The following is a 55,371-nucleotide window of genomic DNA, read 5'->3' as shown; positions in this document are numbered from 1 at the left end:
ACCGGCCGTTCCGGTGAAGGCGACCACCGCGAGCACGATGCCGAAGCCCAGGATGCAGGCGCCGTAGACGACGATCGCGCGCTCGACGGCACGGCCCTGCCACCGGACGCTGCCCAGGCGGCCCGAGAAGACGCTGGAGACGAGCGTGCCGACCGCACCCGCCGCCGTGAGGATGCCGACGGTGAGAGGGCCGCCGCCGATCAGCAAGGCACCGACGGCGGGGAAGAGCGCTCGCGGCTGCCCGAATGTCATCGCGATCACATCCAGGATGAAGGTCATGCTGAGGTTCGGGGCGGAACGCAGGAACCGCAGCCCTTCCAGCACGGACGACAGCCCCGCGCCCTGCCGCACGCCCTCCGGCACGATCGAGGGCAGGGTGAAGATACCGAGGAACGCGGCAGTGAAGAGCACCACATCCACCGTGTAGGTCCACGCCACACCCACGGTCGCGACCAGGAGGCCCGCGAGGGCCGGTCCGACGGTGACCATGATGCCCATGCTGATGCCGCCCAGAGCGCTGGCGGCGGGCAGGAGGCTCACCGGCAGCAGCCGCGGAGTGATCGCCTGCCGGGTCGCGCCGATCATGACGCCCGCGACCGCGTTGATGGTCGTGATCACGTACAACGGCCAGACGACCGGGATGTGCATCCACGCCAGCAGTGCGAGCGCGGCCGTCGACATCCACGCGACGATCGCCGTCACGAGGGCCACACGGCGCCGGTCGAAGGCGTCGGCCAGCACGCCCCCGTAGAGGCCAAAGACGATCATCGGCACCAGGGCGAACAGCGCGACGAGTGACACCGCGAGGGTCGAATGCGTCAGGTCGAAGATGTGCAGGCCCACCGCGACGATGGTCATCTGTGAGCCGATGCCCGAGATCGCACCGCCCAGCCATAGACGGGCGAAAGCGGGCGACTCGCGCAGCGGCGACAGGTCGACGAAGTGTCGGCGGCGCGACGGCAGCTGTCCCGGTGGCAGCTCACCGGGCGGGATGGACGGATCCGACGGCGCGCTGAACTCGCCCGACGCGCTCGTGCGGGGTCGGGGCGTCGGCTCCCCGCTCAGAAGCGGGGCTGCTTGCTGAGGCGCACCGCCGCCGTCGAGAACACGACGCCGGCGAGCATGATCGTCACGGTGACCGCCTGGAGGACCACCTGGACGAACGGGGTGAACGGTGTCACCGAGACCCAGAGCCAGAGGATGGCGCCGATGAGCGTGATCACGTAGCTGAAGGTGCGACGGGCGTAGAGGGCGTTGAGCGACACGACGGTCGCCGCGACGGTCACCTGGAAGAACGGGAGGAAGGACTCGGCGTTGCCGGTCCAGGTCGCGACGAGGCTCCAGATGCCGATGACCAGCGAGACCAGCACCACAAGGGTGGCGAGGAGGTTGCCGAGGGCACTGGGCACAGTCGTGCTCAGGCTGCGGACGAGCGTGCCGTGCTCGTCGCTACCGACGACCTCGCGCTGGTGTTCGTTGGGCTGGGAGATGACGTGCGTGCTCACGAGGACGATCCTACCGCCCGGCGGTAGCGGCTGCGGAGCGTTGTCCACAGGTGGATTTCTCCACAACGGGGGTTATCCACAACTCCGTGGCATCCGGTGGCCCGGCGGCGGCTCCGGCGTACATTGACGGCATGGCAGCATCCCGTCGTCGCAGGCACTCGCGCATCCCCCTCCCCGCCCGGATCAAGCGGGCGGACGCCCGGGTGGCGGAGCGCATCAACGCCCGCACGACCGGCGCGGCGTCGGACGGCTTCTGGCGCGGCCTGACCCGCGCGGCGAACCACGGCAAGCTCTGGTTCGCGGCGGCCGCCGTGCTGCTGGCGCTCGGCCGGCCGCGTGCGGCGGCCCGAGGGCTCGCGTCGCTCGGCATCGCCAGCCTCGTCGCGAACCTCGTGGGCAAGCGCCTGGTCGGTGGAGACCGCCCGGCGCTGACCTCCATCCCGATCGCGCGACGATTGGAGCGCTCCCCCACGTCGCCGTCCTTCCCCTCCGGGCACACGGCGAGCGCCGCCGCATTCGCCACCGGGGTGGCCCTGGAATGGCCTGTCGCCGGGGCCGCGCTCGCCCCGCTCGCCGCCGGGGTCGGCTACTCCCGGCTGCACACGGGCGCGCACTGGCTGTCGGATGTCGCTGGCGGCGCTGCGATCGGAGCCGGCGCAGCGCTCGCACTGAAGGCGATCGTGCCGAAGATCACACAGTCCGTGCGACGGGATCCGCCCACCGCGCGAGTGATCGACCTGCCCGCCACAGACACCGGCGACGGCGTGTTCATCGTCGTCAATCCCGGGTCCGGCCAGGGCCTCGGCCGCCAGGAGCCCGGTCCACTGCTTCGTGAACGGCTCCCTCGGGCACGGGTTCACGAACTGGCGGAAGGGGACGATGTCGGCGACGTGATCGAGGAGGCGCTGCGGTCGGATGACCCTCCGGCTGTGCTCGGCGTCTGGGGAGGCGACGGCACGGTGGCGGCCGTCGCGGCGCGCGCACGAGAAGCCGATGTGCCGTTGCTGGTCTTCCCGGGTGGCACGTTCAACCACTTCGCCAAGGCCGCCCTGCTCGACACCGTCGAGGCGACGCTCGACGCCCTCGCCCAGGGGTCCGGACGCGAGGTCGACGTCGCAGACCTTTCTTTCGCGGGCGACGAGACCATCACCGTGCTCAACACCGCTTCGGTCGGCATCTACCCTTCGTTCGTCGAGGAGCGGGAGAAGCACGAGAAACGTCTCGGCAAGCCGATCGCCGCCCTAATCGCGGCGATCCGCGTCGTCCGCCGCGGCACCCCGCTGGAGGTCGAGATCGACGGACGACGACGGGAGGTGTGGTCGGTGTTCGTCGGCGTCGACCGCTACTATCCGGTCGCCGTCGCCCCGATCGAACGGCGACGGCTCGACGACCACCTACTGGACGTGCGGATCCTCTTCGCCGACGGGAAGCCGCGGACTCGCGGCGCGGTCGCCCTCGCCTTCGGTGGGCGGACGGATGCGCTCGCGGCGCGGATGCCGTTCCTCCAGGGTCCGCCCGCGCTGGATGCCCGCACGGTCGAGGCCATCACGATCGCCGCCGCCGGCAGCGACGACCCCGGCTACGCGCATGACGGCGAAGCGTCGACCGAGACGCCGGGTGAACCCAAGCGGCTCACGATCACGGTGCGTCCGGGAGCCTTGCGCGTGTACTCGCCCCGAGCGTGAGTCGCCGGGAGGGCGCTGGCGGCCGCGACGTTTCCTCGGCGCGTCAGCGACGCTCGAGCACGCCCTTCACGTACGCCGCCTGCCCGGCGTGCTGCAGGTCGTCCGAGATCACGCTGACCAGCCGGACGGCGAGAGTGACCGGCGGGTCCCAGTTGCGGTCCACCACCCGATCCAGGTCATCGTCGGTCAGGGTGCGCAAAAACTCAGTGGTGCGGGCGCGCACCGCCTCGTGGTAGCCGACGAGGTCGGACGCGCTCACGTCCGCCAGCTGAGCGACGTCTTCCGAACTGTGGCCGTATCCCGTGTCGGAGACGTCGAACGGCAGGCCGAAGCGCTCCGCCCATCCCTCCTCGGTCCACGCCTGGGCGCGATCGGCGACCTCCGAGACGTGGTCGTCCTGAATTCGGGTCAGGTGCCACACCAGCCAGGCGATGGAGTTCGCGTCGGGGTCGACCCGCCCGCCCAGGATGTCGGCGTCCGCACCGCGGACTGTGCTGCGCACCACCCCGGCGATCCGGTCGAACGCGTCCATCAGCAGCTGGGTGCTCGCGGTCACCTGTCCTCCTCACGTCGGTCTGCCCCGCACCCTACGCCCGCGAACCTGTATTCAGGACGCGGCAAGCGGCACCGCACCTGTATTCAGGACGCGGCGCGCACCCGCGCGGGCAGAGGTTGCGGTGCGGAGGGACCGACGTACCGCGACGACGGCCGCAGGATCTTGGCATCCGCCGCCTGCTCGAGGATGTGTGCCGTCCATCCCACGACCCGTGCCGCCGCGAAGGTCGGCGTGAACATCGAGCGCGGGATGCCGCACGCCTCCATCACGACCCCGGCGTAGAACTCGACGTTGGTGTGCAGTTCCCGACCAGGCTTCAACTCGGCCAGCAGCTCCTGCACCCGACGCTCCACCTGCACCGCGAAGTCGACCCGCGGTCCGCCGAAGCCCTCGGCGAATCCGCGCAGCATGCGCGAGCGCGGATCCTCTGTCCGATAGACGGCATGCCCGAACCCCATCACGCGGCCACCCCCGGCGAGCGTGCGACGCACCCATTCGTCTGTCCGGTCAGGCGTCCCGATCTCGTCGAGCGTGTCGAGCGCACGACTGGGCGCGCCGCCGTGCAGCGGTCCGGACAGCGCGCCGAGCGCGCCTCCGACCGCCGACGCGAGGTCCGCTCCCGTCGAGGCGATCACCCGCGCGGTGAAGGTGGATGCGTTGAAGCCGTGATCGATGGCTGCCGTCATGTAGGCGCTCAGCGCCGCCTCCTGCTGGGCCGTCGGCACCCGCCCCGTCACGAGATACAGGTAGCCGGCGACCTGCCCGAGCTCCTCCCGCGGGTCCAGCGGCTCGCGCCCCTCGGCGAGCGCATGCAGGGCGGCGAGGAGCACCGGCGCGATGGCGGCCGCGCGGATGGCGTCGGCCACGCGTTCGTCCGCCGACTCGTCGTACAACGGTCGCGCGCGATCGGCCGCGGCGACCGCGGCCAGCGCCATCCGGAGGCCGGCCAGCACATCCCCGTCGGCCGTGAGCCCCGCAATCGCCGGAAGGAGCGCCCGCACAGGCTCCGGCACCACCCGGGCGGCCGCGATCCGGGCGCGGAACGCGTCCAGCTCGACCGCGGTCGGCAGCGACCCGAACAGGAGCAGGTGCCACGCCTCCTCGAAGGTGCGCTCGCGCGCCAGGTCGACGGCCGAGTACTGGCGGTAGTGGTAGAAGCCTTCGAGTCCGCGCACATCTCCCAGCTCGGTGCGCGCCGCGACGACGTTGGTGAGCCCGCGCGGAACGTCGATGAGGGTGTCGTTCATCCTGTCCATACCGGTAGTGTGAACTGGATGTAATTGCTCGTCAACGTTGATCGGATCAATATGGATGCGCTTCCCCGGCTTACCGCGGAGCAGACGGCCGAACGCCTCGGTGTCAAGGTCGAGACCCTCTATGCCTACGTCGCGCGCGGGCGGTTGACACGGGTGCGGACCGCGGACGGATCGAGCTTCGACCCGCTCGAGGTCGAACGTTTCGCGGCGACGCGGCGGCGGCGCGCGGCATCCCCGCCCGGCCATTCGGAGGGCCGACCGCTCATGGTGATCGAGACGACCTTCGCACTCATCGACGACGGCGAGCTGACCTACCGGGGGCGCCCGGTCGGCGAGCTCGCTGGCGAGCGGTTCGAGACCGTCGCCCGATGGGCCCTCACCGGCGAATGGGACCCGGCAGCGCGCTTCGTCCCGGGCGCTGGGCTCGAGGCCGCGCGCGCCGTTGCCGCCTGCTTGCCCGCCTCAGCGGGCGACCGCGACCGGCAACTGGTCGCCGTGAGCGCGCTGGCCGCCGCGGACCCGTTGCGCGCGTCGCTGGACCCCGCCGTGATCGCATCCGCCACCGAGCGGTTGGTGGCCGGGATGGTCGAGGTCGTGCCGGAGCGCGGCACCGACCCAACATCCCGCGCCACGGCTGCACACGACGAACACATGGGCCACGGCGAGCGGATCGGCCTCGCCGAACGCCTCTTCGGCCGACTCTCGCCGACCGCACCCACGGGCGCGGACCTCGCGCTCCTCAACGCCGCGCTCGTGCTGCTGCTCGATCACGACATCCCCATCTCGACCCTCGCCGCCCGCGCGGCCGCGTCCGCGAGGGCCACCCCGTACGGCGTGGTCGTCGCCGGCCTCGGTGCGCTCGACTCACCGCTGCACGGCAACGCGAGCCGCGCCGCGTACCGCCTGCTCGAACGGGTGATCGCGGGCGACGACCCGGCACGGGCGGTCGCGGATGCCGTCGTCGCCACGCACGGGCCGGTGCCCGGCTTCGGCCAGCCGCTCTACCCCGACGGCGATCCGCGGGCGCGCATCCTGCTCGGGATGCTCGCCGCCGACGACCGGCACGCTGTCGTGACGGCGGCGGTGGATGCCGCCTCCCGCGTGATCGCGGATCGCACCGGGGCGCATCCCAACGTCGACCTTGCGCTCGGCGCGGTGGCCCTGGCGACCGGGATGGGCGACGACGCCGGCGAGGTCGTCTTCGCCACGGCGCGAACTGTCGGCTGGATGGTGCACGCGCTGGACGAGTACGCGCAGCCGCCGCTGCGGCTGCGTCCCGTCGGCCGCTACATCGGCCCCTGACCGCCACCCGGCCGCCCCGCCGCCGGGCCGCGCCACAGCATCCACTTGCCGCAACACGCCGTCGGCGGCAGCCCCGCGACGGCGTGTTGCGTCAACTGGACGGCGAACGCACGCTCAGCGGCGCAGCGCCTTCCGCGCCAGCCAGTTGCCGAGGAACTGCGCCGCCTGCACCAGCACGACGATCGTGATGACCGCGATCCACGTGACGGCCCAGTTGTAGCGCTGATAGCCGTACGAGATCGCGAAGTCGCCGAGGCCGCCGCCGCCGATGCTGCCGGCGATGGCCGACAGGTCCACGATCGCGACGAAGATGAACGTGTAGCCGAGGATGAGCGGGCCGAGCGCCTCCGGGATGAGCAGGGTCGTGATGATCCGCCACGGGCTCGACCCCATCGCGCGCGCCGCCTCGATGACGCCGGGCTCGATGGTGACGAGGTTCTGCTCGACGATGCGCGAGATGCCGAAGGTCGCTGCGATGGTCATCGGGAAGATGGCCGCGGGCGTGCCCAGGAAGGTGCCGAGCACCAGCTGCGTGAGTGGCGCGATCGCCGTCATGAAGATGATGAACGGGATCGGCCGGATGAAGTTCACGACGACGTTCAGGACGGTGAACAGGCCCCGGTTCTCCAGCAGCCCGCCGCGACGCGTCGTGTAGAGCAGCACGCCGAGCGCGAGGCCCAGGATGCCGCCGAGGACGAGAGTCGCGACGACCATCCACAGGGTCTGCCCGATTGACTCCAGGTACACCGGCCACAGGGTCGACCAGTCGGTCATGCGGCCACCTCCTCGACCTCGGTGACGGTCCGGAGGTCGGCGATGAGCGCATCCACGTCGGCCGGCTCGCCGAGCAGTTCGAGAGTGAGGCTGCCGAACGAGCGGCCCTGCAGCGCCGAGATGCCGCCGTAGACGATCTCGAAGCGGACGTTGTGCCGGCCGACCGCATCCGACAGCACCGAGCCGAGCCGGCCGTCGTCGTGGATGCGCGCCGACACGATCCGCCCGGAGTGCTTGCCGCGCAGGCGTTCGATGTCGGCCTCCCCCGGCTGGTTGCGCAGCACTGTGCCGACGAACCGCTGCGAGGTAGTGGTCTTGGGATCGGAGAAGATCTCGAAGACGCTGCCCGACTCGATGACGCGTCCGGCGTCGAGCACCGCGACGCGGTCGGCGATCGAGCGCACCACCTCCATCTCGTGCGTGATGACGACGATGGTGACGCCGAGCTCACGGTTGACGCGCTTCAGGAGCGCGAGCACGTCGGACGTCGTCTCCGGGTCGAGCGCACTGGTCGCCTCGTCGGCGAGCAGGATGTCCGGGTTGGTGGCGAGAGCCCGGGCGATGCCGACCCGCTGCTTCTGGCCGCCGGAGAGCTGGTCGGGGTAGCTCCACGCCTTGTCGGTGAGCCCGACGAACGCGAGGAGCTCGGCGACCCGCTGCTTCCGCTTGTCCGCGGGCCAGCCGGCCACCTTGAGCGGGTAGGCGACGTTGCCGAAGACCGTCCGCGACCGGAACAGGTTGAACTGCTGGAAGATCATGCCGATCCCCGCGCGGACGCGGCGCAGCTCGCGCTCCTTCATCGTCGTGAGGTCTCGGCCGTCGACGATCACGGCGCCGGCGGAGGGATGCTCGAGCGCGTTGATGAGCCGGACCAGCGTGCTCTTGCCTGCACCGGAATACCCGATGATCCCGAAGATCTCGCCCCGGGCGATCGTCAGGTCTAGCCGGTCGACGGCCGGAACCGCGGCGTCACCCGAGCCGAAGCTCTTGGTGACGCCGCGGAACTCGATGATGGCGCCCGCGGTGTCGCGTTCGGGCACTACTGCGCCGCCTTGATGGTCTTCTTCAGGTCGTCGAGGATGCCGCGGAGCTCTGATCCGTCGCGCTTGACGATCACGGCGGTGTTCTTCGACTCCGCGAGCACCGCGTCCGTCACGGCCTTGGTGTGGTACAGCTCGGCGATCTTCAGGTAGGTCTTGTTGTCCTTGTCCTTGTCACGGGCGACGAAGGCGTTGATGTACGGCTCGGCGGTCGACGACTTCGGGTCGTCCTGGAACAGGGCGGACTTCGGGTCGATGCCGGCGGTCAGCGCGTAGTTATTGTTGATGATGGCGGCGTCGGCCGAGCTGAGGGCCGGGGCGGTCTGGGCCGCATCCACCGGGATGACGGTGACCTTGGACGCGGACGCGTCGATGTCCGCCGGGGTGGCAAGGGTGCTGCCGCCGTTCTTCAGCTTCAGAAGGCCGGCCTTCTGAAGCACGAGCAGCGCTCGCGCCTGGTTGGTCGGGTCGTTCGGAATGGCGATCTTCCCACCCTGGGGGATGTCGTCGATGTTCTTGTACTTGGTCGAGTACAGCGGGAGCGGGACGACGAGGGTGGCGCCGATCGGTACGAGGTTCTGCTTCGCCTGCACGTCGTAGTTGGCGAGGAACTGCAGGTGCTGGAACAGGTTCAGGTCGAGCTGACCGTCGGCGAGCGCCGGGTTCGCCTGCGTGTAGTCGCGGAAGTTGACGGTCTGGATGGTGATCCCTTCCTTCGCCGCCTCCTTCTTCAGCACGGCCCAGTACGGGGAGGACGCCTCGGTCGTGCCGATCTTCACGGTGACCGACTTCGCCGTGGCGGAGCCCGATCCCGCCACGTTCACGACGACGAGCACGACCGCGACGATGACAGCGACGACGGCGATGCCGATTCCGACGAACAGGCCGGTGCGGGAGCGCTTGGGCTTCTCCGGCAGGGCGGGGGTGGGCGGGGTGGCGTCGGACATGGCTGTGCCTCTCTCGTGAAGGGGGATGTGCCGGCGGACGGGTGGCGGCTCACGAAGAGCCTCCCCTGAGCCTCCGACACGGGTCAAAACGTCTTGCGAAATGTGACGTGCGGCGGCCTTCGCGCGCTCTTACGGTCGTCACCGGCCACGCGTAATGTGAGGGGCGTCGGCCGCCAGGCGGACGCCAGTGGAGCGAGACGGAGACGGAATGAGCGACATCAACGACGACGACATCAGCACCGACGCGGTCGGAGGCGGCGAAGGCCCCGCGGACGGCGGAGCGAACGCCGGCGGCCACGACGGCGGAGCGGACGGCTCGGCGGGCGAAGGCACCGCAGACGGCGGCGCGAACCCCGGCGGCCACGACGGCGGAGCGGACGGCTCGGCGGGCGAAGGCACCGCAGACGGCGGCGCGAACGCGGGCGGCCACGACGGCGGAGCCGACGGGTCCGCTTGATGGCGACGGACGGGCGCGGGCCGGGGAACCGGCCCGCGCTTTCACGCTGCCTGCCCATCGGTCGCGACGAGTTCGCGGCGGACTACTGGGGCCGGCGGCCGCTGTTCACGCGGGCGGCCGACCTGCAGCAGGACTTCTCGGACCTGTTCAGCATCGACGCGGTGGATGAGCTGGTCTCCTCGCGCGCGCTTCGCACGCCGTTCGTGCGGATGGCCAAGGAGGGCGATGTCCTCCCGCCCGCGCGCTTCACCGGCCCGGGCGGTTTCGGCGCAGAGGTGGGAGACCAGCTGGATTCGGCCAAGGTGCTGTCCGAATTCGCCAACGGTGCGACGCTCGTCCTACAGGGCCTGCACCGCACCTGGCCGGCGATCGCCGAGTTCACGCGCCTGCTGTCTGCCGAGCTCGGGCATCCCGCGCAGGTGAACGCGTACGTCACCCCCGCCTCCTCTCGGGGCTTCGACCCGCACTACGACGTGCATGACGTCTTCGTGCTGCAGATCGCGGGCGAGAAGCACTGGCGCATCCACGAGCCGGTGCACGTCGACCCGCTGCGGGATCAGCCGTGGAGCGACCACCGCGAGGCGGTCGCCGCGCGCGCCTCGGAGACGCCGGCGATCGATGAGACCTTCCGCCCTGGGGACGCGCTGTACCTGCCGCGCGGGTGGATCCACTCCGCGGAGGCGCTGGGAGGCGTCTCGGTGCACCTGACCATCGGGGTGGCCGCGTACACGCGCCACGATGTGGTGCGGGAGGCGATCGGCCGCGCGGCGGACACCGCGGAGCTGCGGTCCTCCCTTCCGCTCGGTTTCGACCCCGGTGACCCGTCGGCTGTAGCGCCGGTGGTCGCGGACACGGTGGAGGCGCTGATCGCGGCGCTCAGCGACCCGTCGGCTCGGTCGGAGGTCGCAGCAGCAGTCGCGCAGAGTCTGCGTCGGCGGCAGCGGTCGGACTCCCCGCCGGCGCCGGTGCGGCCGCTTGCCACGATCGCTGCGGCGGACGAGTTGTCGGCCACGACGACGGTCGTGGCACGGTCAGGGCTCCGCCCGGACGTCACGGTAGAGGTGGAGACCGTGACCGTGCGGCTTCCCACCAAGAAGGTGAGCCTGCCGATCGCCGCTAGGGATGCGGTCGAGCGTCTGCTCGACGGGCTGCCGGTCGTGATCGGCGAACTGCCCCTCGACGAGTCATCGGCAGTCGTTGTCGCGCGGCGACTGCTGCGCGAAGGCGTGGTCGTGGTCGTCGGTGCTCGCGGCGTGGACGTAGACATAGCGGACGGCACCGGGCAGGCCGACAGCTTCGCGGACGTGGACCCGGACGACGAGGCCGGCGTCTCCTCCGACGGCGAGCGCAGCGCCACCGCCGACTTCGGTACCGCGACGGCGACGTGACCGACGCGGGTGGAGCCGTCGCGGGCGTAGCGGCCGACTGGCTGCCGTGTAGCGACCGGGCGCTGGATCGCGGCGACCCGCTTCCCGGGACCGCCGGCCTCGGCGAGCGCTGGTTGCTGGTGGAGCTGGAGAGCGGATGGGGACGCCACGCGTTCTTCGACTCGGCGCTCGATCCGGCGCTCGGCGCCCGCATCGTCGCGCGGGCGGAGGAGGCGGGGATCCGGCCGCTGGCCATCCGTCGCACCCGTCTGCGCGCACCGCTTCGACGCGACCAGTCGTCGTGGCGGTGGGCACTGGTGGATGCGCGCCCCGGTACCGAGAGCATCCGCTGGGGCCGGGTCGACGATCCCGCGGAGCTTCTGACGCTGCCGCTCAACGGGACCGCCGGCGAACCCAGCGACGCCCCGATCTACGCCGTCTGCACGCACGCCCGGCACGACCAGTGCTGCGCGGTCCGCGGGCGGCCGGTCGTGGAGGCGCTGGCCGCCGTGCATCCCGAACTCACCTGGGAGTGCTCGCACCTCGGCGGCGACCGCTTCGCGGCCACCATGGTGGTGTTCCCCGAGGGCTTGCTCTACGGCCGGGTGGGCGCGGACGACGCGGCGACGGTCGTGGAGCAGCATGCGGCCGGCCGGGTCGTGCCCGGACTGCTGCGCGGTCGCACGTCGCTGTCGACCGTCGCCCAGGCGGCGGAGGCGTTCGCCCGCGCCGAGACCGGAGACGACCGGATCCGTGCATTCCGCGTGCTGGGTGAGCAACCCCATCCCCACGGCTGGACGGTCGCCCTGGCGCACGGTGACGATCGCCTCACGGTCGAGGTCGGCGAGCGGCTGTCGGAGCCGATGCTGAGCACCTGCGCCGCCACGATCGCGCACCCGGTGCGCGAGTTCGTCCCGGTGTCCGTCGCGCGCTCCTGAGCCGCCTCCTGACCGCGTCCTGTTTTCAGGACGCCACCCTCCGCATTCGTGCCGAATCTCGGGTCAGGCGTTCTGCTTCGCCGGAGCGGACTGGAGGATGCGGACCATGTTGCCGGACGGGTCGCGGAACGCACAGTCCCGCGGGCCCCACGGCTGGTCGATCGGCTCCTGGAGCACCTCGGCGCCGGCGGCGCGGACGCGCTCGAACGCCGAGTCGAGGTCGTCGGTGCGGAACACGATCGGGCCCATGGAGCCTTTGACGACGAGCTCCTGGAGGGCATCGCCGTCGGCCCGGGAACGGCCGGCGTGCGGGTCGCTGAGGACGACGGCGGCGTTCTCGTCGCCGGCCACCCCCAGGGTGATCCAGCGGTGGTCGCCGGAGGCGACATCCTGGATGACGTCGAGGCCGAGGGCGTCGCGGTAGAACGCGAGCGACTCTTCGGGGTCGAGGACGGTGATCTGTGAGTACTGGAGTGAAACGGTCATGAGTCGACTCTAGGAACACCGGAACGTCGTCGCTTCTCCAAAACTGCTCAGGTCAGACGGCGCGCGATCGGACCGGCCTCGTCCGCTGCCGGGCGATGCAGTCGGGCATCGCGCGCACCGCCGCGTGCTCGCGGGAACGGTACTCGCTGGGGGTCAGCCCGACGATCTCGCTGAACTTCGCGCTGAACGATCCGAGCGACGTACAGCCGACCGCCATGCAGGCGTCCGTGACGCTCATTCCGCCGCGCAGCAGTGCCATCGCCCGCTCGATACGGCGCGTCATGAGGTAGCTGTAGGGCGTCTCGCCGTAGGCCGCGCGGAACTGGCGCGAGAAGTGCGCGGGCGACATGAAGGCGCGCGCGGCCATCGTCGGGACGTCGAGCGGCTTCGCGTAGTCGCGGTCGATGAGGTCCCGGGCACGGCGCAGGTGCGCCAGCGTCTGAAGCTCTTCCGGTGACACGCGTCGAGCGTAACATCGTGGGCCGCGCCGGCGGCAGGCCAGTTCGCCTAGCCCACCACGACCGGTGCCGGCTGTGCTGCGCCCTCCACGAGACGGATGAAGGCGCTCAGTTCGGTCACCCCGGCGGGCGTCGTCGGCAGGAACTCCGTGAGCTCTGGCGAGTGGACCAGGTACGCGGCCCATTTGGCCCGCGAGATCGCGACGTTCAGCCGGTTCTTCATCAGCAGGAACGACATCCCGCGCGGAACATCCACCGCGGACGATGCCGCAAGACTCACGATGGCGACCGCCGCTTCCTGCCCTTGGAACTTGTCCACCGTCCCGACGCGCACTCCGCGATAGCCTGCCGCGTCGAGGAGCGCCCGCACTTCTGCAAGCTGCGCGTTGTAGGGGGTCACCACGATGATGTCGTCCTCACCGAGCGGCTGATCGTCGCGTCCGGTCGCTTCGTCGCTCCAGGAGCGCCCGACCAGGTCGCGGACCAGCTCGACGACCGCTTCCGCCTCTTCCGGGGACGCGGTGGAGTTGCCGACGTGGAGGACCGGTACGGGATGCACGCCCGGCACCACCCCGCGCAGCTCCCGTTCGGACGCACACGCGTGTGCCCGTAGCTTGCCCTCGTACGACAGCCTCGACACCGCGGCGGCCAGCGCCGGATGCATGCGCCGCGTCTCGGCGAGAAAGTAGCCGTACTCCGGCGGGAGCACATCGTGCCCGTCGCTGACCCAGCCGAGCGCCGACCCGTCCACCGGTTCGGGATGCCGCCCCTGACTCACCTGCGGAAGCTGTTGGGGGTCGCCGAGCAGCAGGAGGTTCTTGGATGCGACGCCGACCGCGATCGTCGACGCCAGCGAGAACTGCCCCGCCTCGTCGACGACGAGCAGGTCGAGGCTGTCGCGCGGCACCCGCCCAGGATTCGCGAAGTCCCAGGCCGTGCCGCCGAGCACGAACCCGTGGCTTTCGTTGACGCCGGCGAACTCGAGGTGCCCGTTCGCCGCAAGGGGTGTGAACCGGTGCGAGGCCGCTTCCTCCGGCTCTGCGGCCGCATCCTCTGGCTTGCCCATCCCGCTCGCGGCGCCACCCGCTCCCCCGCTCGGCACCTTCCCGACGATCGCCGGGTCGAGCCCGGCGGCGATCACGCGGTCGAGGAGGTTCTCGACCACGGCGTGCGACTGCGCGACCACGCCGACCTTCCAGCCGTGGTCGCTGACGAGCCGCGCGATGACGTGGGCGCCGAGGTACGACTTGCCCGTTCCGGGAGGGCCCTGGACGGCGAGGTAGGACCGGTCGAGGTCAAGCAAGCTCGCGACGACTGCGTCGATGGGGCCGTCGCCGTCGCTCGCGACACGATCCGACAGCGCGCCGGACCGGGTCCGCGGCGGTGTCCGTCGCAAGAGGTCGATCGTCGCGTCGACCGGCCAGGTCTCGTGATGCCGGGCGATCAGTAGCGCGGTGCCCCACTCGCGGATCGCCTCCCCGAGACGACGCGAGTCGGGTGGCGCCGCCGGAGTGAGCGCGCTCGGAAGATCGCGGTAGGGCGGGACGTCTGCGGGAAGCGTCTCGCGCACGACGATCGACCCGTCCGGTAACGCCTCGATGACGGCCACGGTGCGTGCGGCCCGCGCCCCGGGCTGCGCCCGCGGTTGCCGGAACGGCCCGGGGTATTCGTACAGCAGATACGGCCCGCTTCGTTCGCTGACGCGCACGGCGCTTCCGGCGCCCCACGCGCCCGACAGCAGGAGCTCGCGCCGCTCCACACGCTGCCCCTCGTCGAGGTACCAGTCGCGCAACACGACGGCCTTCTCCACCACCAGGACGTCGCGCGTCTCGCCCCACTCCTCGATCGGCTGGATCAGCCGGGCGAAGTGCGACTGCCAGAAGCTCTTCTGCTCACGCCGATGGAAGTCGATGGCTGCAGCCGCCAGAGCCATGGCCCGCCGGTCGCCGCTGCGGTGCGGATCGAGAGGATCGCCCGCGAAGGCGAGGAGACCGGCCCGCAAGGGCGACTCCTCGGTCGCCGCCTCGAGCTCCTCCATCGGCGCCGATCCGATCGGGATGCCGTTCTCGGCCGCCCGGGCCAGCAGCCAGTCGCGCAGGCGGAGAGTCGAGACGCAGTCGTACCGGTTGTACTCTCCGATGTCGTCGAGCAGGGGCTGCGCTTCATCCAGCCGGCCGAGCGCGATGAGATCGCGCGCGTTCGCATACTCGGTGATCGAGTCGGCACCGTTGGTGACATCGCTTTCGCGCAGTTCGTCGCCCATGTACAGCGGCTCGAGTTTCTTGATCGAATACGATCGCGAGCCCACACGGACGGCCTTCCGCACCAGCGGGTACAGGTCGACCATCACGTTCTCGCGCAGCAGCGCGTCGACCTCCTCCTCGCCGACCCCGTGCCGGGCGGCCAGCGCGAGCAGGTGCGTCTGCTCGTAGGCGGCGTAGTGGTAGATGTGCATGCCCGGGTACTGGGCCCGCCGCTCGCGAACGTAGGCCAGGAACGCCTCCAGCGCGACGCGCTCGGCGGCGAAGTCGTGCGCCCAGAACGCGGTGAACTGCTCCGCGTCGTCCACTAATCCGAACAGGTAGTCCAGGTTCCAGCGCTCGCCGGCGCCCTCGGTGTAGAGCGGGTCGCCTTCGAAGTCGAAGAAGATGTCCCCCGGGTTCGGATGCGGCAGCACCGCGAGAACCGGTGCGTTGAACACGCGGACAGGCGGCGGGGTGCCCGGCTCGGCCTGCAACTGCAGCCGCGCCTGCTCGCGCAGCCCGTCGAGGGTCCCGTCCGGGATGCCGTCGATCGGCTCTGTGGATGCGGCGAGCGCGTCGATGGTGCCGATGCCCGCGGCCAAGAGATGCTCGCGCTGGGTGACCCGCATCCCCGCCACCAGGAGGACGTCGTGTGCCGCCTGCACCTCCGCATCGCACGTGTCGCACCGGCCGTCGACCGTGAAGCGTGGGTCTCCCCACGCCACCGGCCCGTCGTCTTTGACGTGCTCGGCGATGATCGTCAGCAGCCGCGCGCGCCGCTTGCGGTACACCGGTTCGATGTCGCTCAAGGAGTGCTCACTGACCGAGCCGTCGCCCAGCAGCAGCTCGACCGTGTCGTCGACGTCGACACCCATCGCCCGCAGCTGCTCGGCGTACGCCGCCAGCTGGAGCAGCGCCGTCACCCGGGCGCTGCGGGCGAGCTTGGAATCCTGCACCCGGTACCGCCCGTCGGGCAGCCGGACCACGAAGTCGGCGAAGCCCACGAACGATCCGTCGAAGAAGGTCGCCTGGAACACCACCTCAGCACCGCGCGCGAAGGCGTCGGCCGTCTGTCGCACCGCCTCCGCGAGGGACTCCGCCGTGAGCGGCGTCGGGCGCTCGATCTCCGCGACGCCCGCACCGAACCGCTCGCGATAGCGCTCCAGGATGCGGTGCTCGTGCTCGTCGCCCATCCGCGACGACCGCACGTACATCGGATCTTGGACCTCTTCGGTCTTCTCGAGGCGACCGAGCTTCACATCCACCGTGCGGAGGAAGGCGAACTCGCACTTCGACGCCTCGGTGAGGTCGCTCGCACTCGTGACGATGATCCCGTCGAGCAGGAACACGGCGACCTCCCTTCGTACGGACGATCGGCCATCCGCTCTGCGAGACTATCGGCGACCACCGACAGCGGGCCGTTGTCCACAGGCCGGACCGGAAACGGCGGACCGGCGTCCGCCTGTGATCACTTTTCCTTCGCAGCCGCCTTCACCGCACGCTTGTGCTCCCGGACCCGCGTGAGCGAATCCGCGTCGACGATATCGGCCACCGAACGATAGCCGTCCAGCCCGTAGTCGCCGGCCGCGTCCTGCCATCCCGCCGCCTGGAGGCCCTTCCGCTTGCCCAGCAGCGCCAGGAAGATCTTGGCCTTCTGCTCGCCGAATCCCGGCAGAGCCTTCAGCCGGCGCAGCACCTCGGCCCCATTCGGGTCGCCCTGCGTCCAGATCGCGGCGGTGTCTCCACCCCACTCCGAGACGATCGCGGCGGCGAGCGCCTGCACCCGGCCCGCCATCGAGCCGGGGAACCGGTGGACCGCCGGCGTCTGCTTCATGACCTCGGCGAGCTTCTCCGGATCGATCGCCGCCAGGGTCGCCGGGTCCAGCGATCCGAGCCGGTCGCGCAGCTTGGCCGGGCCCGCGAAGGCTGTCTCCATCGGCACCTGCTGGTCGAGCAGCATCCCGGTCAGGAGGGCGAACGGGGACTGGTCGAGGAGGGCGTCGGCTTCCGCGTCGCCGGTGATGTTGAGGGCCATGCCCTCAGCCTGCCACCAGCAGCAGGATGCCCGCCACAGCGGACAGCACCGCCAGCAGCAGCGCGACCGCGAGGAGCACGGCGTGCACGACGAGGAACGGGGTCGCGCGACCGGCGGCATCCCGCGCCCGCGCATCCTTCCGGACACGGGTGAAGAACCGCGGCCAGGCGAAGACGTTGAAGACGGCGTTCAGGAACAGCACGATGGCGGCGAAGACGGTCATGGTCCCTCCAGCCTATGCGGCGGCGCGAGCCGTCGCCGTCCGCCGCATCAGTCGGCGGAGGCGACCAGTTGCACGCGGAGGGAGTCGACGCGTGTGGCGATCACGTCGTCGTTCGCCCAGCGCTGGGCGAGTCGGGCGAGGATCGCATCCAGCTCTTCGCGGGTGAGCCCGGCGGCGAGGGACAGCCGCACCACCAGCTCCTCACCGGCCAGACGGCTCGCCGGGTCGCCCGCGACCAGGTGGACGTCGTGCACGCCAAGCTCCGGGGCGATGGATGCGCGGAACGCTTCGCCGACCTGAGGATCCCGGTCGCTCGGCAGCCACGGCGTCCCCTGCGCGACCGCCCAGACCGCCGGCCGACGGAGCACGAACTCCGTCTCGGAGGTCGGGTCGAGCACGATGAGCTCGGTGCCTTCCGCTGCAGCCGCGAGCGCGGCACGGCGACCCTGCGCCGGCACCGGCCGGGCGGCCGGGTTCCACGCCTGCATGGCGGTCACCGACGAGAACACCGGCTGCACCGTGCGGCCGTCCGGGCCGGCCACCCGCACGATCGACAGCTCCTGGGTCTTATCGACGAGCATCCCGGCGTCGTTCTCACCCTCCTCACCGAGCTCGGCGATCAGCGGGATGAGCAGCCGGGACTCGCGCAGAGCATCCACGACCCGCTCGGGGCCGGCCTCGCCTGCGCGGAACGCCGCCAGCGCGCCGAGCAGGGCGGGAGGCGCCGACCCGTCGTCGTCACCGAACGGGTTGTCGTCGAACGCGCGCCCCTCCCACGGCTGGCCGGCGGAGTCGGCGAGGGAGGCGGCGAAGCCCGCGAGCCGGGCCGCGCCCTCGTCACTGGGTCCGTGCGCGGCAGGACCCGACCGCGACGGGCCGGATGCCGGATCCACGTCGTCAGCGCCCGGCGACATCCAGCGCCTCGGGAAGGGTGAATGCGCCGGCGTAGAGCGCCTTGCCGACGATGGCGCCTTCCAGTCCCAGCGGCACCAGTTCGCGCAGAGCGGCGATGTCGTCGAGGTTGGAGATGCCGCCGGAGGCGACGACCGGACGCTCGGTGCGGTCGAGCACCTGATGCAGCAGGTCGAGGTTCGGGCCGCGCAGGGTGCCGTCCTTGGTGACGTCGGTGACGACGTAGCGCGCACAGCCGGCGTCCTCGAGCCGGTCGAGGACCTCCCACAGGTCGCCGCCCTCGCGCGTCCAGCCGCGGGCTGCGAGGGTCGTGCCGCGCACATCCAGGCCCACGGCCACCGCCTCGCCGAACTGGCTGATCGCGCTGGCCGCCCACTCGGGGTTCTCCAGCGCCGCCGTGCCCAGGTTGACCCGGGTGGCGCCGGCGTCGAGCGCCTGCTTCAGCGAGTCGTCGTCGCGGATGCCGCCGGAGAGCTCGATGCTCACGCCGTGCACCTCGCGGATGACCTTGCGCAGCAGGGAGCGGTTCTCGCCGCGACCGAAGGCGGCATCCAGGTCGACCAGGTGGATCCACTCGGCGCCCGCCTCGGCCCACTCGGCCGCCGCATCCACCGGGTCGCCATAGCTGGTCTCGCTGCCGGCCTCGCCCTGCGTGAGGCGCACGGCCTTGCCGTCGGCGACATCCACCGCGGGGAGGAGGACGAGTCGGGGCGTGGAGATGAAATCGGTCATGGTGTTCCTTGGATGTCGGTGCGCGGGCGGACGAAAGTGGCGAGCGCCGGGCTGGAGCGAGCGGACGGCTAGAGCGAGCGGACCCAGTTGCGGAGCAGCTGGATGCCCGCCTGCCCCGACTTCTCGGGGTGGAACTGCGTCGCGCTCAGCGGGCCGTTCTCGACCGCGGCGACGAACGGCGCTCCGTGATCGGCCCAGGTCACCTTCGGCTTCGGGAAGGGCCCCGACGGCTCCAGGGTCCAGTCCTGGGCCGCGTACGAGTGGACGAAGTAGAAGCGCTCGTCCGCCAGCCCGGCGAACAGTGTGGAGTCCTCCGGCGCTCGGACCGTGTTCCAGCCCATGTGCGGCACGACGTCGGCGCGGATGAGGTCGACCGTCCCCGGCCACTCCCCCAGCCCCTCGGTCTCGAGGCCGTTCTCGACGCCGCGCTCGAACATGACCTGCATGCCGACGCAGATGCCGAGCACGGGGCGACCTCCGGCGAGCCGCCGGTCGATGACCTCGTCGCCGTGGGATGCGCGCAGCGCCTCAGCGACCGCGGTGAAGGCTCCGACACCCGGTACGAGGAGGCCGTCGGCCTCCTGCGCACGTCGCCGGTTGCCCGTCAGCTCGACGTTCGCTCCGGCGGCTTCGAGCGCCTTGACAGCCGAGTGGACGTTGCCCGTCCCGTAGTCGAAGACGACGACATCCGGCTTGTCCCCCTCGGTCACAGCGCCCCCTTGGTGGAGGGGATGCCGCTCACCAGCGGATCGAACGCCTTCGCCTGGCGGAACGCGCGCGCGAACGCCTTGAACTCCGCCTCGGCGATGTGGTGCGGGTCGCGGCCGCCGATGACGGTGATGTGCGTCGTGATGCGCGCGTTGAACGAGATGGCCTCGAAGACGTGGCGCACCATCGATCCCGTGAAGTGCCCGCCGATCAGGTGCAGCTCGAAGCCGGCAGGCTCGCCGGTGTGCACGAGGTAAGGCCGCCCGGAGATGTCGACGACCGCCTGGACCAGGGCCTCGTCGAGCGGCACGAGGGCATCGCCATAGCGCGAGATGCCGGCCTTGTCGCCCAGCGCCTCCCGGATCGCCTGCCCGAGCACGATACCGATGTCTTCGACCGTGTGGTGCACATCGATGTCGGTGTCCCCGGTGGCGCGGATGCGCAGATCGGTGAGCGAGTGCTTGGCGAATGCGGTCAGCAGGTGATCGTAGAACGGGACGCTCGTCTGGATGTCGGAGGTGCCCGTACCGTCGAGGTCGAGACTCAGCTCGATACTCGACTCGCTGGTCTCCCGCGTGACCGTGGCGGCGCGATTCGTCATGCGTCCGAGTCTACCGGGGCGTCTTGCACCCGCTCCGGGGCCGGGTCGGCGGCGGTGTCGGCCGCCGCGTCCGCGCCCGGACGGCCGAGCGCCGCCAGCGCCTCGAGGAACGCGGTGGTCTCAGCCTCGGTGCCGGCGGTGACCCGCAGGTGGTGCGGGATGCCGACGTCGCGGATGAGGATGCCGCGCTCGGCGAGGGCCTCGAAGGTCGCGTGCGGGTCGGCCACGCCGCCGAACAGGACGAAGTTGCTGCCGCTTCGGTGCGGTGTGTATCCCAGGCGTGCCAGTTCGGACACCAGCCGGTCGCGCTGCCCGCGGATCTCTCCGACGGTCGCCAGCATCTCGTCGGAGTGCGCGAGAGCGCCCAGGGCCGCCGCCTGCGTGAGCGCGGACAGGTGGTACGGCAGGCGGACGAGGCGCAGGGCGTCGTTCACGGCCGGGTCCGCGGCAAGGTAGCCGACGCGGGCGCCGGCGAACGCGAATGCCTTGCTCATGGTCCGCGACACGAGCAGTCGCGGGCGGCCGGGGAGGAGGGTCAGAGCGGACGGCTCGCCCTCGGGCATGAACTCGGCGTACGCCTCGTCCACCACGACGATCCCCCGGGCGGCGTCGTACACCGCTTCGATGGTGTCGAGGCCGAGCGGCGTTCCCGTGGGGTTGTTCGGGGAGCAGAGGATGACGATGTCCGGGTCGGTGCGACGGATCTCGGCGACCGCCGTCTCGGGAGAGAGCTCATAGTCGGCGTCGCGGGCGCCGGCGAGGTAGCCGGTGCCCGTGCCCGAGGCGAGCAGCGGGTACATCGAGTAGGTGGGCGCGAAGCCGAGCAGGGTGCGCCCGGGTCCGCCGAAGGCCTGGAGGATGTGCTGCAGCACCTCGTTGGAGCCGTTGGCCGCCCAGATGTTATCCGGCGTCAGCCCGTGACCCAGGTAACGGGCGAACGCGGCGCGCAGCTCGGTGAATTCCCGATCCGGGTAGCGGTTCACCCCGCCCACCGCCGCTGCGACGCGAGCAACGATGTCGGCGGCGACATCCTCCGGAACCGGATGCGTGTTCTCGTTCACGTTGAGCGCGACGGGCACCGGACGCTGCGGAGCGCCGTACGGGGAGCGACCGCGGAGGTCCTCCCGGATCGGCAGCTCGGAGAGAGAAGTCACCGTTCAATCGTAGTCAGCGCGCCGGCGCGGGTTTCTCCGCGTGACGAGCCGAGGGCGATTCGTGGAAGGACTCGTCAGTGCGCGTACTTCGTGGGGACGGCGAGCTGCTGCCCGGGCGACACCACCGCGGAGTCGAGACCATTGAGCGACACGATGTCGGCGATCACGTCACGCGGGTCGGCGTTCGGCGCGATGCGCTCGGCCACCGACCAGAGTGAGTCACCCGACTGCACCGAGACGTACTGGAAGGCGACGTGCGTCTGGTCGCCGGTCGCGACTGCGCCGCCGCCGTTGAGGGCGAACACCATCGCGCCGATGACGAGTGGGAGCGCGACCAGGGCCGACAGCACCGCGCGACCGCGCCGCGTGAGGCGCAGGCGGACACGCGCTCCCTCCGGCAGGCGCGGGACCGCACGAAGCGTGGGAACCGACTCGCTCATCAGTACTGCACTCATGGCCGTGACCTCCTCAGACTCGCGGGTGCGAAGCTGTGTTCCGAATGTATCTTCGAATGTCTGAATCCGCAAGCGGCCCTCTTCCAAGGAATTACGCGGGAAAGTTCGCGACACGCTCGAACACATGTTTGTCTTCCCTTCCCGACGCGGATACAGTTTCGACTGTCTGAGAACATCAGATCAGGTACCACCGACATTCCTGCCGGGGAGCATCCCGGAGGTCGCCGAGGTCACGAGAGGACTCCCGTGTCGAACGAGAACCAGGCCCGCGGAGGCACCCGCCGCCGCAAGAATCTGAGTGACAAGCAACTGGCGATCCTCGACTTCATCCAGCGGTCGGTCGGCCAGCGCGGCTATCCGCCGAGCATGCGCGAGATCGGAGACGCCGTCGGGCTCTCCTCGCTCTCCTCCGTGACGCACCAGCTGAACCAGCTGGAGCTGAGCGGCTACCTGCGCCGCGACCCCAACCGTCCGCGTGCGCTCGAGATCCTCATCGACCTGCCGTCGTCCTCGTCGGCGGCGCCGGACTACGAGAACCAGACCCCCGTCGGCGACGCCGCGATGGTCCCCCTCGTCGGGCGGATCGCCGCCGGCATCCCGATCACCGCCGAGCAGCAGGTGGACGAGGTGTTCCCGCTCCCCCGTCAGCTCGTCGGCAACGGCGAGCTCTTCATGCTGAAGGTCATCGGCGAGTCCATGATCGACGCGGCGATCTGCGACGGCGACTGGGTCGTCATCCGCCAGCAGAACACCGCGGAGAACGGCGACATCGTCGCGGCGATGCTCGACGAGGAGGCGACGGTCAAGGTCTTCCGGCAGCGAGACGGCCACACCTGGCTGCTGCCGCGGAACTCCAACTTCGAGCCGATCCTGGGCGACTTCGCGCAGGTGCTGGGCAAGGTCGTCGCGGTCCTCCGCGCCGTCTGAGCCGATCCCCCGCCGAGTGGTGACCAGATGTCACCATCCGGCCGGAGTAGCAGCAACGACTCACGACTCGGGCGCGGTCACGCCCAGCCGAGCTCCTGCAGCCGCTCGTCGGAGAGGCCGAAGTAGTGGCCGATCTCATGCACGAGGGTGATCCGCACCCGCGCACGCAGCTCCTCCACCGTCGACGCCGACGCCTCGAGGTTGTTGCGGAACAGCGTGATCCGGTCCGGTAGCTCGCCGAAGCCGTACACTGATCGGCGCGTCAGCGGTCGCCCGCTGTACAGCCCGAACAGCCGCGGCCGGGCACCCGCGGGCTGATCCTCGATGAGGATCGCAACATTCTCCACCGGCCCGACCATGTCGTCCGGGAGTGCATCGAAGACGTCGCCGACCATCCGCTCGAATTCGTCGTCCGAGATGTACACCATGTGGTCATCCTCACACGGCGCCGGCCCCGGTTCGCTGTCCGCGTACCGGGGCCGGCATCCTGAATCCGTCGGGCGAATCGACCCTCAGGCGCTGACCGACGCCCGCTCGCGCACGCCGCGCGTCGCCTCGATGATGTTCCGGAGCGACGCGACCGTCTCGTCGTAGCCGCGCGTCTTCAGACCGCAGTCCGGGTTCACCCAGAGCTGCCGCCCGGGGATGGCGCTGAGCGCCGTCTCCAGCAGCTCGGTGACCTCCTCGACCGACGGCACGCGCGGCGAGTGGATGTCGTAGACGCCCGGCCCGATGCCGTGCTCGAATCCCGAGCGCTGGATGTCGTGCACGACCTCCATGCGACTGCGGGCGGCCTCGATGCTGGTCACGTCGGCGTCGAGGTTGCAGATCGCGTCGATGACCACGCCGAACTCCGAGTAGCAGAGGTGCGTGTGGATCTGCGTGCGGTCGGCGACCCCCGACGTAGCGAGCCGGAACGAGCCCACCGACCATTCGAGGTAGTCGTCCTGGTCGGCCTTCTTGAGCGGCAGCAGCTCGCGCAGCGCCGGCTCGTCGACCTGGACGACCCGGATGCCGGCCTCTTCCAGGTCGGCGATCTCGTCCCGCAGAGCCAGGGCGACCTGCCGTGCGGTCTCGCCCAGCGGCTGGTCGTCGCGCACGAACGACCAGGCGAGGATCGTGACCGGGCCCGTCAGCATCCCCTTCACCGGCTTCTCTGTGAGGCTCTGGGTGTACGCCGACCAGTCGACCGTGATGGGCGCCGTACGAGAGACATCGCCCCACAGGATGGACGGGCGCGTACAGCGGGAACCGTAGGACTGCACCCAGCCGTTGCGGGTGACGGCGAAGCCTTCGAGGTTCTCGGCGAAGTACTGCACCATGTCGTTGCGCTCGGGCTCGCCGTGCACGATGACATCGATCCCGATCTCCTCCTGAAGGTCGACGACGCGCTTGATCTCGTCGCGCATCCGCCCCAGGTACTCCGCCTCACTGATGAGGCCTGCCGCGAGCTGCGCCCGCGAGCGGCGGATGTCGGCCGTCTGCGGGAACGAGCCGATGGTGGTCGTCGGCAGGAACGGCAGGCCGAGCGCCTCCTCCTGCGCGGCTAGCCGGTCGTCGTACTCGCCGCGACGGAAGTCCGCCTCGGTCAGGGCGGCCTCGCGCTCGCGCACCGCGGGCACGCGCACACCCGGCGCCGACGCCCGATCGGCGAGGGAGGCCGTCGCGGCCGTGAGCTCCTCCTGGATCGCTTCGTGCCCGTCCACGATCCCGCGGGCGAGCACCGCGACCTGGGTCACCTTTTGGTCGGCGAAGGCCAGCCACGACGTCAGCCGCGCATCCAGGTCCGGCTCGTCGTCGACGTCGTGCGGCACGTGCAACAGCGAGGTGGAGGTGGACACCGTGACCTCTGGGCTCAGCGACAGCAGCTCGGTGAGCGTGCCGAACGCCGCCTCCAGATCGCCGCGCCAGATGTTGTGGCCGTCGATCACACCGCCGACGACGGTCTTCTGCGACAAGCCGGATGCGGTGGTCGCATCGAGGCCCGACGGGATGCTCCCGCGCACCAGGTCGAGGTGGATCGCCTCCACCGGGCTCGCGGCGAGCGCGGGCAGGGCGTCGTCGAGACTGCCGTACGGCGCGGCGACGAAGATCGCCGGGCGGTCGGTCGCCGAGCCGAGCAGGTCGTACGTCTGCCGCACGGCGGCGAGGACCGCATCCCGCGGCTCGTCGATGCTCTCGCTGACCAGGGCCGGCTCGTCGAGCTGCACCCACGGAGCGCCCGCCGCCGCCAGGCGCGCGAGGAGCTCGCGGTACACCGGAAGCAGGTCGGCGAGACGGGAGAGCGGACGGAAGCCCTCCGGCGCGTCGTCCGCCGGCTTGCTCAGGAGCAGGAACGTCACAGGCCCGACGATCACCGGGCGCGTGACGAAGCCTGCCTCGCGGGCCTCCTCGAACTCGCGCACGATGCGGTCGGAGGCCAGCCGGAACTCCGTGGTCGGGCCGATCTCGGGCACCAGGTAGTGGTAGTTGGAGTCGAACCACTTGGTCATCTCCAGCGGCGGGTTCTCCCCCTCGCCGCGGGCGATAGTGAAGTAGCCGGCCAGGTCCACGGACCCGTCCGCGCCGGCGAGGCCGGCAAAGCGGGTGGGCACCGCGCCGACCGTGACGGCCGCATCCAGCACCTGGTCGTAGAAGCTGAAGCTCTCCGGGATGGACGCATCCGTGCGTCCGAGACCGAGCGCCGCCAGCCGCTCGCGGGTCGCTGCCCGCAACCCGGCGGCCGTCGCCTCCAGCTCGTCCGCGTCGATGCTGCCCGCCCAGAAAGCCTCGACGGCTTTCTTGAGCTCGCGGCGGCGCCCGATGCGCGGGTAGCCGATGATGGTGCCCACCGGGAACGCGGGGCGGGCCGAGGCGGGGGTCGTGTTGCTCATGCTGGTTCCTTTGCAGTGGCCGGTTTCGGCGGGGTGGTTGATGAAGCACGGGTGGATGCGGCGGGCGTGGCGGCCGGGAGGGCGCCGATGCGGTCAAGCACGGACAGCACTGCCTCGTGCTGGTTGAACGTGTACAGGTGGAGACCAGGGGCGCCGCCCTCCAGCAACCGCTGGCCGAGCCGCGCCGCCCACGCGATGCCGATCTCCCGCCGGCCCTCGTCGGTGGGCTCGACCTCCAGCTCGATGGCGAGGTCGCTGGGGAGGTCCTCCCCGCTCAGCTCCAGCATCCGCTTCAGTCGGGCAGGGCTCGTGACCGGCATGATGCCCGGGAGGATGGGGAAGGTCACGCCGGCCTCTGCGGCCCGCTGCGCGAAGTGGAGATAGTCCTCCGCGTGGAAGAACAGCTGGGTGATCCCGAGGTTGGCGCCGGCGGCCTGCTTGGCGAGCAGGGCGTCGATGTCCTGCGAGACCGAGTGGGACGACGGGTGGCCGTTCGGAAAGGCAGCGACGGCGATCTGTACGTGCTCGCGGTGCTCGAGAACGGCTTGCGCCTGCAGCTCCGGCACGAGCAGCTCGCCGTACGGGACGCGCTCGGCCTGCACCCGGTGGATGAGTTGCACCAGCTCCGCGGTCGTGCGGATGTCGCCGATGCCGTCGTCCCCCTCCGGGAGGTCCGCCGGCGGGTCGCCGCGCACGGCGAGGAAGCGCCGCACGCCCGCATCCAGGAAGTCTCGGATCAGGCGGTGCGCCTCCTGGTGCGAAGACCCGACGCACGTGAGGTGGGCCATTGCGCTGACGTCGGTGTGCTCCAGGATGTACCGGAGGACGTCGAGGGATGCCGTCCGGGAGGAGCCGCCGGCGCCGTAGGTCACCGAGATGAAGTCGGGCCGTGCCGCGGCCAGTCGGTCGATCGTGCCCGGGAGCGCCGCCGCGGCGCGCTCGGTGCGCGGCGGGTACAGCTCAAAGGAGAACCGGGCCTCGGTACAGCTCATGGGTTCCTCGGATGGTGGTCGGACAGCGGCACGGGGACACTCCGCTCCTGTTGTGGCAGGGCGGAGTTCACACGGGCGGGTGCCGGGCTCGGCTGTCGCACCAACGTCGGCGGTCGCCCGCGTGACGTTGTCAGGCAATCTAGCAACGCGAAAGGCCGGACGGAATCGCCCGCGTCATCCAGTGACACAGACGGCCGTCCGGCCTTCCTCGTAGTGCGTCGCGCTTACTTCGCCGGCGTGACCTCGAACGGCTCGAACGCCGCGTGGTACTCGGGCATGATGCGTGCGGTGACGCGGGTGCCCTCCTCCACGTACTCGGTCGAGATGACCCGGCCGCGCTCGTGGAGAGCGGAGATCAGGTCGCCGCGGTCGTACGGAACAACCAGTTCCACCTCGAGGGACGGATCCGGCAGCAGCCGCGCGATGGCGGCGAGTACCTCGTCGATCCCCTCGCCGGTCCTGGCGGACGCGAAGATCGCGCCGGGCTCCAGGCCCCGGAGCACCAGCCGCTCGTCCGCGGGGATCAGATCGGCCTTGTTGAAGACCACGATCTCCGGGATGTCGCGGGCGCCCACCTCGCCGATCACGTCGCGCACGGTCGCCAGCTGCGAAGCCGGATCCGGGTGCGACCCGTCGACGACGTGCAGGATGACGTCGGAATCGGCGACCTCCTCCAGTGTCGAACGGAACGCCTCCACCAGCTGGTGCGGCAGGTTGCGCACGAAACCGACGGTGTCGGCGAGCGTGTACAGGCGGCCGTCGGCGGTGACACTGCGGCGGACCGTCGCATCCAGCGTCGCGAACAGCGCGTTCTCGACCAGCACGCCGGCCTTGGTCACGCGGTTCAGCAGGCTCGACTTGCCGGCGTTGGTGTAGCCGGCGATCGCCACAGACGGCACCGAGTTGCGGTTGCGGTTGGCCCGCTTCGCCTCGCGGGCCGGCTTGAAGCCCGCGATCTGCTTGCGCAGCCGTGCCATACGGGTGTGGATGCGGCGACGATCCAGCTCGATCTTCGTCTCACCGGGACCACGCGAGCCCATACCTGCGCCCGCGCCGCCCACCTGGCCACCGGCCTGGCGGGACATCGACTCGCCCCAGCCGCGCAGACGCGGCAGCAGGTACTCGAGCTGCGCGAGCTCGACCTGCGCCTTGCCCTCGCGGCTCTTGGCGTGCTGGCTGAAGATGTCGAGGATCACGGCCGTGCGGTCGATCACCTTCACCTTCACCACGTCCTCCAGCGCACGGCGCTGGCTCGGGGCCAGCTCCGTGTCGGCGATCACGGTGTCCGCGCCGAGCGCGGCGACGACGCCCGCCAGCTCTTCGGCCTTGCCGCGACCGAGGTAGGTGCTGGGGTCGGGATGCGGACGGCGCTGCAGCAGCCCATCCAGCACCGCGGCTCCGGCCGTCTCGGCCAGTGCAGCCAGTTCGCGCATCGAGTTCTCGGCGTCCTGCAGGGAGCCCTGCGAGTACACGCCGATGAGCACCACGTTCTCCAGCCGCAGCTGTCGGTACTCCACCTCGGTAACGTCCTGCAGTTCGGTCGACAGCCCGGAGACGCGGCGCAACGCCGCGCGCTCCTCGCGGTCGAGCTGCTCACCGTCATGGTGGCCGCCGTCGACAGAATCGCTCTGCAGCGCCTGCGCCCGTGAGGACCCGGCGGCGCCGAACAGCGTCACGCTCGCGCGGTTCCCCTCGGTCGCGAGCACGCGCGCGACAACGTCGTCTGCGTCGTGTTCGCGGATGTCGGTCTTATCAGTCATTCAGTTCCCCGATCCGGGTTAACCCTAGTTTGTTCGTGTCCTGTACGGTCTGCTTATGGCCAGCGGAGATCACTACTTTTCCTCGGCGCCCGAGAGCGAGATGAACCTGCGGCCGTTCACCGCGCACCTCGCCGGTCGGACCTACGAGCTGGTGACAGCCAATGGGATCTTCAGCCCCGAGCGCGTCGACATGGGTACGCGAGTGCTGCTGGACCATGTCCCCTCACCACCGCCCGGAGGTCAGTTCCTCGACCTCGGCTGCGGCTGGGGGCCGCTGGCTCTCACACTTGCTCTCGAATCCCCTCATGCGACGGTCTGGGCCGTCGACGTCAACACCCGAGCTCTGGATCTGGTCCGCAGGAATGCGGAGAAGCTCGGCCTCACCAATGTAAACCCGGTGACGCCCGATAATGTTCCCGATGACGTGCGGTTTACGACGATCTGGTCGAATCCGCCGATCCGCGTCGGCAAGAACGAGCTGCACAACATCCTCGAGCGCTGGCTGCCCCGGCTGGAGCCGGGATCGGACGCCTGGCTCGTCGTGCAGCGCAACCTGGGCAGCGACTCGCTGCACCGGTGGATGCAGACCACCTTCCCCGAGTTGACGACAACACGCGTCGGCACCTCGAAGGGCTACCGCGTGCTCCGCTCGCGCTCCCACGCCGAAGCCTGACCGGCTCGCCCGCAGGATAGCGGGGTCAGGCGAGGTCGAGGGTGCCGGTGAAGACGAGCTCGGCGGGGCCGGAGAGACCGACGTGCTCGCCGTCCTCCGTCGGGAACATCCGGACGCCCACGGTGCCGCCCGGCACATCCACGCGCCACTGGTTCGGGGCGCCTTCACCGGCCCAATAGCGGACAGCAAGGGCCGCGGCCGCCGCGCCCGTGCCGCAGGACAGGGTCTCGCCGCTGCCGCGCTCGTGCACGCGCATGCGGATGCGGCCGACGCCGTCCTTCACGAGCGGCTCGCGCGGGACCACGAACTCGACGTTCGCCCCATGCTCGGGAACCGGCTCCAGGTGCGGGATGTACGAGAGGTCTGCGGCATCCAGCTCGTCGTCATCCGCGACGGCGACGACCACGTGCGGGTTGCCCATGTCGATGCCGAGCCCCGGGCGGGCGACGGGGAGCTCCTTCGCGCGGACGAGCGGCTCGCCGCCGGCGAGGTCCCAGCGGCCCAGGTCGACCTGGAAACCGGTCGTGCTCCGCTGCACGTCGCGCACGCCCGAGCGGGTGCCGATCGCCAGGGTCCCGCCGTCCGGGAGTTCGGCCAGGCCGCTCTCCAGCAGGTAGCGCACGTACACGCGGATGCCGTTTCCGCACATCTCGGCGGGCGAGCCGTCGGCGTTGTAGTAGTCCATGAACCAGGTCGCGGCGTCGTCCTCCGCCAGCGCGGCCTCACCCTCCGGGACATGTTCGGACCGGACGGCACGGATCACGCCGTCGGCACCCACGCCGAAGTGACGGTCGCAGATCTCGGCGATCTGGGTGGCCTTGAGCGGCAGGCGTCCCTCCGGGTCGGAGTACAGCACGAAGTCGTTGCCGGTGCCCTGACCCTTGGTGAAGTGGATGGTCGCCATGGTCTCCAGCCTAGCGACCGGTGGGAAGGGTGCCGGCCGCGTCTCTTCAGGCAGTGTCGGCTCCGGCAGTGTCGATGATCGCCAGCGCCGCATCCACCAGGTCCGGGGCGTCGTAGTCGAGCCAGTGGATGCTCGGGTAGCGCTTGAACCAGCTGACCTGGCGACGAGCGTAACGACGGGTCAGCTGCTGCGTCTGCGCGATCGCCTCCTTGCGGGACAGTTCGCCACGCTGCTCGGCGAGGGCCTGCGCGTAGCCGATGGCGCGACGAGCGGTGACGCCGTCGTCGATGCCCCGCGGGATGAGCGCGGCAGCTTCTGCGGGGAGGCCGTCCGCCCACATCCGCTCCACGCGGGCATCGAGCCGCTCGACGAGCTGCTCCCGCGGCGCTGCGAGGCCGATGACCGCTGACGGCTCGTGCCAGAGCCGGGGTTCGTCGGGGAGCTCTCCGCTGACGGACGTTCCGGTCAGCTCGGCGACTTCGAGGGCACGGACGATGCGCCGACCGTTGCGCGATCCGATCCGGCGGGCCGCGTCGGGGTCGCGCTCGGCCAGTCGCTGGAAGAGCATCCCCGGTCCGTGCTCGGTGAGCTCCGCTTCGAGCCTCGCGCGGAGCTCCGGATCGGTGCCGGGGAACTGGAGGTCGAAGAGGACGCTGGAGACGTAGAGACCCGAGCCGCCGACCAGGATGGGAACCGCACCGCGATCAAGTACCGCTTCGATCGTCCCGCGGGCCTCTGGCTGATAGCGGGCAACCGTCGCCTCGTCGGTCACGTCGAGCACATCGAAAAGGTGGTGCGGGGTCCCGCGCCACTCATCGGACGGCAGCTTGGCCGTGCCGATGTCCATGCCGCGATACAGCTGCATCGCGTCGGCGTTGACGACCTCGGCCGATTGACCCCGTGTGCGGAGGGCGTCGGCGAGAGCGAGCGAGAGGTCGGTCTTGCCGGTTCCCGTCGACCCGACGATGGCGACGAGCGGCAGGGCGGGCACCGTGCTCAGCGCTGCCCGTCCGTCGGGTCGTAGATGGGCATCGTGCCGACGCCGGGCGACGTCAGCGGCTCGCGGCTCTGGAGGGCCGGCACACCGACGCGCAGTGTCGGGAGCCCGAGGGAGACACGGCCCGCCTCTGCGGTCGAGGCGCCACCGTGTGCGGGGACGGCGCAGGATTCGGCTTCGGCCCGATCCCAGGCGTCGCCTGCGCGGGTGCGCCGGATCCGCAGCGGCTGCCCGTCGGCGGAGTCGGCGATGAGGTGGTGCGGGGCCGCCTGCGTCACCCGCACGGTGACGACGTCGCCTGGGCGCGGGATCTCGGACCCTGCGGGGACCTCGAAGTGGACGAGCCGGCTGTCACGGGCGCGGCCGCTGAGGCGATGGGTGTCGGCATCCTTGCGTCCTTCGCCGTTGGCGACGAGGAGCTCGACCTCCCGGCCGATGAGTGCGCGGTTCTCCTCGTCGGAGATGCGCTCCTGAAGGGCGATGAGCCGGTCGTACCGCTCCTGCACGACCTCCTTCGGCACCTGCTCCTCCATGGTCGCCGCCGGGGTTCCCGGACGGATGGAGTACTGGAAGGTGAAGGCGGAGGCGAAGCGCGCGGCTTCGACGACGCGGAGGGTCTCCTGGAAGTCTTCTTCCGTCTCGCCCGGGAAGCCGACGATGATGTCGGTGCTGATGGCCGCGTCCGGCAGCTTCGCCCGGACCCGGTCGAGGATGCCGAGGAATTTTTCCGACCGGTACGAGCGCCGCATGGAGCGGAGGATGCGATCGGAGCCGGACTGCAGCGGCATGTGCAGCTGCGGCATGACGTTCGGGGTCTCGGCCATCGCGTCGATCACGTCGTCGGTGAAGGCAGCGGGATGCGGGCTCGTGAAGCGGATGCGCTCGAGCCCGTCGATCGTGCCGGCCGCGCGGAGCAGCTTGCTGAAGGCCTGCCGGTCGCCGAACTCGACGCCGTAGGAGTTGACGTTCTGTCCGAGCAGCGTGACCTCGATGGCGCCGTCGTCGACGAGCGCCTGGATCTCGGCCAGGATGTCGCCCGGGCGGCGGTCCTTCTCCTTTCCGCGCAGCGATGGGACGATGCAGAAGGTGCACGTGTTGTTGCAGCCGACCGAGATGGACACCCATCCCGAGTACGACGAGTCGCGTTTCGTCGGGAGCGTCGACGGGAAGGTTTCGAGGGACTCGAGGATCTCGATCTCGGCCGCGTCGTTGTGGCGGGCGCGCTCCAGGAGGCTGGGGAGGGCGCCCATGTTGTGCGTGCCGAACACGACGTCCACCCAGGGGGCCTTCTCGAGGATGACGTTCTTGTCCTTCTGGGCGAGGCAGCCGCCGACCGCGATCTGCATGCCCTCGTGGCGCCGCTTGACGCCTGCCAGGTGACCCAGATTGCCGTACAGCTTGTTGTCGGCGTTCTCGCGCACGGCGCACGTGTTGATGACGACGATGTCCGCCTCTTCGCCGTTCGCCGGAACGTAGCCGGCCGCTTCGAGCGACCCGCTGAGTCGCTCGGAGTCGTGCACGTTCATCTGGCAGCCGAAGGTGCGTACCTCGTACGTGCGCGCCCGGCCATCTGCACGGACCGCGGCCTCGGAGGGCTCGATGACGCTGCGCTGTTCCAGGATGCTCATGATGGCGACAAGTCTACGTTTTCCGTGGGCTGACCGACGACCCGCGGGCCGCCGTGCCGCTTACTGGAATCGGACGCCCGAGCCGCCGCGCGATCGCCGTCCGGCGAAGGCGGCATCCATCGCCTGACGGATCACGCTGGAGGAGTACCCCTTCCGCGCGAGGAATCCGTGCAGCCGGCGTCGCGCGGTCTCGTCGTCGTACGTCGACAGCTGGCCGATGCGCTTCACGGCGAGCTCGGTGGCGCGATCGAGCTCATCGTCCTCACCGATGTCGGCGAGGGCCGCCTCGATGAGTTCCGGATCGATGTGCCTGCGTGCGAGGTCCTGCTGGATCGCCGTGCGGCCGAGCCCTTTGCGGCTGTGCTGCGTGAAGGCGAGCGTCGTGGCGAGAGACGCATCGTCGATCACGCCGAGCGTCTCGAGCCGATCGAGTTCGGGGCCGTAGACCTCCGGATCGATCTCGCGCTTGTTCAAGACCTGCTCGAGCTCCCAGCGCGACATGCCCCGACGGGCCAGCTGCCGGATCGCGAGCCCGTTGGTCTTGCGCGCCTGCCGGATGGCCTCGTCATCCTGCTCGTCGTCCTCCGCCGCGACGGGTGGCGCCACTGGCGCACGGGACTCCGTGCCCCAGGTGTTGTTCCACCCCGCACCGCCGGGCAACTCGGCCACCGGCCGGGCGCCACCGCCGCGTGACGGGTGATCGTCACCATCACGACGCCGCGCCGGCGCCGCGCGGCGAAGCGGAGTAACGGGAGCGAGCCGCTCCTGCTCCTCTGCTCCGTCGCGCGACGATCCGTCGCCCGCGTTGTCCTCAGACGAGGACGGGAACTTCACCACCACGAGGATTCCCTTCGGGAGGCGGAGGGCACGATCACGCGCCCTTGCGAGCCTTCAGCTTGTCTTCGATGGATCCGACGTTCGACGGCTCTTCCGCCACCGCGTTCGGGTCGGCCATGATTCCGAGCTTGATCTTGATCTTCTGCTCGATCTCTGCGGCGATGTCGGGGTTCGCGATCAGGAAGTTACGCGAGTTCTCCTTGCCCTGACCGAGCTGGTCGCCCTCGTAGGTGTACCAGGCACCCGATTTCTTGACGATCGCGTGCTCCACACCGAAGTCGATCAGGCTGCCCTCGCGAGAGATGCCGACGCCGTAGAGGATGTCGAACTCGGCCTGCTTGAAAGGCGGCGCCATCTTGTTCTTGACGACCTTGACGCGGGTGCGGTTACCTACCGCGTCGGTGCCGTCCTTCAGGGTCTCGATGCGACGGATGTCGAGTCGCACGGACGCATAGAACTTGAGCGCCTTGCCACCGGCGGTCGTCTCGGGGCTGCCGAAGAACACGCCGATCTTCTCGCGCAGCTGGTTGATGAAGATCATCGTGGTGTTCGTCTGGCTGAGGCCACCGGTCAGCTTGCGGAGCGCCTGCGACATGAGGCGCGCCTGGAGGCCGACGTGGGAGTCACCCATTTCGCCCTCGATCTCAGCACGGGGCACGAGTGCCGCGACGGAGTCGATGACGATGAGGTCGATCGAGCCGCTTCGGACGAGCATGTCGGCGATCTCGAGCGCCTGCTCACCGGTGTCGGGCTGCGAGACCAGGAGGGCGTCGATGTCGACGCCGAGCTTGCGGGCGTACTCGGGGTCGAGCGCGTGCTCGGCGTCGATGAAGGCCGCGATGCCACCGGCGCGCTGCGCGTTGGCGATCGCGTGCAGCGTCAGAGTGGTCTTACCCGACGACTCCGGGCCGTAGATCTCGATGATGCGGCCGCGCGGCAGTCCACCGATGCCGAGCGCGACATCCAACGCGATCGATCCGGTCGGCACGACCTCGACAGGGGCGCGTTCGTCGCTGCCCAGCCGCATGACGGAGCCCTTGCCGAACTGGCGGTCGATCTGCGCGAGGGCTGTTTCCAGGGCCTTCTCGCGGTCTGCAGGTGATGGCATTACGGTTCTCCTTCGTGGGCTTCGCTTCGGTTCGACTCTAGGAGGGACGTCCGACACTCGAAGCGAAGGACGCGCATCTGTGGACAACCGGTTTTCGACTGCCGTTGTGAAGAAGTTTAGCCAGATCCGAACATACCTTCGAGGGGTTCGAACCGGCGTGTCGCAGTGCGATCAGCGTTTGGGGGCAGGTTTGCCGGCGCCGTACCAGTGCGAGGAGGGCACGCCCGTCTCCCTACACAGGGCGAGCCACACCTCGCGGGGCGGGAGGCCGGCGGAGAGTGCCTCTGTTGCCGTGCGTCCGCCCAGTTCGCCGATGACGAGGTCGGTCAGCAGCGCCTGACCGTAGGTGCTGCCGAACTCGTCCGAGACGGCTCGCTGGAACTCGCTGAGCTTCATGGGTCCTTACTTCAGGAGAACGGATGGATGAGAAAACGAAGGACGCCCCGCATCAGCGGGGCGTCCTCGTGAGCGTTGGGGATCAGCGGGCGACCAGGTCGGAATCCATGGCCGTGACGAACTCGTCCGGGACAGTGTCCGGAATCACCGGCTCAAGACCCTCGAGCACCGCGATCCGATCGCCGACCTCGCGCATGATCACCGACACCGGCGTCTCGAGCGCGTCGGCCACCGAGGCGAGGATCTCACTCGACGCCTCCTTCTGACCGCGCTCGACCTCACTGAGGTACCCGAGCGCGACGCTGGCCTTGCTGGCGACCTGTCGGAGCGTACGACCCTTTTGCAGGCGGAAGTCCCTGAGCACGTCGCCTATTTCCTGACGTACAAGAATCATTCGGAGCCTCCCTCTCTTACCCTGCCGACGTATCGATGGGATACGAATGTACCGCATCCCTGCGCTCCACGATATCGAGGGCTACTGGGCTTTTCTTGTGAATGCAGCAGGTGTAACGAGACCGAAACACCGCGTATTCCCGCGGTAATCCGGGAGACTCAAACGACCGTTATGCCGAGCTCCGACGCGAGCGCCCGCACGGCCTCCGCGACGGTCTCGCGCCGGATCGCATCACGGTCACCGGACAGCTCGAGAGCGATGGCCCGCGCGCCCTCGGACGACGCGATTCCGACGTACACCGTGCCCACCGGCCGCCCTCCCTGCGGGTCCGGACCCGCGACACCGGTGGTGGCGACGCCGAGATCGGCCGGCCGCCCTCCCACCGCGAGGCGCTCGCGTACGCCCGAGGCGAGCTGGCATGCCACCTCCGGGTGCACCGGCCCTTCGGCCGCCAGCAGGTCGGCGTCCACTCCGAGCAGCGTGTGCTTCAGCTCCGTGGCGTAGACCACCGCTGCCCCGAGCACCACGGCCGACGCGCCCGGGACGCTGGTCAGCTCGGCCGTCACCAGCCCGCCGGTCAGCGACTCCGCCACGGCGACCGTCAGCCCCCGATCGATCAGAGTCCGGACGACCGCGAAGGTGGCCGAGGACTCAGGCGAGGGCACGCTTCGCCCTTCGTCCTTTCCAGGCCTGCCAGAGGTAGTCGAGCCCCGTCCAGACGGTGAGGATGACCGCGGCGGTCATGAGGATGCCGTTCACCCAGAAGATCCAGTCGCCGAAGATCGTCCAGAGCGGTACGAGCGCGAAGGAGATGGCAACGGATTGCACGATCGTCTTGATCTTGCCGCCGCGCGACGCCGCGATGACGCCCTGGCGAATGACGACGAAGCGGTAGATGGTGATGCCTACCTCGCGGACCAGGATGACGATGGTCACCCACCAGGGAAGCTCCTGGAGGATCGACAGGGCGATCAGCGCTCCCCCGGTGAGCACCTTGTCGGCGATCGGGTCGAGCAGCTTTCCGAGATCGGTGACCAGACCCTTACGCCGGGCCAGGGCGCCGTCCACGCCGTCGGTCGCGATCGCGAGGATGAAGAGTAGAGCGGCCGCCCAGCGCAGCCAGCCGTCGTCGCCGCCATCGGCGAGCAGCATCCAGACGAACAGCGGGGCGAGCAGGATGCGCACCACCGTGATCGCGTTGGGCAGGTTCCAGTTGCTCACACGGTCTGCTCCGCCGTCCGCCGCGGCGGGCGGAGGCGTGTCGGGCACCGACATCGCGGTCTTCTACTCTCTGCCGGTCAGCTGCCAGGCGTCCTCGTCCGGATCGCCCTCGACCTCAGGATAGCCCGCGGTCATCTCAGCGACCGGATCGGCACCGTAGCGGTCCTCGTCGTCGGTCATCGCGGGGGCCGGCACCGAGGCGGCTGCTGCCGCCGCTGCCGCTGGGGGCGCCGCCGCTGCCGGGGAACCTGCCGGCGGCTCCTCACCGCGCAGGCGCGCGAGCACCTGCGGCAGCTGCTCCGCCGTCACCAGCACATCCCTCGCCTTAGACCCTTCGGACGGGCCGACGATCTCGCGCGACTCGAGCAGATCCATCAGGCGACCGGCCTTGGCGAAGCCCACCCTGAGCTTCCGCTGCAGCATCGACGTCGACCCGAACTGCGACGACACCACGAGCTCCGCGGCGGCCAGCAGGAGGTCGAGGTCGTCGCCGATGTCGGAGTCGATCTGCTTCTTCTCGGCACTGACCGTGACGTCCTGCCGGTACTCCGGCCGCGCCTGGCGCGTGACGTGCTGGACGACCTTCTGGATCTCGTCCTCATTGACCCAGGCGCCCTGCACGCGGATCGCCTTGGACGCACCCATCGGCAAGAAGAGCCCGTCGCCCTGCCCGATGAGCTTGTCGGCACCGGGCTGGTCGAGGATGACGCGGGAGTCGGTGACGCTGGTGACTGCGAACGCCAGCCGCGAGGGGACGTTGGCCTTGATGAGGCCGGTGACGACGTCCACCGACGGCCGCTGCGTCGCGAGCACCAGGTGGATGCCGGACGCGCGCGCCAACTGCGTGATACGGACGATAGAGTCCTCCACGTCTCGCGGAGCGACCATCATGAGGTCGGCGAGCTCGTCGACCACGACCAGGAGGTACGGGTAGGGCTTGAGCTTGCGCTCGCTCCCGGCGGGCAGCACGATCTCGTCGTTGATGACGGCCTTGTTGAAGTCGTCGATGTGGCGGAAGCCGAAGCTGGCGAGGTCGTCGTACCTCATGTCCATCTCCTTCACGACCCACTGCAGCGCCTCGGCCGCCTTCTTGGGGTTCGTGATGATGGGGGTGATCAGGTGCGGGACGCCGCCGTAGATCGTCAGCTCCACCCGCTTCGGGTCGATGAGCACCATCCGCACCTCAGAGGGCTTGGCTCGCATCAGCAGGCTCGTGATCATCGAGTTCACGAAGCTCGACTTGCCGGAGCCGGTGGAGCCCGCCACGAGGAGGTGGGGCATCTTCGCCAGGTTGGCGACGACGAAGCCGCCGCCGACGTCCTTGCCGACGCCGATGGTCATCGGGTGGGTGCTCTTGGCGGCCGCGGGCGAGCGGAGGATGTCGCCGAGCGAGACGATCTCGCGGTCGCTGTTCGGGATCTCGACGCCGATCGCGCTCTTGCCCGGAATGGGCGAGAGGATGCGGACCTCATTGCTGGCGACCGCGTACGACAGGTTCTTGCTCAGCGCGGTCACGCGCTCCACCTTGACGCCCGGGCCGAGCTCGATCTCGTACTGGGTGACCGTCGGCCCGCGCGAGTAGCCGGTGACCTTCGCATCCACCCCGAACTGCGTGAGGACGGAGGTGATCGCCGCGACGATCTCATCGTTCGCACCCGAGCGCGTCTTCGCCGGCGTTCCCGCGGAGAGCATCGAGGCGGACGGGAGGTTGTAGGGGGCAGTCGGCTGCGGGAGGACGGGAGCCGCCGCCTCCTCGTCGAATTCATCGACGACCGCCGAGCCGGCAGGGAAGCCGGGCAGCACAGCCGGCGCGCCCGGCGTGCCGGTCATGGGCGGGAGGGGTGCCACCGCGGTGGGCGGCTGATCGCCCGTGAATCGCTGCAGCGCGTCCTCCGCGTGAGCGAGCTCGCTCAGCACCTCGGTGTTGTAGTGGTCGCTGGCCGGGTCCGGCTCGAGCGCGGTCGCGAATTCGCCCTTGCCGCGCCCGCCCGCACCGAACACATCGGTCAGGCCGTCCGCTGGCGCGTCACCGTAGTCCGGGTCTTCTTCGCGCTGCGACTTGTTGCGCCGCCACCAGGGAAGGTTCGCCTCGGGCTCCGCCTCGTCGTCGATGCCGTCGAGTTCGACCTGCTTCGACTTGGCGCCCTTCGCGGACTCCTTCGCCTCCAGACGCTCGTCCTCGGTCGGCAGCTGCGCCCCGAACAGGTAGGCGTAGAGCTCCCGGATGCGCGCGGGCAGCTTGTTGGGCGGCGTCTTCGTGATGATGAAGAGGCTGAGGATCAGTAGGAGGATCACGACAGCGCCCGCGCCGTACGGCGTGATGACCAGGGACAGCGGCGCGGCGATGAGCCAGCCGAGCACGCCGCCGGCCTGAGCGAGGGCGGCCATGCCGTCGCTCGGCGAAGGATGCGGGCTGAACAGGTGGCACAGGCCCGAGACCATGAGAAGCAGGATGCTCAGGCCGATGCCGATGCGCGTGTTGTCGTGCACCGAACTCGGATGGCGGAACAGCCACGCGGCGAACAGCACCATGACGACCGGGAGCGCGAACGCGACCCGGCCGAACAGCCCGCCGAAGGTCCAGGCGTCGAGCGTCCGGGCCACCTGGTCGTTGATCAGGAACCACTCCACGACCGCGCCCGCGATCGCCAGGAGCACCAGGAAGAAGGGGAAGCCGTCGCGGCGCTCCTCTTTGCTGAGCTTCTCCGGACCGAGCGCACGGAAGGCAGCGCCCGTGAGGTGCGCCAGCCCCATCCAACCCCGGATGAGCGGACTGGGACCCGCGTCGGCTGCCGGGTAGGCGACCGTCTTCTGCGGAGCGGTCTTCGACGCCGGTTTGCGCGCGGTCGACCCGCCGCGACCGGAGCCCCGGGCGCGGGAATTCGACTTGGTGCTCGTGGCCATGGGGTCAACGGTACGTCGTACCCCCGTCATCACGCGGTTCCCGCGCCTGCTTTGTGGAAAATCGGCCGCGTCAGCGGACCGTGCGCACCATCGTGTCTGAACCGTCCCGGGAGGCGACGATCACGTACCCCTCGCTCAGGTAGAGACGTTGGGCGAAGTTCGTCCGCTCCACGCTCAGGCTGAGCCGCGCATGCCCGCGCGCGGCGGCCGTGCGCCCGAGTTCCCGTAGGAGTGCTCGACCCGCACCCTGGGCGCGCCACTGCGGATACACGCCGAGGGTGAGTTCGGGCACCCCGGCAGCGACGAATCCGTACCCCGGATGATCCGCCGGAAAGAGCCGCGCCCAGCACGCGCCGACGGCGACGCCCTGCGCGTCCTCGGCCACGCAGCCGAAGTCGCCGGGGCGCTGCCAGCCGACAACATAGTGCCGGACCGCGGGGTCGTCGAGCACCGTCAGCCGGGAGCGCGCACGTACCGGATTCCAGTTGGCGGCCTCCACCAACATGTCAGCGAGCACGCGCGCATCGTGCCCGGTGGCCGGACGGATGCGGAACACGTTCATGCACGAACGTTACCCGCGGTCGTGTTTCCCGCGGGTAACGTTCCGTGCCGGATGCGCCGGAAGCACCGGCTCAGGCCTAGGCCCAGGCCAGGCCCAGGCTCAGGCTTCGATGACGAGCGGAACGATCATCGGACGGCGCCGGTAGCTCGTGTTGACCCAACGGCCGACGGTGCGGCGCACGACCTGCGAGAGCGCGTGGGAATCGCGGACACCGTTCTGGGCGGCCTCCGCGAGAGCAGCGGCGATCTTCGGCTTCACGGTGTCGAACACGGCGTCGTCCTCCGCGAATCCGCGGGCGTGCACCTCGGGCCCGGTGACGATGCGTCCTGTCGCGGCCTCCACGACGACGATGATCGAGATGAAGCCCTCCTCGCCGAGGATGCGGCGGTCCTTCAGATCGGCGTCCGTGATCTCACCGACGCTGGAACCGTCGACGTAGACGAAGCCGAGGTCGAGCTGCCCGACGACCCGGGCGAGACCGTCGCGCAGGTCGATGACGGAGCCGTCCTCCGCGAGGATCGTGTTCTCCTCCGGCACTCCGGTGTCCATCGCGAGCCGTGCGTTGGCAACCAGGTGGCGGTACTCGCCGTGCACCGGCATCACGTTCTTCGGCTTCAGGATGTTGTAGCAGTAGAGCAGCTCGCCCGCGGCAGCGTGACCGGAGACGTGCACCTTGGCGTTGCCCTTGTGGACGACGTTGGCGCCGAGCTTGGTGAGCCCGTCGATGACGCGGTACACCGCGTTCTCGTTGCCCGGGATGAGGCTGGAGGCAAGGATGACCGTGTCGCCGTGGCCGACCTCGATCTGGTGATCGAGGTTCGCCATCCGCGCGAGCACCGCCATCGGCTCGCCCTGCGAGCCGGTCGACATGTAGACGATCTGGTCGTCGGGAAGGTCGGCGGCCTTCTTGTAGTCGATGAGCACGCCCTCGGGCACCTTGAGGTAGCCGAGGTCGGCAGCGATGGTCATGTTGCGGACCATCGAGCGGCCGAGCAGCGCCACGCGCCGGCCGTTGGCCGCCGCCGCGTCGAGCACCTGCTGCACACGGTGCACGTGGCTGGAGAAGCTCGCGACGATCACCCGGCGGGGAGCCCGGGCGATGACGGTGTCGAGCACCGGGCCGATCGAACGCTCCAGCGGGGTGAATCCGGGCACGTCGGCGTTGGTCGAGTCGGCGAGGAAGAGGTCCACGCCCTTCTCCCCCAGCCGCGCGAATGCACGCAGGTCGGTGATCCGGTCGTCCAGCGGCAGCTGGTCCATCTTGAAGTCGCCGGTGTGGAGGACGACGCCCGCCGGCGTCGTGATGGCGACGGCGAGCGCATCCGGGATGGAGTGGTTGACGGCGACGAACTCGAGCGAGAACGGGCCGAGCTGCTCGACCTGCCCCTCCTTCACCGTCAGCGTGTACGGCTGGATGCGGTGCTCCTTGAGCTTCGCCTCCACGAGGGCCAGAGTCAGGCCCGATCCGATGAGCGGGATGTCGCGGCGCAGCCGAAGCAGGTAGGGGACGGCGCCGATGTGGTCCTCGTGGCCGTGCGTCAGCACGACGCCGACCACGTCGTCGAGCCGGTCGCGGACCGGCGAGAAGTCGGGAAGGATCAGGTCGACTCCCGGCTGGTCCTGCTCCGGGAAGAGGACTCCGCAGTCGACGATGAGGAGCTTGCCCTCGTACTCGAAGACGGTCATGTTGCGGCCGATCTCCCCCAGGCCGCCGGTGGGGATGATACGGAGTGTTCCAGGTTCGAGCGCAGGAGGCTCGGCGACGGAGATGGGCATGTGCCCTCCTATTTCTGTGTTCTGGCAGCGGGGCTTCGCGCACCCGCCCTATTTCTCGGCCGCTCGTGCGGCCGTCAGCGTGTGGTCCCGGCGATCTTCGGGAGCGCTCCGCCCGCGGCCGCGTTGCGGTCCGGACGGAAGTTGGAGAAGTCGACGCCGGGGATGTCTTTGACGAGGTCGAGCTCGTCCTCGATCTGGGCGGCCTCCCACTCCTCGGGCCCGACGAGCGGCAGTCGCACGCGGGGGCTCGAGATGCGGCCGAGGCCGTGGAGGATGTACTTCGCGGCCACTGTACCGGGCACGTGCGTCATCACCGCACGAACCAGCGGCTCGAGCTTCATGTGGGCCGCCGTGGCGGTGGCCAGGTCGCCCGCGTTCACCGCGTCGACGATCTGCCGGTACGGCGTCGGGGCGATGTTCGCCGTCACGCCGATGAGCCCGCTCGCCCCGATGGCGAGGTGCGGGAGCACGTTGGCGTCGTCGCCCGAGAAGTACATCAGGTCGGTCTGGTTGAGCACGCGGCTCACCTCGCTGAAGTCGCCCTTCGCATCCTTGATCGCCAGGACGTTGGGGTGCTTGGCGATCCGGAGGATCGTCTCGTACTTGATCGGGACCCCGGTGCGGCCCGGGATGTCGTAGAGGATGACCGGCAGGTCGGTGGAGTCGGCGATCATCCGGAAATGCGTCAGGATGCCCGCCTGCGTCGGCTTGTTGTAGTACGGCGTGACGACCATGACGCCGTCGGCGCCGGCCTTCTCACTGTGCTGGTACAGCTGGATGGCATGGGCCGTTTCGTTCGAGCCGCCGCCGGTGATGATCTTGGCGCGGCCGTCGGCCACCGACTTGCCGACCTCGACGAGGCGTAGCTTCTCCGGGTCGGTCAGCGTCGAGGTCTCGCCGGTGGTCCCGGTGACGACGATGCCGTCGGCGCCCGCCTGGATCACGTCGTCGATGTGCTTCTCGACCGCCGCCCAGTCCACTTCGCCGTCGGCGGTGAACGGGGTGACCAGGGCGACGAGCACCTGGCCGAACGGGTTCTGGTGAGCAGCCATGGTTCCAGGCTATCGGGTCGCCGTCACGCAGAGACACATTCGCTGCGCTGGGGAGAACTGCGGCGTAGCGTCCCGCCTGTGAACGGATTCGCGGCGCTCGGCATCCTGCTCGGGCTCGTCGCCGTCGTGACGGCGGCAGGCGTCGCCTGGCGCGCGACCACCGGCCGCGCGCGTGCGGCCCGTCCGGGCGAGACGGTCACCCCGGCCGATGTCTCCGCCGAAGCCTTCGGCCCACGTGCGACGCTCCTCCAGTTCTCGACCGACTTCTGTGCACCGTGCCGTTCCACTGCCCGGGTGCTGGGGGCCGCCGCCGACGACCTCGACGGCGTGCGCCATGTGGAGGTGGACCTCACGAGCCGGCCAGACCTCGCAGGCCGCTTCGGCATCCTCCAGACCCCCACCACTCTCGTGCTCGACGCGTCCGGCGCGGTTCGCGCCCGGATCGGCGGCGCCGCACGCCCGGACGCCGTCCGTGACACCCTCCACACCATCCTCGGGAGCGACCATGCCTCAGCCTGACCCCACCGTGAGCGCCCGGACCGCCGGGAACGCCGCCGGAACCTCCGCCGGCACCGCCGCCGGAATCGACCCCCGATCGCCACGATTCGGCGCCGGGATCACCGCAGTGCTCCTCCTCGTCGACCTGTTCCTCTCCCTCGTCGGAGCGACCGTCGCCGCCTTCGTGCTGCTGCTCGCCATTGCCTTGCTCTTCGCCTGGGGCGCTTTCGCCGGGGTGCGACGGCATCCCTACGGCGTGCTCTTCCGCCGCTTCGTCCGCCCGCGTCTCGCCGCGCCGTCCGAGCTGGAGGACCCGGCTCCTCCGACGTTCGCCCAGGCGGTCGGACTCCTCGTGACCGGGCTCGGGCTGGTGCTCCACCTCGCCGGCGTGCCACTGGCGCTCCCCATCGCCGCGGCGCTCGCCTTCGCCGCAGCGTTCCTCAACGCGGTCTTCGCCTACTGCTTGGGCTGCCAGCTGTACCTCCTCCTTGTGCGGGCGCGCCTCATCCCCCGCCGCGCGGACGCCTGAACACGCCCCAGCCGGGAATCCGCCGAACGCCCCGTGACGGTGTCGGACCCCGTCAGTAGTGTGGGTCGGGCCCGGCCGCGCTCGGCGGCCACGGCATCCCTAGGAGGTCTCCATGGCAGTCACCAGCGAATCCACCACCGTCTGGAACGGCGATCTCACGAGCGGCTCGGGCACCGTCACGCTCGACTCGTCGCACGCCGCGGAACTCGACGTGAACTGGAAGGCCCGGTCGCAGGGCGGCGCCGAGGTCACCACACCCGAGGAGCTGCTGGGGGCAGCGCACGCCGCCTGCTTCTCGATGGCGTTCTCGAACATCCTGGCGCAGTTCGGCAACGCTCCGGAGAGCATCCGCACCACCGCCGCCGTCACGTTCGACCCGGCGCAGGGCATCACCGGCAGCCACCTCCAGGTCGTGGCCACCGTGCCCGGGCTGTCGGAGGAGGACTTCGAGCGGCTCGCCGATGAGGCGAAGCGCACCTGCCCCGTCTCGCGCGCGCTGGTCGGCATCCCGATCACTCTCGACGCGTCCCTCTCCTGAGTTTGGGACGATAGCGACATGCGGGTGCTCCTCGCCGGATCCTCCGGCATGATCGGCAGCGAACTCCGCGCCCAGCTCGCGGCCGCGGGCCACGAGACCAGGCGACTGGTGCGGCACGACCCCGGCTCACCGGACGAATCCCGCTGGTCGCCCGAGGAACGACAGGTCAACGTCGATCTGTTCGAGTGGGCGGATGCAGTGATCGGCCTGTCGGGCAGCTCGCTGCAGCACCTCCCCTGGACACGAGCGACCAAGCGGCGCATCCTCTCCTCCCGGCTGCAGGCGACCGGCACCCTGGCCGAGGGGATGCGGCGGGCCGACGATCCGCCCCGCGTCTTCGTCAGCGGGTCGGCGGTCGGTTACTACGGCGATCGGCCCGGCCAGCAGCTGACCGAGTCAGCGAGCAAGGGCCGCGGCTTCCTCACCGACGTCGTGGACGCCTGGGAAGCGGCCGCGCGTCTGGCTCCCGAGACCACGCGGGTCGCCTTCGCCCGCACCGGCGTCGTGATCGGCCGGGGCGGTGCCCTCACGCCGCTTCTCCCTATCGCGAAGGCCGGCCTGGCCGGCCCGCTCGGAAGCGGACGCCAGCACTGGCCGTGGGTCAGCCTGCACGACGAAGCGGCTGCGCTCATCCATCTGCTCACGTCGACCCTCGAGGGCCCCGTGAACATCGCCGGACCGACCCCGGCGACCGCGGGCGAGGTGGTGCGAGCGCTCGCCCAGGCGGTGAGACGCCCCTACTTCGTGCCCGTCCCGAAGTTCGCCATCGAATTGGCACTGCAGGATGCGGGGCGGGAGCTGCTGCTCGCCGATCAACTGGTCGTCCCGAAGAAGCTGCTCGCCGACGGCTTCGTCTTCCGCGATCCGACGGTCGAAGACGCGATGGACCGCCTCGTGGAGGTGCGCGCCGCCTAGCTGCAGCGTGCCAAGCGGCAGTTCGCCTAGTGGGCCGGGGTGTCGCCCGAGGCGACTCTGGTGCGCTCCAGGCGGATCGCTTGACGAAGCGCTGCCCTCGCGCGTCGGCGATCTCCGGACGCGTCGTACGCGAGCCCGAGCCGGAACCACGCCCGCCAGCTCTCCGGAGCCGCCTCCACCTCGGCGCGGTACTGCGGGAACTGCTCATCCGCCGCATCGCGTAGCGGACGGCCGCTGACCCGGGTCGGGAGGTCCTCCACAGGGAGGCCGCCCTCCGCATCCAGCTGTCGCACGAGCCGCTCGGTGCGCGCGCCGAACAGCAGCTCACGCCCGATCGCCCACGCGGCGATGATCGGCAGTACCAGGAGCGCGACGCCCATGGCGATCGCGATGCCCTCGCCGGTCGCGATCAGCATCACCGCCCGCTGCCCCGCCAGCACCAGGTAGACCAGCAGGATGATCGCCATGACGATGGCGGCCAGTCGGTTCCTCATGCGCGCTGCCGCCTTCTCATCGGGCCGGGTCCGTGCCGTCGTCCCCGGCATCGCGCACGGTGCGACGGGGCGGTTCGCCGTTCGGCTCCGCGATCCCGAGGTCGATGAGCTTGTCGAGGCCGACGGTGACGCCGGTCGCGCTGGCGGCGGCACGGAGCGCCAGCAGGATGCCGGTCTCGTACGCCTCCGAGCCGACCGTGTCGTGCCGGATCGTCAGCTGCTCCCCCACGCCGCCGAAGATGACCTGCTGCTGGGCGACGACGCCGCGCATGCGGAGGCTGTGGATGGGGACGCTCGCCACTTGCTGCCCGCGGGCGCGCTGGTCGGAGTGCGGGGCCTCCACGGGCCCCTTCGCCGCCCGGGCGGCGCCGATCAGCTCGGCGGTGCGTACCGCGGTGCCGGAGGGGGAATCCGTCTTGCCCGCGCCGTGCGCCTCCACGATCTCGATCGAGTCGAAGAACCGTGCTGCGACCGTGGCGAAGGCGGTGCCGAGGGCGGAACCGAGAGAGAAGTTCGGGATGACGACGGCTCCGGTGCCCTCGTTCTTCGCGACCCGTCGCTCCAGGTCGAGGATGCGGTCCGCCGACCAGCCGGAGGTCCCGACCAGCACGCGGAGGCCGTGGTCGACCGCGAAGGCGACGATGCCCGGGCTCACCTGCGGCAGCGTCATGTCGACGAGCACGTCGGCACCGAGCATGTCCTCCAGCGGCGAGCGCGAGCCGAGCTGCGCCACGAGTTCGAGGTCGTCCGCCTGCTCGATGAGGCGCACCGCCACGCTTCCCAGTTTTCCGGTCGCTCCGGCGACGGCCACGCGAATGCTCACGTCACCAGCCTACCTGCGGGGCCTGGGCACCCGTCGGGGATACGCTGGGCCGATGGTGTCTTTCGCAGACGTCGCCGTCACCGACGCGACCGCCCATCGCATGCTCTCCGACTACTTCGCCGAGCGCGCCGAGACCTTCCCGACCGTGCAGGGCGCGTACCGGACGTCCTTCCCGGACCCTGGACAGTTCGTCGCGCCGAACGGCGTGTTCCTGCTGGCCTACGACGACGGCGCCGAGGTGGGCTGCGGTGGCATCCGCGAGCTGCCCATCCCGCTTGCGGAGCGCGAGGAGGGTGCACCGGTGGTGCGCTACGAGATCAAGCACCTGTGGGTGCCGCCGTCGCGTCGCGGGAACGGCTTCGGCCGCGCGATCCTCGCCGAGCTGGAACATCGCGCCCGCGGGTTCGGCGCCACGGAGATCGTGCTCGACACCAACGCGAGTCTGGAGGCCGCCGGCGGCCTCTACCGCGCGCACGGCTACGAGCCCATCCAGCCGTACAACGACAACCCCAACGCGACGGACTGGTTCCGCAAGCAGCTCACCTGAGCCGCGCGCTCCTCCCCCACGCGCCGACGCGCGTCAGACCGGCTGCAGTTCGGGGAGGCCCGTGCGCAGCTCGACCGGCAGGTGGCCGAGGTCGTTGTGCACCACCAGCACCGGCGGCTTCGCCGATCGCACCCGGATGATCGTGAGCCCGCAGTTCGCCTGGTTCAGCCCCAGCCAGCGCCAGGCCGGAGCGTCGAACACGTGACGCACGAACCAGCCGATCACGAAATTGTGCGTCACCAGCAGGTCGTGCCGGTCGCCGATCGCGGGCGTGAGGAATTCGTGGACCGCGTCCTCCATCTGTGCGCGCCCCGCCTCGATCTCGGCCTCGGTGACCGGGCCGAAGAACGACTCGAACGCCTTCGGCATGTCCGGCGTCGGACCCGAGGGGATGCAGTCGAACAGCAGGCTCGACGGCTGCGGCACCAGCGCCGGCATCCGCTCGGCCATGATCGCCGCGGTCTCGGTCGCCCGGTTGAGCGGCGAGTGGTACATCGCCGTGAACGGGATGCCGCTCAACCGCTCGGCGATGAGCTGCGCCTGCCGCTTGCCCCGCGGGGAGAGCGGGCCGTCCGGGAGACCGTGCTCGGCATCCTGCTGCTCGCCGTGGCGCACGAGGTAGAGGTAATGGGGCACGTTGGACCTTTCAGGGTGGAACGGATGGAAGGCGGGTCAGGGGACGAGACCGGCGAATACGTCGTCGGTCAGCGTCCCCACCGCGGCGATGGAGACCGGCCGTGCCGCCAGGTCGGCGGCGAGGGCCTGCACGTCGTCGGCGGTGACGAGGTGCAGTCGGCGGAGGCTCTCATCGAGATCGGCGAACTCGCCGAGGGTGATCTCGGCCCGGCCGAGCCGGGACATGCGGGTGTCGGAGTCCTCGAGGGCGAGCGCGGCGCCGCCGGAGAGCTGGCCGACGGCGCGGCGCAGCTCGTCCGCGGTGACGCCGCCGGAGGCGAGTCGCTTCAGCTCGTCGAGCATCAGCTCAGCGACCTGGCGGGCCTTCGCGGGCGCGCATCCTGCATACAGGCCGAAGACGCCGGCGTCGGAGTAGGAGCCGGAGAAGGAGTAGACCGCGTACGCGAGGCCCCGCCGCTCGCGGACCTCCTGGAACAGCCGGCTCGACATCCCGCCACCGAGGACGGAGTTGAGGACGCTCATCGTGGTGCGGCGCTCGTCCGTGGCGAGGAGGCCCGGCATCCCGATCAGGAGGTTCGCCTGCTCGGTGGGGCGCTCCACGGTGACGATGGCGCTGCCGCGCTCGATCGGCGCTGGGGTGGAACCGCGGCGCGCCACCGGGGCGGCGGCGAGCTCGAGGTCCCAACCGGCCGACGTCAGGGCGCTCTCGACGCCGGCGACCAGGAGGTCGTGGTCGACGGCGCCCGCTGCCGTCACGACGAGATCCTGCGGGCGGTAGTTGGCGCGGTAGTGCTCCCAGACCCCGTCGCGGGTGGCGGCGCGGATGGTGTCCGGGCGGCCGCCGATCGGGCGGCCGAGTGGATGCTCCCCGAGGACCGCACGGAACATCCGCTCGTTGGCGACGTCACCCGGGTCGTCTTCGGCCATCGACAGCTCTTCGAGGATGACACCGCGCTCGTTCTCGAACTCGGCGGGATCGAGCACCGACGAGGTGAGCATGTCGCCGATGACTTCGACGGCCATCGCGAGGTCGCGGTCCTGCACCTTCGCGTAGTAGCAGGTGTACTCCTTGGCCGTCATGGCGTTGTGCTCGCCGCCGACCGAGTCGAAGCTCACGGCGATATCGAGCGCGGTGCGCGTCTTCGTGCCTTTGAAGAGGAGATGCTCGAGGAAGTGGGTCGAGCCGAGCGTTCCGGGATGTCCGGCGTGCCCCTCGCTCTCGTCTCTCGAGCCGACGGCCACCCAGTAGCCGAGCGTGGCGCTGCGGGCGCCAGGGACCTGTTCGCTGAGGATGCGGACGCCGCTCGGGAGTACGGTTCGACGGACCAGCGCTTCGCCGGACGCGGCGAAGGTGAGGTCGGCCATACCGAGCGGAAGGTCGACTGCGCTGTTCATCCCTTCCACCCTACGCCAGACCGACTCCGGCCCCGGTCTGGGAAATTGCGGACAAACAGACTGGTCTGTCTACGGGTATACTAATGGGAGCCACCGGGGTCGGCACCCCCTGCGCCGGAGCCCGGTGGCCCCAGAACACACGCAGGAGGCCCTGAGGTCTCCCCAGCAGAAGGAGTCGTCCGGATGGTCGTAAGTGCCCGAGCGACCATCCGGCCGCCCGCGCCGTCGAAGGTCAAGATCCTCGCCACGGCGGACCAACTCTTCTATCAAGAGGGTATCCACACCGTCGGCGTCGACCGGATCATCGCCGGCGCGCGCGTCACCAAGGCGACGTTCTACAAGCACTACCGGTCGAAGGACCTCCTGATCATCGCCTACGTCGAGGGCCGCGACCGCCAGGTTCGGGAGTGGTTCGCCGAGCAGGAGGCCAAGCACGACGACCCGCGCGATATCGCTCGGGCACTCGTCGACGCGATCAACCAGGATGCGGTCGACCCGGGCTTCCACGGCGACCCGTTCATCAACGCAGCCGCCCAGTTCGCCGACGAGACGGACCCCGTCCGGGTCGCCGTCACGGCGCACCGCGACTGGTACGCCGGGCGCATCGAAGAGCTGTTCCGCCAGATCGGGCACCCGCGCCCCGGGGATGCGGCCGACGACCTCATCCTCGCCCGCGACGGCGCGCTCGCGGGCGGCTACGTGGGCGACCCGGTCGCCGCCGGCGCCGCGCTGCACCGCGCGCTGGACCGCATCCTCGCCGAGGCGTAGCCCCGCTCCCGCCGGCGCATGCGCTAGCGCCGGCGCTCCAGTTGACACGACACGCCGTCGCGCGAAGGCTCGCGACGGCGTGTTGCGTCAACCCGGGGGCGGGATGCGGCGTGTTGCGTCAACGAGATGCAGCAGCGCCGCGAAGCGGTTCGCCGCACGCTACTCGGAGACGCGGTCGAGGTCGAGCATCTGCGAGCGCGTGAGGCGGATGCCCGCGGCAGCCATGAGGGCGTCCACCTGCTCCGGCCGGCTCGCACTCGCGACGGGCGCCGCGATCGTGCGCTTGGCGAGCAGCCACGCGAGCGCAATGCTCGCCGGTGCCACCGAGTGCTCCGCGGCGATCCGGTCGAGCACCGCGAGCACGCGCTGCCCACGCCGGTTCACGTAGGCCGACGCCCGCACGCTGCGCGCACCCGCCGTCAGGTCACCCTTGGTGCGGTACTTGCCGGTCAGGAACCCGTTCGCCAGCGCGTAGTACGGCATGACGGCGAGACCCTGCGCCGCGGCGACGATGCGTAGCGCGCTCTCGAACTCGGTGCGGTGCATCAGGTTGTACTGGGTCTGGATGGCGACGAACTTCGGCAGCCCCGACGACGCGAGGATGCGCGCCTCGATCAGGCGGTCGGCGGTGAAGTTGGATGCGGCGAGGTAGCGCACCTTGCCGCTCTCGATCAGCCACTCGGCTGTCGCGAGGCTGTCCTCCAGGGGCGTCTCCGGGTCGTCTTCATGGAAGTACAGCAGGTCGATGCGGTCGGTCTGCAGCCGCTCCAGCGACGCCTCCACCGCGCGTACGACGCTGACGGAGCCGAGGCCCGGGTTCTCCTGGTGCCGGCCGACCTTGGTCGCGACGACCATGCGGTCGCGGATGCCGCGCTCGCGCATCCACTTGCCGATGAGCACCTCGCTCCGGCCGCCGACGTAGCTGTCGGCCGTGTCGATGAAGTTGCCGCCGAGGTCGGCGAAGCGATCGAGGATGGCAAGGGAGGTATCGCCGTCGGCCGTCCAGCCGAAGACGCTGGCACCGAGCGACAGCGGGTACACCGCGAGGTCGCTCTCGCCGATGCGACGGGGCGCGATGATCGACAGCGGTCCGGTGGTGGCGATCGCCGGGTCCATGTCGATCACGCCCGTGGGAGGATCGGCCGTCCCGGCACGCGCGAGGTCGCGATCCGCGACGTCGGCATTCGCGGGCGGGGCATCAGTGCCCAAGGCACCGGCACCAGCACCAGGCGCATTCGGCCGTTCCGCGGCCCGCGCGGCACGCGTCTCGGCGCTCGCGCGGAGACCGACCGTCTCCAGGAGACGCAGGGGAAGCAGCTGTGGCATGTCTTCCCCCTTCCCCTGAGTTCCCCGGCCCTCGAATCGATTCGACAACCCTGAACTTCTGATTGAACACTTGCAGCGTACGACACGCCTCCGACAGGCGAATGACGAAACGGGTGAACCTCGGAGGAAAGCTAGGTCACAGTTTCATCACGAACGGCGGAGCACCGCTCGGGCGTGCGCGAGCACCGGTCCATCGACCATCCGGCCGTCGTGGCGGAACACTCCCCCGCCCGCCGATTCGGCGGCCGCCAGCAGCGTCCGCGCGGCTTCCACCTCGGCAGGATCCGGCCGGTACGCGGCGCGGATCGTCTCCACCTGACCGGGATGGATGCACGCGGTCGCGGCGAACCCGACGGCCACCGCATCCTCCGCCTCGGCCGCGAGCCCGTCGAGGTCCGCGATGTCCAGGTGGACCGTGTCGACGGCGTGCACACCGGCCGCACCGGCCGCCAGGAGCACCGCCGAGCGCGCATACCGGGCGACGTCCCGGTAGCGGCCGGACGCATCCCGGCTCGAGGTTCCCCCGAGCGACGCGACCAGATCCTCCGCACCCCACATCAGGGCGAGGACGCCCGGCGCCTGCGCGAGCGCGGGCGCCGCCACGACCCCCGCGGCCGTTTCGCAAAGGGGGATCACGTCGTACTCGGCGAGCGCCGCGAGGTCCGAGACCCGTTCCGCCTTCGGGAGCATGACCGCGCGGTACGGCGTCGCGGCCAGCGCCGATACGTCGGCGTCGTGGTCGTCGCTTCCCGCGGGGTTCACGCGTACGATCACGCGCGACGGGTCGAGGTCGGAGGCGACGAGCGCCTCCCGCGCCCCGGAGCGGCGTGCCGGGTCGACCGCATCCTCCAGGTCGATGATCACTGCATCCGCCCGCTCCAGCGCCTTCGCATAGCGCTCGGGCCGGTCGGCCGGGCAGAACAGCAGGGCCGAACCCCACGGGAAGACCGGAGCGACGGTTCCGGTCACAGGATGCCGTCCGGCGCCGACGCCCCCGGGTCGAGGGCGTCCGCATCCGCTGCGGGGTCGTCGACCGCGCCGGCGGGCGACGCATCCCGGCACCACACCATGACCTGGCGCGTGGCGGTCGCGACCACCACGCCGTCCTGGTTGCGACCTGCGTGCTCGAGCGTCACGATGCCCTGGCCGGGTCGGGAGGCGGACAGCCGCTTCGCGAGCACCACCGTCTCCGAGTACAGCGTGTCGCCGTGGTGCAGCGGATGCGGAAAGGCGACCTCGCTGAAGCCCAGGTTCGCCACGATGGTGCCCTGCGTGAGCTGCGTCACCGAGGCGCCGACGATCGTCGCGAGCGTGAACATCGAGTTCACCAGGCGCTCCCCGAACGGCTGCCGCGCCGACCACGCGGCGTCGAGGTGCAGCGCCTGCGTGTTCATGGTCAGCGTCGTGAAGAAGACGTTGTCGGCCTCGGTCACGGTGCGTCCGGGCCGGTGCAGGTAGCGGGTGTCCGGCTCGAACTCCTCGTAGTAGAGCCCGCGCTGCTCGATCTCCCTCATGCCGCCTCCTCCAACTCCACCCGCAGCGGCGCGCCGGTCGCGGCGACCACCTCGTCCACGGTCACGCCCGGCGCGACCTCGCGCAGCACCAGGCCGTCGCCCGTGACGTCGATGACGGCGAGGTCGGTGATGATGCGGTCGACGCATCCCGTGCCGGTCAGCGGAAGGGTGCACTCGCGGAGGATCTTCGGACGGCCCCCCTTGTCCACGTGCTCCATCATCACGATGAGGCGTTTGGCGCCGAACACCAGGTCCATCGCTCCGCCCATCCCCTTCACCATCTTGCCGGGGATCATCCAGTTGGCGAGGTCGCCGGTCTCCGAGACCTCCATGGCGCCGAGGACGGCCAGGTCGACGTGGCCGCCGCGCACCATCCCGAACGACAGCGACGAGTCGAAGAAGGCGGCGCCGCGGTTGACCGTCACGGTCTCTTTGCCCGCGTTGATGAGGTCGGGATCGACCGCATCCTCGGCCGGGTACGGACCGACGCCGAGCACACCGTTCTCCGAGTGCAGGATGACCTCGACGCCCTCCGGGATGTAGTTCGGGATGAGCGTGGGCATCCCGATCCCGAGGTTGACGTACTGGCCGTTCTCGAGCTCGCGGGCCACCCGGGCCGCGAGCTCGGTGCGTGACAGGCTCATCGGGCGCTCCCCTCGGTTGCGGGCGCGACCGTGCGCCGCTCGATCCGCTTCTCGACCGCTGGCACGTGCACGACGCGCTGGACGAAGATGCCAGGACAGTGCACGGCGCCGGCGTCGAGCTCGCCCGGCTCGACCAGCTCCTCCACCTCGGCGATCGTGATGCGGCCGGCCATCGCGGCGAGCGGGTTGAAGTTCATCGCCGCCGCGTGGAAGACGAGGTTGCCGTGCCGGTCGCCTTTCGCGGCGTGCACCAGTGCGAAGTCGGGACGCAGGGACCGCTCCAGCACGTACTCGGCGTCATCGAATCTGCGCACCTCCTTCGGCTCGCTGGCGACCGCGACCGAGCCGTCGGCCGCGTAGCGCCGGGGTAGGCCGCCTGCTGCGATCTGGGTGCCGACGCCCGCGGGCGTGTAAAAGGCGGGGATGCCGGCGCCGCCCGCGCGCAGCTTCTCGGCGAGCGTACCCTGCGGCGTGAGTTCGACCTCGAGCTCGCCGGAGAGGAACTGGCGCGCGAACTCCTTGTTCTCGCCGACGTACGAGCTGACCATCTTGCGGATGCGCCGCTGGGCGAGCAGCAGCCCCAGCCCCCAGTCGTCGACGCCGCAGTTGTTGCTGACCACCTCGAGGTCGGTGACGCCCGCGTCGAGCAGCGCCTGGATGAGCCCGCTCGGGATGCCGCACAGCCCGAAACCCCCGACGGCGAGCGTGCTCCCGTCCGGGATGTCCGCGACCGCCTCCGCCGCGCTAGCGACCGTCTTGTCGATCATCCGTCCTCCTCCTCGTCGAGGTCTCAGCCAACAGTTCCTGAGTTTTTCGCTCGACACGCCGCCTGGCGGCCGAAAAACTCAGGAGCTGTCGGCGTGTGCGTTCAGGTTAGGCGGTGAAGCCCAGGGCGCGGGAGATCACCATGAGCTGCACCTCGGTGGTGCCCTCGCCGATCTCCAGGATCTTCGAGTCGCGGTAGTGCCGGGCGACGGGATTCTCGTTGAGGAAGCCGTAGCCGCCGAAGATCTGCGTCGCATCCCGAGCGTTGTCCATGGCGGCCTCGCTCGCAGTGAGCTTTGCGATCGAGGCCTCCAGCTTGAACGGCTTGCCCGCCATCAGCTTGAAGCAGGCGTCGTAGTACGCGAGCCGTGCCGTGTGCACCCGGGCCTGCATCCGCGCGATCTTGAAGGCGATGTACTGGTTGGAGCCGATCGGCCGCCCGAACACGTTTCGGCTCTGCGAATAGCGGATGGCCTCCTCAAGGCATCCCTGGGCGGCGCCGGTGCACAGCGCAGCGAACGCGACGCGGCCTTCGTCGAGCGTCTCGACGAAGTTGGCGTAGCCGCGGCCGCGCTCCCCCAGCAGGTTGGCTTCGGGGACGTGGACGTCGGTAAGCGTCAGCGGGTGCGTGTCGGAGGTGTGCCATCCGACCTTGTCGTACACCGGTTCGGCGACGAAGCCGGGGGTTCCGGTCGGCACGATGATGGCCGAGAGCTCCTTCTTCACCGAGCCGTCGGCGCGCGTCGACTCGCCTGTCACGGCGGTGATGGTGACCAACCGCGTGATGTCGGAGCCGGAGTTGGTGATGAACTGCTTCGTGCCATTGATCACCCACTCGCCGCCGACGAGCTCCGCCGTGGTCTTGGTGCCGGACGCGTCGGACCCTGCCTCCGCCTCGGTCAGCCCGAACCCGGCGAGCGCCTCGCCACGCGCGAGCATCGGCATCCACTCCTGCTTCTGCTCCTCGGTGCCGCTGCGGTAGATCGGCATGACGCCGAGACCGACGCCGGCCTCCAGGGTGACGCCGATGGACTGGTCCACCCGGCCGAGCTGCTCGACGGCGAGGCAGAGCGAGAGGTAATCCTTGCCCTGTCCGCCGTACTCGACCGGGAAGGGCAGGCCGAACAGGCCCATCCGGCCC

58 protein-coding genes (2 of these 58 cut by a window edge) are annotated in these 55,371 nt (G+C 70.2%); 13 read left to right on the top strand and 45 right to left on the bottom strand.

Annotation, left to right across the window (positions count from 1 at the left end; genetic code table 11):
* Together AB4Z18_RS06470 and AB4Z18_RS06465 are read right to left on the bottom strand one after the other, a co-directional pair.
* Positions 1-993 carry the 5' portion of an MFS transporter gene (locus AB4Z18_RS06470; RefSeq protein ID WP_441782984.1) on the bottom strand. 342 nt of this gene lie to the left of the window's left edge, so the window shows 993 of its 1,335 coding nt (coding positions 1-993); the start codon lies at positions 991-993; the stop codon falls past the left edge of the window.
* A gap of 68 nt (positions 994-1,061) precedes the next feature.
* On the bottom strand, positions 1,062-1,505 hold the full coding sequence (locus AB4Z18_RS06465) for a hypothetical protein (RefSeq protein ID WP_441781869.1): 444 nt from the start codon (positions 1,503-1,505) through the stop codon (positions 1,062-1,064).
* A gap of 131 nt (positions 1,506-1,636) precedes the next feature.
* Between AB4Z18_RS06465 and AB4Z18_RS06460 the strand changes: the two genes are divergently transcribed.
* Entirely contained in the window at positions 1,637-3,190 is a 1,554-nt protein-coding gene (locus tag AB4Z18_RS06460; protein ID WP_441781868.1) for a bifunctional phosphatase PAP2/diacylglycerol kinase family protein, read from the top strand.
* A 43-nt stretch (positions 3,191-3,233) separates the two neighbouring features.
* Here the strand turns inward: AB4Z18_RS06460 and AB4Z18_RS06455 are convergent, their stop codons facing one another.
* A complete protein-coding gene (locus AB4Z18_RS06455) occupies positions 3,234-3,746 on the bottom strand; it encodes a mycothiol transferase (RefSeq protein ID WP_441781867.1) in 513 nt (170 codons plus the stop codon).
* Positions 3,747-3,829: 83 nt separating this feature from the next.
* Positions 3,830-5,002, bottom strand: coding sequence for a citrate/2-methylcitrate synthase (locus AB4Z18_RS06450; RefSeq protein WP_441781866.1), 1,173 nt, complete (start codon positions 5,000-5,002; stop codon positions 3,830-3,832).
* Positions 5,003-5,053: 51 nt separating this feature from the next.
* Between AB4Z18_RS06450 and AB4Z18_RS06445 the strand changes: the two genes are divergently transcribed.
* Entirely contained in the window at positions 5,054-6,304 is a 1,251-nt protein-coding gene (locus AB4Z18_RS06445; RefSeq protein WP_441781865.1) for a citrate synthase, read from the top strand.
* A gap of 114 nt (positions 6,305-6,418) precedes the next feature.
* Here AB4Z18_RS06445 and AB4Z18_RS06440 read toward each other — a convergent pair whose 3' ends face one another.
* From AB4Z18_RS06440 to AB4Z18_RS06430, 3 genes are read right to left on the bottom strand one after another with little or no spacing between them, the layout of a single operon-like run.
* Positions 6,419-7,078, bottom strand: a complete 660-nt coding sequence (locus AB4Z18_RS06440) for a methionine ABC transporter permease (protein ID WP_441781864.1) — start codon at positions 7,076-7,078, stop codon at positions 6,419-6,421.
* Positions 7,075-8,118, bottom strand: coding sequence for a methionine ABC transporter ATP-binding protein (locus AB4Z18_RS06435; RefSeq protein WP_441781863.1), 1,044 nt, complete (start codon positions 8,116-8,118; stop codon positions 7,075-7,077). Before AB4Z18_RS06435 ends, AB4Z18_RS06440 begins: the two co-directional genes overlap by 4 nt.
* Positions 8,118-9,065 (bottom strand): MetQ/NlpA family ABC transporter substrate-binding protein, encoded by a 948-nt coding sequence (locus tag AB4Z18_RS06430; protein ID WP_441781862.1) that lies wholly within the window; start codon positions 9,063-9,065, stop codon positions 8,118-8,120. Before AB4Z18_RS06430 ends, AB4Z18_RS06435 begins: the two co-directional genes overlap by 1 nt.
* 208 nt (positions 9,066-9,273) lie before the next feature.
* On the opposite strand from AB4Z18_RS06430, the gene AB4Z18_RS06425 reads away from it, so the two are divergent.
* The 3 genes from AB4Z18_RS06425 to AB4Z18_RS06415 are packed head-to-tail and all read left to right on the top strand — an operon-like array spanning position 9,274 to position 11,827.
* Complete coding sequence (locus AB4Z18_RS06425; protein ID WP_441781861.1) at positions 9,274-9,522, top strand: BatC protein; 249 nt, start codon at positions 9,274-9,276, stop codon at positions 9,520-9,522.
* Positions 9,522-10,910 carry a cupin domain-containing protein gene (locus AB4Z18_RS06420; protein ID WP_441781860.1) on the top strand — a complete coding sequence of 463 codons (1,389 nt, stop codon included), beginning with the start codon at positions 9,522-9,524 and terminating at the stop codon, positions 10,908-10,910. The genes AB4Z18_RS06425 and AB4Z18_RS06420 overlap by 1 nt, the downstream gene beginning before the upstream one ends.
* Positions 10,907-11,827, top strand: a complete 921-nt coding sequence (locus tag AB4Z18_RS06415; RefSeq protein ID WP_441781859.1) for a sucrase ferredoxin — start codon at positions 10,907-10,909, stop codon at positions 11,825-11,827. Before AB4Z18_RS06420 ends, AB4Z18_RS06415 begins: the two co-directional genes overlap by 4 nt.
* Positions 11,828-11,890: 63 nt before the next feature.
* Here the strand turns inward: AB4Z18_RS06415 and AB4Z18_RS06410 are convergent, their stop codons facing one another.
* From AB4Z18_RS06410 to AB4Z18_RS06360, 11 genes are all read right to left on the bottom strand, one after another.
* Positions 11,891-12,313 carry a VOC family protein gene (locus AB4Z18_RS06410; protein ID WP_441781858.1) on the bottom strand — a complete coding sequence of 141 codons (423 nt, stop codon included), beginning with the start codon at positions 12,311-12,313 and terminating at the stop codon, positions 11,891-11,893.
* A 52-nt stretch (positions 12,314-12,365) separates the two neighbouring features.
* Complete coding sequence (locus AB4Z18_RS06405; protein ID WP_441781857.1) at positions 12,366-12,773, bottom strand: helix-turn-helix transcriptional regulator; 408 nt, start codon at positions 12,771-12,773, stop codon at positions 12,366-12,368.
* Between the two features lie 47 nt (positions 12,774-12,820).
* On the bottom strand, positions 12,821-16,363 hold the full coding sequence (locus AB4Z18_RS06400) for a TM0106 family RecB-like putative nuclease (protein WP_441781856.1): 3,543 nt from the start codon (positions 16,361-16,363) through the stop codon (positions 12,821-12,823).
* Between the two features lie 119 nt (positions 16,364-16,482).
* The gene (locus AB4Z18_RS06395; protein WP_441781855.1) at positions 16,483-17,049 is read right to left on the bottom strand and encodes an HhH-GPD-type base excision DNA repair protein; all 567 of its coding nucleotides are present in this window, start codon (positions 17,047-17,049) and stop codon (positions 16,483-16,485) included.
* A gap of 4 nt (positions 17,050-17,053) precedes the next feature.
* Positions 17,054-17,272, bottom strand: a complete 219-nt coding sequence (locus AB4Z18_RS06390; protein ID WP_441781854.1) for an SCO4848 family membrane protein — start codon at positions 17,270-17,272, stop codon at positions 17,054-17,056.
* Positions 17,273-17,319: 47 nt separating this feature from the next.
* Positions 17,320-18,186 carry an SseB family protein gene (locus AB4Z18_RS06385; protein ID WP_441781853.1) on the bottom strand — a complete coding sequence of 289 codons (867 nt, stop codon included), beginning with the start codon at positions 18,184-18,186 and terminating at the stop codon, positions 17,320-17,322.
* Positions 18,170-18,916: a bifunctional 1-(5-phosphoribosyl)-5-((5-phosphoribosylamino)methylideneamino)imidazole-4-carboxamide isomerase/phosphoribosylanthranilate isomerase PriA gene (priA, locus tag AB4Z18_RS06380; RefSeq protein ID WP_441781852.1), complete on the bottom strand. Its 747-nt coding sequence runs from the start codon at positions 18,914-18,916 to the stop codon at positions 18,170-18,172. The genes AB4Z18_RS06385 and priA overlap by 17 nt, the downstream gene beginning before the upstream one ends.
* 68 nt (positions 18,917-18,984) lie before the next feature.
* On the bottom strand, positions 18,985-19,626 hold the full coding sequence (gene hisH, locus AB4Z18_RS06375; RefSeq protein WP_441781851.1) for an imidazole glycerol phosphate synthase subunit HisH: 642 nt from the start codon (positions 19,624-19,626) through the stop codon (positions 18,985-18,987).
* Positions 19,623-20,225 carry an imidazoleglycerol-phosphate dehydratase HisB gene (gene hisB, locus AB4Z18_RS06370; protein WP_441781850.1) on the bottom strand — a complete coding sequence of 201 codons (603 nt, stop codon included), beginning with the start codon at positions 20,223-20,225 and terminating at the stop codon, positions 19,623-19,625. Before hisB ends, hisH begins: the two co-directional genes overlap by 4 nt.
* Entirely contained in the window at positions 20,222-21,379 is a 1,158-nt protein-coding gene (locus AB4Z18_RS06365; protein WP_441781849.1) for a histidinol-phosphate transaminase, read from the bottom strand. The genes hisB and AB4Z18_RS06365 overlap by 4 nt, the downstream gene beginning before the upstream one ends.
* 74 nt (positions 21,380-21,453) lie before the next feature.
* Positions 21,454-21,834 carry a LysM peptidoglycan-binding domain-containing protein gene (locus AB4Z18_RS06360; protein WP_441781848.1) on the bottom strand — a complete coding sequence of 127 codons (381 nt, stop codon included), beginning with the start codon at positions 21,832-21,834 and terminating at the stop codon, positions 21,454-21,456.
* Between the two features lie 246 nt (positions 21,835-22,080).
* Here AB4Z18_RS06360 and lexA point away from each other — a divergent pair, with 246 nt between their 5' ends.
* Entirely contained in the window at positions 22,081-22,761 is a 681-nt protein-coding gene (gene lexA, locus AB4Z18_RS06355; protein ID WP_441781847.1) for a transcriptional repressor LexA, read from the top strand.
* 77 nt (positions 22,762-22,838) lie between these two features.
* Here lexA and AB4Z18_RS06350 read toward each other — a convergent pair whose 3' ends face one another.
* The 4 genes from AB4Z18_RS06350 to hflX all read right to left on the bottom strand — a co-directional run bounded on the left by AB4Z18_RS06350 (position 22,839) and on the right by hflX (position 28,386).
* Complete coding sequence (locus tag AB4Z18_RS06350; protein ID WP_441781846.1) at positions 22,839-23,189, bottom strand: metallopeptidase family protein; 351 nt, start codon at positions 23,187-23,189, stop codon at positions 22,839-22,841.
* A gap of 84 nt (positions 23,190-23,273) precedes the next feature.
* Complete coding sequence (gene metE, locus AB4Z18_RS06345) at positions 23,274-25,634, bottom strand: 5-methyltetrahydropteroyltriglutamate--homocysteine S-methyltransferase (protein WP_441781845.1); 2,361 nt, start codon at positions 25,632-25,634, stop codon at positions 23,274-23,276.
* Positions 25,631-26,626 (bottom strand): methylenetetrahydrofolate reductase, encoded by a 996-nt coding sequence (locus tag AB4Z18_RS06340; RefSeq protein ID WP_441781844.1) that lies wholly within the window; start codon positions 26,624-26,626, stop codon positions 25,631-25,633. The genes metE and AB4Z18_RS06340 overlap by 4 nt, the downstream gene beginning before the upstream one ends.
* Before the next feature lie 224 nt (positions 26,627-26,850).
* Entirely contained in the window at positions 26,851-28,386 is a 1,536-nt protein-coding gene (hflX, locus tag AB4Z18_RS06335) for a GTPase HflX (RefSeq protein WP_441781843.1), read from the bottom strand.
* Positions 28,387-28,441: 55 nt separating this feature from the next.
* Between hflX and AB4Z18_RS06330 the strand changes: the two genes are divergently transcribed.
* The gene (locus tag AB4Z18_RS06330; RefSeq protein WP_441781842.1) at positions 28,442-29,059 is read left to right on the top strand and encodes a class I SAM-dependent methyltransferase; all 618 of its coding nucleotides are present in this window, start codon (positions 28,442-28,444) and stop codon (positions 29,057-29,059) included.
* 25 nt (positions 29,060-29,084) lie between these two features.
* On the opposite strand, the gene dapF is transcribed toward AB4Z18_RS06330, so the two are convergent.
* From dapF to dapA, 13 genes are all read right to left on the bottom strand, one after another.
* The gene (gene dapF / locus AB4Z18_RS06325; RefSeq protein WP_441781841.1) at positions 29,085-29,963 is read right to left on the bottom strand and encodes a diaminopimelate epimerase; all 879 of its coding nucleotides are present in this window, start codon (positions 29,961-29,963) and stop codon (positions 29,085-29,087) included.
* 46 nt (positions 29,964-30,009) lie between these two features.
* A complete protein-coding gene (gene miaA / locus AB4Z18_RS06320; RefSeq protein ID WP_441781840.1) occupies positions 30,010-30,954 on the bottom strand; it encodes a tRNA (adenosine(37)-N6)-dimethylallyltransferase MiaA in 945 nt (314 codons plus the stop codon).
* 5 nt (positions 30,955-30,959) lie between these two features.
* The gene (gene miaB, locus AB4Z18_RS06315; protein ID WP_441781839.1) at positions 30,960-32,588 is read right to left on the bottom strand and encodes a tRNA (N6-isopentenyl adenosine(37)-C2)-methylthiotransferase MiaB; all 1,629 of its coding nucleotides are present in this window, start codon (positions 32,586-32,588) and stop codon (positions 30,960-30,962) included.
* Between the two features lie 60 nt (positions 32,589-32,648).
* On the bottom strand, positions 32,649-33,428 hold the full coding sequence (locus tag AB4Z18_RS06310; RefSeq protein WP_441781838.1) for a regulatory protein RecX: 780 nt from the start codon (positions 33,426-33,428) through the stop codon (positions 32,649-32,651).
* A 31-nt stretch (positions 33,429-33,459) separates the two neighbouring features.
* Positions 33,460-34,533, bottom strand: coding sequence for a recombinase RecA (gene recA, locus AB4Z18_RS06305; RefSeq protein ID WP_441781837.1), 1,074 nt, complete (start codon positions 34,531-34,533; stop codon positions 33,460-33,462).
* A 171-nt stretch (positions 34,534-34,704) separates the two neighbouring features.
* Positions 34,705-34,929 (bottom strand): DUF3046 domain-containing protein, encoded by a 225-nt coding sequence (locus AB4Z18_RS06300; protein ID WP_441781836.1) that lies wholly within the window; start codon positions 34,927-34,929, stop codon positions 34,705-34,707.
* A gap of 82 nt (positions 34,930-35,011) precedes the next feature.
* Positions 35,012-35,323, bottom strand: a complete 312-nt coding sequence (locus AB4Z18_RS06295) for a helix-turn-helix domain-containing protein (RefSeq protein ID WP_441781835.1) — start codon at positions 35,321-35,323, stop codon at positions 35,012-35,014.
* 158 nt (positions 35,324-35,481) lie between these two features.
* Entirely contained in the window at positions 35,482-35,988 is a 507-nt protein-coding gene (locus tag AB4Z18_RS06290) for a CinA family protein (protein ID WP_441781834.1), read from the bottom strand.
* On the bottom strand, positions 35,975-36,598 hold the full coding sequence (gene pgsA, locus AB4Z18_RS06285) for a CDP-diacylglycerol--glycerol-3-phosphate 3-phosphatidyltransferase (RefSeq protein ID WP_441781833.1): 624 nt from the start codon (positions 36,596-36,598) through the stop codon (positions 35,975-35,977). Before pgsA ends, AB4Z18_RS06290 begins: the two co-directional genes overlap by 14 nt.
* 9 nt (positions 36,599-36,607) lie before the next feature.
* Positions 36,608-39,448, bottom strand: a complete 2,841-nt coding sequence (locus AB4Z18_RS06280) for a DNA translocase FtsK 4TM domain-containing protein (protein ID WP_441781832.1) — start codon at positions 39,446-39,448, stop codon at positions 36,608-36,610.
* Between the two features lie 70 nt (positions 39,449-39,518).
* On the bottom strand, positions 39,519-40,010 hold the full coding sequence (locus AB4Z18_RS06275; protein WP_441781831.1) for a GNAT family N-acetyltransferase: 492 nt from the start codon (positions 40,008-40,010) through the stop codon (positions 39,519-39,521).
* Positions 40,011-40,109: 99 nt separating this feature from the next.
* Positions 40,110-41,786 (bottom strand): ribonuclease J, encoded by a 1,677-nt coding sequence (locus tag AB4Z18_RS06270; protein WP_441781830.1) that lies wholly within the window; start codon positions 41,784-41,786, stop codon positions 40,110-40,112.
* A 74-nt stretch (positions 41,787-41,860) separates the two neighbouring features.
* On the bottom strand, positions 41,861-42,838 hold the full coding sequence (gene dapA, locus AB4Z18_RS06265; RefSeq protein WP_441781829.1) for a 4-hydroxy-tetrahydrodipicolinate synthase: 978 nt from the start codon (positions 42,836-42,838) through the stop codon (positions 41,861-41,863).
* Between the two features lie 78 nt (positions 42,839-42,916).
* Between dapA and AB4Z18_RS06260 the strand changes: the two genes are divergently transcribed.
* The 4 genes from AB4Z18_RS06260 (at position 42,917) to AB4Z18_RS06245 (ending at position 45,318) form a co-directional block, all read left to right on the top strand.
* Positions 42,917-43,357, top strand: a complete 441-nt coding sequence (locus tag AB4Z18_RS06260) for a TlpA family protein disulfide reductase (RefSeq protein WP_441781828.1) — start codon at positions 42,917-42,919, stop codon at positions 43,355-43,357.
* Positions 43,344-43,865 (top strand): DUF4395 family protein, encoded by a 522-nt coding sequence (locus AB4Z18_RS06255; protein WP_441781827.1) that lies wholly within the window; start codon positions 43,344-43,346, stop codon positions 43,863-43,865. The genes AB4Z18_RS06260 and AB4Z18_RS06255 overlap by 14 nt, the downstream gene beginning before the upstream one ends.
* A 112-nt stretch (positions 43,866-43,977) precedes the next feature.
* A complete protein-coding gene (locus AB4Z18_RS06250; protein ID WP_441781826.1) occupies positions 43,978-44,403 on the top strand; it encodes an OsmC family peroxiredoxin in 426 nt (141 codons plus the stop codon).
* An 18-nt stretch (positions 44,404-44,421) separates the two neighbouring features.
* Positions 44,422-45,318, top strand: a complete 897-nt coding sequence (locus AB4Z18_RS06245) for a TIGR01777 family oxidoreductase (protein WP_441781825.1) — start codon at positions 44,422-44,424, stop codon at positions 45,316-45,318.
* Positions 45,319-45,344: 26 nt separating this feature from the next.
* On the opposite strand, the gene AB4Z18_RS06240 is transcribed toward AB4Z18_RS06245, so the two are convergent.
* Together AB4Z18_RS06240 and dapB are read right to left on the bottom strand one after the other, a co-directional pair.
* A complete protein-coding gene (locus AB4Z18_RS06240) occupies positions 45,345-45,812 on the bottom strand; it encodes a tetratricopeptide repeat protein (RefSeq protein WP_441781824.1) in 468 nt (155 codons plus the stop codon).
* 16 nt (positions 45,813-45,828) lie between these two features.
* The gene (gene dapB / locus AB4Z18_RS06235) at positions 45,829-46,635 is read right to left on the bottom strand and encodes a 4-hydroxy-tetrahydrodipicolinate reductase (protein WP_441781823.1); all 807 of its coding nucleotides are present in this window, start codon (positions 46,633-46,635) and stop codon (positions 45,829-45,831) included.
* Between the two features lie 52 nt (positions 46,636-46,687).
* On the opposite strand from dapB, the gene AB4Z18_RS06230 reads away from it, so the two are divergent.
* Positions 46,688-47,182 carry a GNAT family N-acetyltransferase gene (locus AB4Z18_RS06230; RefSeq protein ID WP_441781822.1) on the top strand — a complete coding sequence of 165 codons (495 nt, stop codon included), beginning with the start codon at positions 46,688-46,690 and terminating at the stop codon, positions 47,180-47,182.
* Between the two features lie 33 nt (positions 47,183-47,215).
* On the opposite strand, the gene AB4Z18_RS06225 is transcribed toward AB4Z18_RS06230, so the two are convergent.
* Both AB4Z18_RS06225 and AB4Z18_RS06220 read right to left on the bottom strand, forming a co-directional pair.
* Complete coding sequence (locus tag AB4Z18_RS06225; RefSeq protein WP_441781821.1) at positions 47,216-47,818, bottom strand: histidine phosphatase family protein; 603 nt, start codon at positions 47,816-47,818, stop codon at positions 47,216-47,218.
* 36 nt (positions 47,819-47,854) lie between these two features.
* A complete protein-coding gene (locus AB4Z18_RS06220; RefSeq protein WP_441781820.1) occupies positions 47,855-49,213 on the bottom strand; it encodes a M16 family metallopeptidase in 1,359 nt (452 codons plus the stop codon).
* 183 nt (positions 49,214-49,396) lie between these two features.
* On the opposite strand from AB4Z18_RS06220, the gene AB4Z18_RS06215 reads away from it, so the two are divergent.
* Positions 49,397-49,981 (top strand): TetR/AcrR family transcriptional regulator, encoded by a 585-nt coding sequence (locus tag AB4Z18_RS06215; RefSeq protein WP_441781819.1) that lies wholly within the window; start codon positions 49,397-49,399, stop codon positions 49,979-49,981.
* Positions 49,982-50,140: 159 nt separating this feature from the next.
* Here the strand turns inward: AB4Z18_RS06215 and AB4Z18_RS06210 are convergent, their stop codons facing one another.
* From AB4Z18_RS06210 to AB4Z18_RS06185, 6 genes are all read right to left on the bottom strand, one after another.
* On the bottom strand, positions 50,141-51,307 hold the full coding sequence (locus tag AB4Z18_RS06210; protein WP_441781818.1) for an aldo/keto reductase: 1,167 nt from the start codon (positions 51,305-51,307) through the stop codon (positions 50,141-50,143).
* A 147-nt stretch (positions 51,308-51,454) separates the two neighbouring features.
* Positions 51,455-52,276: an HpcH/HpaI aldolase/citrate lyase family protein gene (locus tag AB4Z18_RS06205; RefSeq protein WP_441781817.1), complete on the bottom strand. Its 822-nt coding sequence runs from the start codon at positions 52,274-52,276 to the stop codon at positions 51,455-51,457.
* Entirely contained in the window at positions 52,273-52,821 is a 549-nt protein-coding gene (locus tag AB4Z18_RS06200; protein ID WP_441781816.1) for a MaoC family dehydratase, read from the bottom strand. Before AB4Z18_RS06200 ends, AB4Z18_RS06205 begins: the two co-directional genes overlap by 4 nt.
* Entirely contained in the window at positions 52,818-53,465 is a 648-nt protein-coding gene (locus AB4Z18_RS06195; RefSeq protein ID WP_441781815.1) for a CoA transferase subunit B, read from the bottom strand. The genes AB4Z18_RS06200 and AB4Z18_RS06195 overlap by 4 nt, the downstream gene beginning before the upstream one ends.
* Positions 53,462-54,232 (bottom strand): CoA transferase subunit A, encoded by a 771-nt coding sequence (locus tag AB4Z18_RS06190; RefSeq protein ID WP_441781814.1) that lies wholly within the window; start codon positions 54,230-54,232, stop codon positions 53,462-53,464. Before AB4Z18_RS06190 ends, AB4Z18_RS06195 begins: the two co-directional genes overlap by 4 nt.
* 106 nt (positions 54,233-54,338) lie before the next feature.
* Positions 54,339-55,371 carry the 3' portion of an acyl-CoA dehydrogenase family protein gene (locus AB4Z18_RS06185; RefSeq protein ID WP_441781813.1) on the bottom strand. Its footprint extends 200 nt past the window's final position, so only the last 1,033 of its 1,233 coding nucleotides appear in the window; its start codon lies beyond the right edge, outside the window; the stop codon is at positions 54,339-54,341.

Source organism: Leifsonia sp. 2TAF2 (genome assembly GCF_052115085.1).
GTDB lineage: Bacteria > Actinomycetota > Actinomycetes > Actinomycetales > Microbacteriaceae > Leifsonia.
This window is presented reverse-complemented; position numbering and strand designations above follow the sequence as displayed.

Bases quoted from the DNA above. Each gene is read 5' to 3' on its own strand.
- AB4Z18_RS06215 (WP_441781819.1), top strand. From the start codon at position 49,397: ATGGTCGTAAGTGCCCGAGCGACCATCCGGCCGCCCGCGCCGTCGAAG.
- AB4Z18_RS06445 (WP_441781865.1), top strand. From the start codon at position 5,054: ATGGATGCGCTTCCCCGGCTTACCGCGGAGCAGACGGCCGAACGCCTC.
- AB4Z18_RS06220 (WP_441781820.1), bottom strand. From the start codon at position 49,213: ATGAACAGCGCAGTCGACCTTCCGCTCGGTATGGCCGACCTCACCTTC.
- AB4Z18_RS06385 (WP_441781853.1), bottom strand. From the start codon at position 18,186: ATGTCGCCGGGCGCTGACGACGTGGATCCGGCATCCGGCCCGTCGCGG.
- hflX (WP_441781843.1), bottom strand. From the start codon at position 28,386: ATGACTGATAAGACCGACATCCGCGAACACGACGCAGACGACGTTGTC.
- AB4Z18_RS06460 (WP_441781868.1), top strand. From the start codon at position 1,637: ATGGCAGCATCCCGTCGTCGCAGGCACTCGCGCATCCCCCTCCCCGCC.
- AB4Z18_RS06300 (WP_441781836.1), bottom strand. From the start codon at position 34,929: ATGAAGCTCAGCGAGTTCCAGCGAGCCGTCTCGGACGAGTTCGGCAGC.
- priA (WP_441781852.1), bottom strand. From the start codon at position 18,916: ATGACCGATTTCATCTCCACGCCCCGACTCGTCCTCCTCCCCGCGGTG.
- AB4Z18_RS06410 (WP_441781858.1), bottom strand. From the start codon at position 12,313: ATGACCGTTTCACTCCAGTACTCACAGATCACCGTCCTCGACCCCGAA.
- AB4Z18_RS06450 (WP_441781866.1), bottom strand. From the start codon at position 5,002: ATGGACAGGATGAACGACACCCTCATCGACGTTCCGCGCGGGCTCACC.
- AB4Z18_RS06275 (WP_441781831.1), bottom strand. From the start codon at position 40,010: ATGAACGTGTTCCGCATCCGTCCGGCCACCGGGCACGATGCGCGCGTG.
- AB4Z18_RS06390 (WP_441781854.1), bottom strand. From the start codon at position 17,272: ATGACCGTCTTCGCCGCCATCGTGCTGTTCCTGAACGCCGTCTTCAAC.
- metE (WP_441781845.1), bottom strand. From the start codon at position 25,634: ATGAGCAACACGACCCCCGCCTCGGCCCGCCCCGCGTTCCCGGTGGGC.
- dapF (WP_441781841.1), bottom strand. From the start codon at position 29,963: ATGGCGACCATCCACTTCACCAAGGGTCAGGGCACCGGCAACGACTTC.
- AB4Z18_RS06440 (WP_441781864.1), bottom strand. From the start codon at position 7,078: ATGACCGACTGGTCGACCCTGTGGCCGGTGTACCTGGAGTCAATCGGG.
- miaB (WP_441781839.1), bottom strand. From the start codon at position 32,588: ATGAGCATCCTGGAACAGCGCAGCGTCATCGAGCCCTCCGAGGCCGCG.
- AB4Z18_RS06425 (WP_441781861.1), top strand. From the start codon at position 9,274: ATGAGCGACATCAACGACGACGACATCAGCACCGACGCGGTCGGAGGC.
- AB4Z18_RS06200 (WP_441781816.1), bottom strand. From the start codon at position 52,821: ATGAGGGAGATCGAGCAGCGCGGGCTCTACTACGAGGAGTTCGAGCCG.
- AB4Z18_RS06245 (WP_441781825.1), top strand. From the start codon at position 44,422: ATGCGGGTGCTCCTCGCCGGATCCTCCGGCATGATCGGCAGCGAACTC.
- AB4Z18_RS06280 (WP_441781832.1), bottom strand. From the start codon at position 39,448: ATGGCCACGAGCACCAAGTCGAATTCCCGCGCCCGGGGCTCCGGTCGC.
- AB4Z18_RS06195 (WP_441781815.1), bottom strand. From the start codon at position 53,465: ATGAGCCTGTCACGCACCGAGCTCGCGGCCCGGGTGGCCCGCGAGCTC.
- dapA (WP_441781829.1), bottom strand. From the start codon at position 42,838: ATGGCTGCTCACCAGAACCCGTTCGGCCAGGTGCTCGTCGCCCTGGTC.
- AB4Z18_RS06190 (WP_441781814.1), bottom strand. From the start codon at position 54,232: ATGATCGACAAGACGGTCGCTAGCGCGGCGGAGGCGGTCGCGGACATC.
- AB4Z18_RS06360 (WP_441781848.1), bottom strand. From the start codon at position 21,834: ATGAGTGCAGTACTGATGAGCGAGTCGGTTCCCACGCTTCGTGCGGTC.
- AB4Z18_RS06330 (WP_441781842.1), top strand. From the start codon at position 28,442: ATGGCCAGCGGAGATCACTACTTTTCCTCGGCGCCCGAGAGCGAGATG.
- AB4Z18_RS06255 (WP_441781827.1), top strand. From the start codon at position 43,344: ATGCCTCAGCCTGACCCCACCGTGAGCGCCCGGACCGCCGGGAACGCC.
- AB4Z18_RS06250 (WP_441781826.1), top strand. From the start codon at position 43,978: ATGGCAGTCACCAGCGAATCCACCACCGTCTGGAACGGCGATCTCACG.
- AB4Z18_RS06295 (WP_441781835.1), bottom strand. From the start codon at position 35,323: ATGATTCTTGTACGTCAGGAAATAGGCGACGTGCTCAGGGACTTCCGC.
- AB4Z18_RS06340 (WP_441781844.1), bottom strand. From the start codon at position 26,626: ATGAGCTGTACCGAGGCCCGGTTCTCCTTTGAGCTGTACCCGCCGCGC.
- recA (WP_441781837.1), bottom strand. From the start codon at position 34,533: ATGCCATCACCTGCAGACCGCGAGAAGGCCCTGGAAACAGCCCTCGCG.
- AB4Z18_RS06430 (WP_441781862.1), bottom strand. From the start codon at position 9,065: ATGTCCGACGCCACCCCGCCCACCCCCGCCCTGCCGGAGAAGCCCAAG.
- AB4Z18_RS06350 (WP_441781846.1), bottom strand. From the start codon at position 23,189: ATGGTGTACATCTCGGACGACGAATTCGAGCGGATGGTCGGCGACGTC.
- pgsA (WP_441781833.1), bottom strand. From the start codon at position 36,598: ATGTCGGTGCCCGACACGCCTCCGCCCGCCGCGGCGGACGGCGGAGCA.
- AB4Z18_RS06420 (WP_441781860.1), top strand. From the start codon at position 9,522: ATGGCGACGGACGGGCGCGGGCCGGGGAACCGGCCCGCGCTTTCACGC.
- AB4Z18_RS06240 (WP_441781824.1), bottom strand. From the start codon at position 45,812: ATGAGGAACCGACTGGCCGCCATCGTCATGGCGATCATCCTGCTGGTC.
- hisB (WP_441781850.1), bottom strand. From the start codon at position 20,225: ATGACGAATCGCGCCGCCACGGTCACGCGGGAGACCAGCGAGTCGAGT.
- AB4Z18_RS06210 (WP_441781818.1), bottom strand. From the start codon at position 51,307: ATGCCACAGCTGCTTCCCCTGCGTCTCCTGGAGACGGTCGGTCTCCGC.
- AB4Z18_RS06230 (WP_441781822.1), top strand. From the start codon at position 46,688: ATGGTGTCTTTCGCAGACGTCGCCGTCACCGACGCGACCGCCCATCGC.
- AB4Z18_RS06395 (WP_441781855.1), bottom strand. From the start codon at position 17,049: ATGGCCCTCAACATCACCGGCGACGCGGAAGCCGACGCCCTCCTCGAC.
- AB4Z18_RS06270 (WP_441781830.1), bottom strand. From the start codon at position 41,786: ATGCCCATCTCCGTCGCCGAGCCTCCTGCGCTCGAACCTGGAACACTC.